Consider the following 57,671-nt stretch of genomic DNA (forward strand, 5'->3'; position numbering starts at 1 on the left):
GCTGGGCCAGGCGAGATTCTGATTCGCGTGCACGCCGCCGGGGTCAACCGCCCAGATGCCTTGCAACGCGCGGGCAAATACCCGATGAAGCCCGGCATGAGCCCGATCCCAGGCCTGGAAGTGGCCGGTGAAGTGGTGGCGCTGGGTGATGGCGTCACCGAGTACAGCCTGGGCGACAAGGTCTGTGCCCTGACCAATGGTGGCGGCTATGCGCAGTATTGCGCGGTGCCGGCCAGCCAGGCGCTGCCGATCCCCGCAGGCATGGACTGGATTCAGGCCGCTGCCGTACCGGAAACCTTCTTTACGGTGTGGGCCAATCTGTTCGGCCTCGGTGGTGCCCAGAAAGGCCAGCGTGTCTTGATCCACGGCGGCACCAGCGGTATCGGCACCACCGCGTTGATGCTCTGCCAGGAGTTCGGCATCCAGGCATTCGCCACGGCCGGCAGCGCCGACAAATGCGCAGCGATTGCCAAGCTCGGCGCCGAGCCGATCAACTACCGCGAACAGGACTTTGCCGAGGTCATCGCCAAACAGACCGATGGCAAAGGCGTCAACGTGATCCTCGACATCATGGGTGCCTCGTACCTGAACAATAACCTCAAGGCCCTGGGCATGGACGGCCACCTGGTAATCCTCGGTTTCCTCGGTGGCGCCAAGGCCAACGACGTCGACCTGCTGACCATCCTCGGCAAACGCGCGGTGATCACCGGCTCACTGCTGCGCGCCCGCACCCGCGAAGAAAAGGCAGAGATTGCCGCGCAACTGCGCGAACACGTGTGGCCGGTACTCAGTGCCGGGCGTTGCCTGCCGATGATCGACCAGGTCTACGCCTATACCGACGCCGCCCAGGCCCATGCGCGGATGGAAGGTGGGGATCATATCGGCAAGATTGTGTTGCGGGTGGAGTGAGGCATTTTTGATGTGCAGAGGGGTTGCAGATCCCTGTGGGAGCGGGCTTGCTCGCGAAAGCGGTGGGTCAGTCAACATAAGTGTTTGCTGAGCCAACGCCTTCGCGAGCAAGCCCGCTCCCACACTATTGTTGGGCATACATCGGATAATCCACATACCCGGCCTGCGTGCCGCCATACAAGCCTTCGGCCTTCAACGCATTCAACGGCCAGCCATTGAACAGCCGCTGGGGCAAGTCCGGGTTGGCAATAAAGGGCCTTCCAAAGGCAATCAAGTCCGCCAACCCGGCCTCTACCAAGCGTGCACCGCGCTCGGCGGTGTAGCGGCCGGCGTAGATGATCCTGCCGCTGAAGGTGGCGCGCACGGCCTGGCGGAAAGTCTCGGGCAGGTCGGGCGCGTTGTCCCAATCGGCTTCGGCAATGGACACATAGGCGATGCCCGACGCCTCCAGCACTTTGATCGCTTCGATATAGGTCGTGTGCGGGTCTTCTTCCACCAGGCCGATGTAGACCCGGTCCTGGTCGGTGCCACTGAACAGCGGCGAAAAGCGCACGCCCAGGCGCTCCGGCCCCACCACCTTGCACACGGCTTCGACGATCTCGCGCAGCAAGCGCAGGCGATTGTCCAGCGAGCCGCCGTATTCATCCTCACGAGTGTTGGAGTGCGCCGAGATGAACTGGTTGACCAGGTAGCCGTTGGCCGCGTGGATTTCCACACCGTCGAACCCGGCGTCCAGGGCATTGCGTGCAGCCTGGGCGTAGTGCCCCACCAGCTCTTCGATTTCCAGCGTGGTCAAGGCACGGGGTACGGGGGGCTGTACCAGTTCACCCACACCCGGCCCGGTTTCAATGAAAGCCTTGGCTTGCACCGCCGCCAGCGCAGACGGCCCCACCGGGGCGCCACCGTCAGGTTGCAGCGCGTTATGGGACACCCGCCCCACATGCCATAGCTGGGCGAAGATCACACCGCCCTCGGCATGCACCGCTGCGGTGACTTTGCGCCAACCCTGGATTTGCGCCGGTGTATGAATGCCCGGCGTCCACGCGTAGCCCTGGCCACGGGGTTCGATCTGCGTACCCTCGCTGACCATGAACCCGGCACTGGCCCGCTGACGGTAATACTCGGCCATCAGGTCGGTGGCGATATTACCCGGCTGGGCGCTGCGCTGGCGGGTCAGCGGCGGCAGTACGACACGGTTGTTCAAGCGATGATGCCCCAGCTTGATCGGGGTGTTCAGGATGCAGTCAGGCACGGCGATATTCCACATTCAGGACGAACGAAAACCGTGGCGACTCCTAGGAGTCGCCACTGCGTAGATCGGTTGATTAACTTAAGCGCAGAGTGTCAGCAGGGCCTTGGCCACTTCGCTGGAGCTGCCTGGGTTTTGCCCAGTCACCAGCAAGCCGTCGACGATGACGAAGGATTGCCAGTCGGCGCCCTTCTCATACTGGCCGCCCAGTTTTTTGAATTCATCTTCAATCAGGAATGGCACGACTTCGGTCAACTGCACGGCGGCCTCTTCCGAGTTGGAGAACCCGGTGACGCGGCGGCCCTTGATCAACGGCTCACCGTTAAACGCCTTGACGTGACGCAAGGCACCCGGTGCATGGCACACAAAGCCAATGGGCTTGCCGGCCCGCTCGAAGGCTTCGATCAGCGTGATGGACACCGGCGACTCCGCCAGGTCCCACAGCGGGCCGTGGCCGCCTGGGTAGAACACCGTGTCAAAGTCGGCGGCGTTGACCGAGTCCAGCTTCACGGTGGTCGCCAAGGCTTGCTGCGCAGCCGGGTCTTTGGCGAAGCGCTCAGTCTGCTCGGTTTGCGCATCCGGTTCATCGCTTTTAGGGTCCAGCGGCGGCTGGCCGCCCGCCGGGGAAGCCAACACCACCTCGGCACCAGCGTCCTTGAACGCGTAATAAGGTGCGGCGAATTCTTCGAGCCAGAAGCCGGTCTTGCGCCCGGTATCGCCAAGCTGGTCGTGAGAGGTCAGTACCATTAATACTTTCATTTTCCAGTGCCTCGATCGGTGTGAATAACAGTTGGCCCCATGTTAGGCAGCCAGGCATTGGCTCACAATGTCATATCCGCAAGGATTGCGGACATGCATCAAAGTCGGTTGCCGTTTGCCGAACACACGCCGACAATCGCCTCTCCCACGCCCCTTGGAGAGATGCAATGCACAGCGTTGCGCTGATGGTTTACCCGAATTTCCAGTCGTTGAGCCTCAGCCTGGGCTCGGTGTTCGAGTGCGCCAACCTGCTGTGCGGCGAGCCGGCCTATGAGTTTCACCTGGTGTCGGAAAGCGGCGGCGCGGTGATGACCTCACAGGGCTTTTCGGTGAACACCAGCGCGCTGCGGCCGGAGGGCTATGACACGCTGATTGTCAGTGGCTACCTGGAGTTTCGCCTGCCGGAAGCCAACCTGCTGGAGATGGTCAAGGCGGCGTCCGCGCAGTCGCGTCGAGTGGCGTCGTTATGCATGGGCATCTTTGTGCTGGCCGAAGCTGGCCTGCTGGCTGGCAAGCGCACCACCACCCACTGGATCCATGCGCCGGCATTTCGCAAGCGCTACCCGGATATCCGCCTGGAAGAAGACAAGTTGTTTATTGTCGACGGCAAGGTATGGACCGGTGCGGGTATGAGCGCCGGGGTCGACCTGGCGCTGGCGATGGTGGAGGACGACCTGGGCAGCGACCTGGCCCGTCGCATTGCGCGCAAGCTGGTGATTGCCCAACGTCGTGGCAGCGAGCAGTCGCAACTGTCGGCCTTGTTGGAGCTGGACCCCAAGTCCGATCGCGTGCAACTGGCCTTGGCTTACGCTCGCGAGAATCTCACCCAGGATTTATCCGTGGAGGCCCTGGCCGATGTCGCCCGGCTCAGCCCGCGCCAGTTCAGCCGGGTGTTTCGCGAAGAAACCGGGCAGACCCCGGCCAAGGCCATCGAGGCCCTGCGGGTGGAAGCTGCGCGGGCGATGATGGAAACCAGCCGGCACCCGGTGGAGGTGGTGGCGCGCGAAACCGGGTTTGGTGATCGCGAACGTATGCGCCAGGCGTTCCTCAGGGCCTTCGGGCAGCCGCCCCAGGCGATGCAGCAGGTGTTGTTCAACCCGGGCTAGGCCCGTGACGGCCTGACAGCCGCCTCCATCTATCTGACACCCCTCGGTGCAAATGTGGGAGCTGGCTTGCTCGCGAAGGCGGCCTGACAGTCAACACCGTTGGATTGGGTACATATCCATTGCTGCGGTAACGGCCACTTAGGGTTCCGCTCTGACAGCGGGTCACTTTTGGAAAAGAGCCCCAAAAGTAACCAAAAGGGCTCTTGCCCCACCACTCGGCACCTCGCTTAGGCTCGGTGTGCCCGAACGCAGGCTTGAATTCGTGGGCCGCCGCCACGCGCCATCCATGGCGCGGGGCGGCTAACCCGGCGTCCTGCCGGGTTACCCACGAATTCAAGCCTGCGTTCGGCCAGCGTGGTTTGACGGGGCGCTTAAGATCAAGATCAAAAGCAGATCAAGAGCAAGAGCGGCTCGCTTCGCATCGTGGTTACGGTTGATCGCTACAGCGTTGTTTAGATGGAGAAAGCCTCCCCTGTCAATGCAACGAAGCCCGGGTAATCAGGTAGTTCACCAACTGCGGCTCATCGTCCAGTTCAATGCTCTGCACCGGGCGCGGCAGGTTATCCAGCACCGTGCGCCAGAACGCCTGGGACACTTCGTCCTGATCATAGAAGCGCACCAGCCAATTGCACTCGCCGCTGCACAGCACCTGGCTGGCGATGGCGCGGCCGATGCCCTTGCGGCGGTAGCGCTTGAGGATGAACAGGTCGGCCAGTTCCAGGGCGTCGATGCCCGGCAGTTCGCTGCCTTCGATCAGCAGGAAACCGGCGATGTAGCCGTCTACCAGCAGCAGGTTGGCGCTCCATTGCGGGTCGCTCCAGTAGCGGGCCAGGTGTTCGTCGTGGATGTAGAAACGCCCATCGGCCTCGACATCTTCCTGTTCCCAGTCCGAAGACTCATAGGCGTAGTACTGGTAAAGATTGCGGATCAGTTCGGCTTCTTCGGGGCCGGTCTGGATCAATTCGACGGTGGTTTCAGGCATGGGGCTCTCGGTGGAAAAACGCAGGGCGCCATTGTTCACAAAAGTGCTGCCCACGCCAATGGCCTGGCGAATCCTTTCTATTGGCTGAACCGATTGCAAATAGCAGTTGCCCTGGCCGAAATCCTGAAACATTTAGAATAAACTTCGCCGGTTTCTCCCTAATGCTCAAGGACACGTATTTTGACCAACGTCTGTACCGCCGGCCTGGATGTGGGCTTTGCCTCCCTGGATTACCTGCAAATCTTCATCCTTGGGGTGATCCAGGGCATTACTGAATTGCTGCCGGTGTCGTCCACCGCCCATATGCGCGTAGTGCCCGCCCTGCTCGGCTGGCAAGACCCCGGCTCGGCGTTTTCGGCAGCCATGCAATTGGCGGCGCTGGCGGCGGTGGTCAGTTATTTCTGGCGCGATGTGCGCCAGGTGACCACGGGCAGCATCAGTGCGGTGCGCCGGGGCGACTACAACGACCGCTGGTTCAAGCTCGCCGTGGCGATTGTGCTGGCAACCGTACCGATTGGCATCGCCGGCCTGGCGTTGTCGTCGACCTTGAATGCGTGCAACTCACCCTTGCGCGGGCTGATGGTGATCGGCATTTCCTGCGTGGTGATGGCAGTGCTGCTGGCAGTGGCCGAACTGCGTGCCCGGCATACACGCGACGTGAGCCAAATGCGCCTGCGCGATGCCTTGATTGTGGGAGTTGCGCAGATTGGCGCGTTGATACCTGGCGTATCGCGTTCGGGCTCCACGTTGACCGCAGCGCTGTTCCTGAACTTCAAACGCGAAGAGGCAGCGCGGTTTTCCTTCCTGCTGGGCTTGCCGGCCATCGCCCTGGCCGGTTTGAAAGAGTTGTGGGTGCTGCTGCGCGCCGACCTGCCCGCCCACGCCTGGCCGCACTTGATCTTTGGCCTGGTGGTGGCCAGCGTCTCGGCGTTCTTCGCGATCTGGGGCCTGATGAAGTTTCTGGAACGGTTCTCCACCTGGCCGTTCGTGATCTACCGTGCGCTGCTGGGGGTGTTTTTGATCGTGGCCGTCAGCACCGGCCTGCTTACCTGACCCTTGTAGGAGCGAGCTTGCTCGCGAAAAACGCCAACGATAACGCCGGCATTCTGTATGTTCGCGGTGGCCTTGGTTTTTTCGCGAGCAAGCTCGCTCCTACAGGTTATTGGCGGTCGGCCAGCGCTTCGAGCAAGTCGGCCGAGGGCACGAAGAACAGGCCGCCGGTCACGGCCGTGCTGAAGTCGAGCAAGCGGTCGTAATTGCCGGCCGGGCGGCCGACGAACATGTTTTCCAGCATCTGTTCCAGAGGCTGAGGCGAGCGTGCGTAGCCGATGAAATAAGTGCCGAATTCGCCCGCGCCTGGGCGGCCGAAGGGCATGTTGTCGCGCAGGATCTTCACTTCTTCACCGTCCTGGTCAGTGATCACTGTCAGGGCGCTGTGGGAGTTGCTCGGCTTGGCGTCTTCGTCCAGTTCGATGTCCGATAATTTGGTGCGCCCGATCACCTTCTCTTGAGCCTCCACCGTCAAGCCATTCCACGCGGTCATGTTGTGCAGGTATTTCTGCACCAGTACATAGCTGCCGCCTTCGAACTCAGGGTCTTCATCGCCCACCAGGGTAAACGCCTCGGCCTTGCGCCCCACCGGGTTCTCGGTGCCGTCGACGAAACCGATGATGCTGCGCATATCGAAGTACCGAAAGCCCTGGACCTCATCCACCACTTTCACGCTATCACCCAGGGCCGTCACCAGCTGGGTCGCCAGCTCGAAACACAGGTCCATCTGTTCGGCACGGATGTGCAGCAGGATGTCACCAGGGGTCGACACTGCCTTGCGCCCCTCCACACCGAACTCGCGAAACGGATGCAAGGCCGCCGGGCGCGGCGCGCCGAACAGGCGGTCCCAGGCGTCCGAGCCAAACCCGCAAACGCAGGTCAGGTTGCCCGAGGGCACGCGCTTGCCTACCGAGCGCACCAGGCCTGCGATGTCGGCGCACCAGGCCCGCACGTTTTCAACCGCATCGGGCGCCAGGGTGGCAACCATGAAGATCGCGCTGCTGGTGATCGGATGGCACACCGATTGCGGTTCGAGCGGGGGGCGGACGGGGCAGGTTTTCATGAAGGCGATCCACTGGCTAAGGTCGGTTTGAACCCCGGCAGGTTAGCAGATCATCCCTGACAACTGGCCCACACCTGGCGAATCAGCGCTTTGAGCTTCAAAGCCTCGGCCCAGCGATCGGTGAGCTCGCGGCCATCCGCGCCGGTGATCGCATAGGGTGGCGGGCCCAGTTCGCAGGTGAAGGACAGGCTCTGGGGTGTCTCGGCGCGGGCCAGCCAGTCTTCGATCCCGTAGCGCCACCAACCGGTAAAGCGCTCGACCCACGGCTGATGCTGGGCAAAATCCAGGCCCACCTGTACCTGTTCGCTGCTGGCGATGCGGCCATGAAAGCCCCAGCTGTGACGCAGGATGGTGCGTATCTGTTCGTCGTCTTCCACACTGCCGGGCTCGGGCAACTCGCGGCCAACCACGTAGTGGGACAGGTCAGCGAGCAGTTTCAGATCGGGCATCTGTGCCAGCAGGTCGAGGGTGAACAGCAAGTCGTTAGTGAGCCGATAGCGGTGGGTTTCCAGCAAAATCTGGAAGTCCACTTGTTCGGCCAGCCGTTGCCAGCCTTCGATCAAACTGGCCGCCTCGGCCTGGGTACGTGGGCGCACGTCGGCTTGCAAGGTGAGGTGATGACAGCCGTAGCGGCTGATCACCTCCAATGCCCTGGCCAGATCATCCACCGATTGCGGGAACAGCTGCCCTTCAATCTGCAAGCCCCTGGCCGTGGCCGCCGCGTGCAGGCGCTGCACCGATGCCGGCGCCCAGTAATGGTCGGTGATGCCGTCAAAACCGGCGGCGGCGATGCGGTCCAATTGCGCTTCCAGGCTGCCGGGCTCGGTTTGCATGGCCCACATCGATTGAAATACTAACAACTGGCGCATGGTCAGCCTCGCAATAACGGCTTCAGGGATACCTCAGGGTCGGCCAGGCTGGCCGGGTTGAGCGGGATGCGGGCAGTAATCAAGTGCTCGCACAGCTTGATGTCCTTGGCTGCGCGGTTACCCAAGGCCCAACTGCAGGCGCCCTGCAAACGGTGATGGTCGTCCAGGTAGAACAGCAGCTGGCCGCCGTCTGGCAATTCCCGGCGAACCATCAGCGCAGTCATCACCCCGACGGTGTGCAAGCCCCACGCGTATTGATCGGACCAGAAACCCGGGATCGTCTCGAACGCCAACGCCCGCCCCAGCAGGTTCAACGCCGCGAGACGGCCCTGGGCTTCGGCGTTGCGCCAGGTTTCCTGGCGCTGATAAAGGCCCGCCAGGCGAAACTCGCACACATCCCCCGCCGCATAGATATCCGCCGCACTGGTGCGCAACTGCGCGTCGACGCGAATGCCCTGCCCGACTTCCAAGCCCGCCGCCGCGGCCAACTCGATGTTAGGCTGCATGCCAATGCCGACCACCACCAGGTCGCAGGGCAGCCGTTGCCCGTCGACCAGTTGCACGGCGTCGGCGTGGATGCACTCCAGGGCGACGTTCAAACGCACATCCACACCCTGCTCACGGTGCAAGGCCAGCAACGCGTCACTGATCACCGGCGGCACAACCCGCCCTGCCAGCCGTGGCCCGGCTTCCAGGAGCGTCACCTCGCAGCCCAGGCCCCGCGCTGTCGCCGCCACCTCCAAGCCGATAAAACCACCGCCGACCACCACCAGCCGAGCGCCAGGGCGCAACCTATCGCGCAGGGCCAAGGCTTCATCGTGGGTGCGCAGGTAAAAGACATTCGCCTGCTCTTGGGGCAAACGCCGCGCCCGGCCTCCGGTGGCCAGCAGCAGGCCGGCATAGCTCAACCATTGGCCGTCGGCCAATTGCAACCGGTGGTGCTGTGGCTCCAGGCGGCTGACCGGGTTGGCGGCGATATGCTCGACCCCGAGTGCCGCCAACTGCTGGCTGTCGCACAGGCTGCATTGCGCCAGGTCGGTCGAGCCTTGCAGCAAGCCCTTGGACAACGGTGGCCGTTCGTAGGGCAGATGCGCTTCATCGCCGATCAGGATCAGGCGCCCGCTGTAGCCTTCTTCACGCAGGGTCAGTGCCCCACGGCCACCTGCATGGCCGGCGCCGACGATGATCAGGGGGGCGTTCATCCTTGCGCCGTGACGGCGAGCAGCACCCGCCCCGCATCCACCCGCACCGGGTAGGTCTTGAGGTTGACGCACACCGGCGCGCCCAGGGCCTTGCCGGAGCGGTAATCAAAGCGGCCGTTGTGCTTGGGGCACTCGATCACATGGTCCATCACCAGGCCGTCGGCCAGGTGGATTTTCTCGTGAGTGCACAGGCCGGCGGTGGCGAAAAATTCGTTATCGGCAGAACGGAACACCGCGTAGGTCTGCGCGCCGTGGTCGAAGCGCAGCACGTCTTCTGCTTCTATTTCGCCCACGGCGCAGACGTCGATCCATTGATCGTTCATGCATTTATCTCCAATGACTGGCTCTTACTCTGTGGCGAGCGAGCTTGCTCGCCACGGGTGGGACGCTGGACGAAATAATTGGGGTCGCTGCGCTGGCGCCAGATCGTCGGAATGATTTCCTGGTAGGCCTGCCACAGGTTGACGTATGGCGGTGGGCAGTCGCTGCGGATCTCTTCGTGCAGTTGGCTGAGCGCGTGGTACGGCACCATCGGGTACATGTGGTGTTCGAGGTGGTAGTTCATGTTCATGTAGATAAAGCGCAACACGCGGTTCATGTAGATGGTGCGGCAGTTACTGCGGTGGTCGAGCACATCTTCGGCCAGGCCCACGTGCTGGCTGAGGCCAAACAGGTAGCCGAGCCACGCGCCATAGAGGCTGGGCAGGCCCACCAGCATCAGCGGCAACCAACTGTGCAGGTACAGCGCGGTGCCGATGATCACCGCATAAAGGCCGACCCAGATACGCGCATCTCGGTACACCTTGGGCCACTCGGATTCGGGGATGAAGTCCTGCTCCTGGGCGCTCATCCGCCCGAGCGCATGGCGGGCCACGCCGCTGAAGGTCTTCGAGGCCAGGGGCAGGTTGAACAGGCTGAGGGCCATCATCCATAAGCTGGGCGGGCGCGGTTCGACGATCTCCGGGTCACGGCCGACGACGATGGTGTCGGTGTGATGACGGGCATGGCTCCAGCGCCACACGTGGGGTTCGAAGAGGCACATGAAGCTCGCCACCTGATACAGCGCATCGTTCATCCAGCGGGTCTTGAACGCCGTGCCGTGGCCGGTTTCGTGCCAGCGCGGGTTGGAGGCCGTGCCGTAGAGCACACCGTAGACGATGAAGAATGGCACGCAGGCCCAAGTCCCCCAGAACCAGTACCCACCGACACCGGTGGCCAACAACGCCGAGAACCACAGGGCGGTGTCGAGCAACGCCGGAGCGTCTCGGCGTTGCATCAGGGCTTTCATGCGATTGCGCGGGATGGGCGACTGGTACCAACGGGCCGAGACCAGGCCCTTGTCGGCGGCGCGGGCCGCTTCGGGGCCGGTGAGGCTGTAGTCGCGCCGAGCGCGGTGAGCGGTGTGTCCAGGCATTGTTATTGTTCTCCGCAAGCGTGGGTTTCAGGGGCTTTGCGAAACCAACGATAGAGCGCGGCTAAATCACCCTCAAGGCCTTGAATCCATTCCCTATCAAGCTATCATCCAGGCCCAGCGGGGCTTGATAGTTTTCTATCAAGACGCTCAAGGGGCCTGCCATGCACAACAACAAACGCCCAACCATCGCCACCGTTGCCGCCCATGCGGGGCTCAGCGTAGCCACCGTCGACCGCGTGTTGAACGCCCGCGCGCCGGTCAACCCCGGCACCGCCGAACAGGTGTTCCAAGCCGCCGAAGCGGTGGGTTATTTCGCCGCACGGCTGATCGGCCAACGCATTCGCGAACGCCGGCCCACCTACCGGTTCGGCGTGCTGTTGCTGGGGACCGCCCAAGCGTTCTATGCGCAGTTGGCACACAGCATCAGCGAGGCAGCGCAGCATCACGCCACCGCCAACCTGAGCTGCCAGTTCGACTACATCAACGACCGCACGCCCGGCGCCATCGTCGCGCAAATCGAACAACTGGCCGTGCAGTGCGACGCCCTCGCGGTGGTCAGCTTCGCCCACCCATTGATCAACGCCTGCCTGGCGCAGATCCGCACAGCGGGCGTGCCGGTGGTTGCCCTGCTCTCGGACATCCATGAACACGCCGCCGAACCCTATGTAGGCCAGGACAATCACGTGGTCGGGCGCACCATGGGCTGGCTGCTGGCGCGCACCTGCGGCGCACGCAAAGGCAGCGTGGGCATCCTGTTGGGCGGCCACCGTTTTCTCGGCCATCAGGCACGGGTCGAAGGCTTGCACAGCTACCTGGCCGAACACGCGCCGGGGCTCAAGCCGTTGGAGCCGCTGATCAACCTGGATAACTGCGACATCACCGAAGAAGCTACCCTCGACTTGCTCAGCCGCCATACCGACCTGCGTGGGTTATGCGTGGTGGGCGGCGGCGGCGACGGTGTGATCAACGCCCTGGCCCAACTGCCCAAGCGCCCGGTGCTGTGCTGCATCCTGCAAGAGTCCACCCCGTTGTCGCGTCAGGCATTGAGCAAGGGGCTGATTGATGTGGTGATGGACTCGCAGCCACGGCAGACGGCCGTGGCATTGGTGGAGTTGCTGGTGCGCTTGCAGAGTGATGAGGGGTTTGATGCATTGAGGCACCGCGTGCATATACCGCTGCAGATAGTGACCCCGGAAAACCTCTGCAACTGATCGCGTTGGCTTGCGGTTTCAGCGCTCACGGAAATCGGCGGCGCTCAAGCCAAAGCGATTCATCTTGTTGTACAGCCCGCCCCGCGACACATCCAGTTGCTGTGCGGCCAGGCGAATGTTGCCGCGGGTGCTGGTGAGCGCGGCAACGATGGCGTGCATTTCATGGCTGCTCAAATCCTGCGCGGGCTGGGGCTGGTAGGCGCGCAACGTGGTGCGTTGCTCGGTTTCCAACGGCAAATCAGCCGATTGAATCAGCTCACTCATCGCCAGGTTGGTCGCCCGCTCAATGACGTTTTCCAGCTCCCGCACGTTGCCCGGCCAACCATGGGCTGACAGCAACGCCAACGCATCAGGCGCGAAACCTTGCACCGTTTTACGTAGCGAGCGGGCACAGCGCTGCAGGAAGTGCCGTGCCAGCAATGGGATATCGTCACGGCGCATACGCAGTGGCGGCACGCTCAGGTTCAGCACGTTGAGTCGGTAGTAAAGGTCTTCACGAAACGCGCCCTCGGCCACCGCCTGGCTCAGGTTGCGATGGGTGGCGGCGATGATGCGCACGTCGACTTGCCGAGATTGCTTGGCCCCGACGCGGGTGATCTCACCCTCCTGCAAAACCCGTAGCAGACTGACCTGGGCATCGAAGGACATATCGCCGATTTCATCCAGGAAGATGGTGCCGCCATCCGCCAGTTCGAACTTGCCTGCCGCCCCACCCCGCGCCGAGCCGGTGAACGCACCTTCGACGTGGCCGAACAGTTCGCTCTGCACCAAGTCCCGTGGGATCGCGCCGCAGTTGACCGCCACAAACGGGCCGTTGCAACGCTCGCTGCCGTTATGAATGGCCTGGGCAAACAGCTCCTTGCCGGTGCCGCTTTCGCCGAGGATCAAGGTGGTGGACTCGCTGCGACTGGCAATGCGCCCCAGGTGCAGGGCGTCTTGTATGGCCCGCGAGGTGCCCAGGATGGTCTCGAAGGTATAGCGGGCCTGGGTGCCGATAATGCGCCGGGTAATCTCGCGGATACGGCGGTTTTCGCGCACCGACACAATCACCCCACCCTGCTCCAGCGGGCATACCGAAACCAGGCAGGCGAGTTGGCTGCCGTCGTGCAAGTGGAAGGTGCAATCGCGGTCGCGCACCGGCTCACCCAGCGCGTCGCTCAATTCACTGCGGCCCAGGCGCTGGAAAGGACTGCCGATCAACTCGCGCCCCACCCCGAACAGTTGCCGCGCATAACGGTTGAGTGCCTTGATGCAGCCACGCTCATCGAGCACCACCAAGCCTTCGTTGAGCACTTCGAGCACAGCCTGTTGTTCTTCCAGCAACACCTGCAGCGCCATCTGCCGCGACACCGCTTCGGCCGCCGCTTGAACGGTGCCCAGGGTATGGAAATGAAACCAGCCGGGCTCGGCGGTCAGGGTGAGCATGGCCAGGGTCTGGCCTTGGGCATCTTTGATCGGCGCGGCGGCGCAGTGCATGTGGCGCTGGCGCAGGCCGCTGGCGAAATTTTCTTCAGCCAGCACATACACCAGGCGATCTTCGGCCAGGGCCAGGCCGGTGCAGTTAGTGCCTTGCACCGATTCGAGCAAGCGACTGCCTACCGGGGTGATGTCCAGCCCACAGAAATACAAAGTCGTGCCCTCGGCATCCGTGAGGTTGATATGCCCGCGCGGGTTGTAAGCCAGCAATCCATGCATGACCTGCGCGGCAGCGGCGATCAGGGCGCGATGGTGGGCCAGGGTCGCCGCCAGTGCTTGCGGCGCGACAAAGCAGTAGTCGCTGTTACCGGGCTCGATACCCGCCTCGACACTGCGTCGCCAGGAATCCCAGATGACCTGGCGCACCCCGTCGGGACGCACGACCTGGCCAGCCAGGCACTCTCGCCACGCCTGTTCCAAGGCGGCGATGGGCCCGTCGCTCAGCGCGGCCGGCCCCAGGTTCGTGAGGTATTCGAGGTCTTGCACACTAAACGCCTGGGTCATTGCGGTTATCCATGTTCATATTTTCGACATGTCAGTATAGACATGTCATAAAAATGAACACTTTTTGTTTGATTAAAATAATAAGCCTTTATAAATCATCAAGTTATAAATTGGCACAGGCCTTGCTCCTGCCCCTGTGTCACCCAGGACGGTCCTGGGGGCCCATAACAACAAAAGGGGTCGTTTCATGAGTACACAGAACATCCGCCTGGGCTTGATCGGCGCCGGCCGCATGGGCAGTTTCCATGGCCTTACCGCCGCACGCCACATCCCCGGTGCCTGCCTCGCCGCCATCGCCGATCCGGTTCCAGGCCAGGCCGCTCGCCTGGCAGCAGAACTGGGGGTGGACAAGGCCTACACCGACCCGCAACAGCTGCTGGACGACCCGGACATCGACGGCGTGCTCATCGCCGCCCCTGCCCGTAGCCATGCCGAGCTGGTGATCAAGGCCGCACGTGCCGGCAAGGGCATCTTCTGCGAAAAACCCATGGCGATTACCCTGGATGAAGCCGACCGCGCCATCGCCGCCGCTGCCGATGCACGGGTGCCCTTGCAGGTCGGCTTCAATCGGCGCTTCGCCAGGAGCTTTCGCACAGCGCACCTCGACGTCGTCGCCGGACGTATTGGCACGCCACAGCTGCTACGCTCGCTGACCCGCGACCCGGCGCTGAACAACCCGGCCAACTCACCGCAATGGGTGATCTTCCTCGAAACCCTGATCCACGACTTCGACACCCTGCGCTACCTCAACCCCGGAGCCGAAGTGGTACAGGTGCAGGTGATGGCCGACGCACTGATTGCCCCGCACTTCAAAAGCCAAGGTTTACTCGACACCGCCGTGGTCACCCTGCGCTTTGACAACGGCGCCATTGCCACCGCCGAAGCCAGCTTCCAGGCCGTGTATGGCTACGACGTGCGTGGCGAAGTGTTCGGCAGCAAGGGCATGCTGAGCATGGGCAGCCTTAACGACTGCGACCTGGTGCGCTACCTGGCCGAGGGCATCCAGGCAGACACCCAGCGGATGGACACCGACCTGCTGCGCGACGCCTACATCGCCGAGCTCAACCACTTTGTCGACTGCCTGCGCAGCGGCGCCAAGCCCCTGGCCAGCGGTGAAGATGCGCGTGCAGCCCTGGCAATTGCCCGTGCCTGCATTGAGTCGTACCAAACCGGCAAGGCCGTGGCCGTTCAAGGAGCCCTTTGATGATGCCGTTCAAATTAGCCGTCAGCGCCGAAATGGTGTTCCTCGACCTGCCCTTCATCGAACGGGTCAAACGTATACATGCCCTGGGTTTCAGCGCCGAAATCTGGGGTTGGGCCGATAAGGACATTCAGGCCTTGGCGGCGACCGGTGCGGACTTCACCTCGATGACCGGCTACCTCAGCGGCACCCTCACCGACCCCGACGGCATCCGCCAATTGCTCGACAGCGCCCGTGAGTCCCTGGGCATTGCCGAGCGCCTCAATTGCCCCAGCCTCAACCTGCATGGCACGGGCCTGGGTGAAGGCGGCCTACCCGTGCAGCCCGTCAGCCACACCACCGGGCGTATGTGGCTGAGCGCTTGCAAAAGCCTGGAGAAAATCGCGCGCCTGGGGGAAGACGCCGGCCGCGTGTTCCTGCTGGAAAACCTCAACACCGCCGTCGACCACCCCGGTACACCGTTTGCGCGTGCCGACGACACCCTGGCCCTGATCGAAGCCGTCGGCAGCCCGCATTTGAAGATGAACCTGGACCTGTACCACGCGCAGATTGGCGAAGGTAACCTGATCGAATTGATCCAGCGCGCTGGCAGCGCCATCGGCGAAATCCAGGTCGCTGATGTGCCTGGGCGCAAGGAGCCCGGCACCGGCGAAATTCACTACCCGGCCATTGCCCGGGCCTTGCACGCCATGGGTTACACCGGTGTGGTCGGCCTGGAGGGCTGGGCCAGCGGCGACAGCGAGACGGCCCTGGAGCGTTTCCGCCAGGCATTCACCCTATAACAATAAAAGGAACAGCCTCATGCATCGTTATTCATTACTAGTGGCCGCGCTGTTGTTGATGTTCAGCCAGTGGTCCTTCGCCGCCTATCGCATCGGCGTGAGCATTGCCCGGGTGGACGATAACTTCATGACCTACGTGCGCACCGGCCTGGAAGCGGCAGCCAAACACCAGGACGTGCAGATTCAATTTGAAGACGCCCAGGGCGATGTGGTGCGCCAGCTCAATCAGGTCGAAGGCTTTCTCAACCAGAAGGTCGATGCGGTGATCGTGCTGCCGGTCGACACCGCCGCCACTGCCAACATCACCCGCGCCGCCGTGGCGGCGAAGACGCCGCTGGTGTACGTCAACCGCCACCCGGATGAGCCTACGCTGCCTGAGGGCGTGGTCACGGTGGCCTCCAACGACATCGAAGCGGGGCAATTGCAGATGCGCTACCTCGCACAAAAACTGGGCGGCAAGGGCAATGTGGCGGTCATCATGGGCGACCTTGCACAGAACGCCACCCATGCCCGCACCGAGGGGGTCAAACAGGTGCTCAAGGACTTCCCCGAAATCAAGATCGTCGAGCAGCAAAGTGCCGAATGGCAGCGCAGCAAAGGCATGGACCTGACCAGCAACTGGTTGCTGGCCGGCACCCCGTTCGATGCGATTGTCGCCAACAACGATGAAATGGCGATTGGCGCGGCCATGGCCTTGCAGCAAGCGGGCAAGGCCAAGGGCGAGATTGCGATTGTCGGCATCGACGGCTTGCCCGATGGCCTGGCGGCGATCAAGCGTGGGCTGCTAGCGGGCTCAGTGTTCCAGGACCCCAAGGCCCAGGCCGCCCAGGCCGTGCAAGCGGCGGTGCGGATGATCAAGGGCGAGCAGGTTGAAGCACAGGTGTGGGTGCCATTTGAACTGATCACACCTGAACAGGTGGCGGTGTTTGAGCAGCGCTACAAATAACGCAGCTTTGTAGGAGCGAGCTTGCTCGCGAAGAACGCCCAGACGCCGCGTTCATCCAGGAAACACGCGTTATCGTTGACGTTTTTCGCGAGCAAGCTCGCTCCTACCTAATGCCGCTCGGGCAACTGATCATCGCCCGACACCCGGTTCACCCGCCGCCCACGCTGCACCGCCGGCCGTGCGTCAATCGCATCCGCCCAGCGCTGCACATGCTTGTATTCATGCACCGACAAAAACTCCGCCGCACCATACAAACGGCCTTTGACCAACCCACCGTACCAAGGCCATATCGCGATATCGGCAATGGTGTAGTCATCCCCGGCAATGTATTGGCTGACCGCCAGGCGCTTATCCAGCACATCCAGCTGGCGCTTGGTCTCCATAGCAAAGCGGTTGATCGGGTATTCCATCTTGCTCGGCGCATAGGCATAGAAATGCCCGAAGCCGCCGCCCAGGTAAGGCGCGCTGCCCATCTGCCAGAACAGCCACGACAGGCATTCAGCCCGTGCGGCGGGCTCCGTGGGCAGGAACGCACCGAACTTCTCGGCCAGGTACTGCAAAATCGCGCCTGATTCGAACACGCGAATCGGCGAGGCGCCGCTGTGGTCCATCAGCGCCGGAATCTTCGAGTTCGGGTTCACCGCCACAAAGCCACTGCCGAACTGGTCGCCGTCGCCGATCTTGATCAGCCAGGCGTCGTATTCGGCGCCGGTGTGCCCCAGGGCCAGCAGCTCTTCCAGCAGTATCGTGACTTTCTGCCCATTGGGCGTGGCCAGGGAATACAGTTGCAGCGGGTGCTTGCCCACCGGCAGCGGCTTTTCGTGGGTGGCGCCGGCGATAGGCCGGTTGATACTGGCGAAGGTGCCGCCGCTTTCGGTGTCCCAGGTCCAGACTTTGGCAGGTACGTACTCGGTCATAATCAATGCTCCAGAGGCGCTTGCGATCAACGAAGCGCTCCAGACTAAACCAAAGGTTGATGACTCGTCACGGTGAATGCCACCGCCACCCGCTGCGATCGCATCAACCTTATCGGGCACTGCACAACGCCGTTGCGCAAGCCCAGCCCGTGCCCTTAATCTCTTGAGCCCAACACCCTGTAAGCAATGGAGGCTGCATGAAACTGGTCGGAATGCTGGACTCGCCCTACGTACGCCGCGTCGCTGTTTCCCTGGAGTTATACGGGGTGGACTTTGTGCATGAGCCGTTGTCGGTGTTCAGCACTTACGCTGAATTTGCCCAGATCAACCCGGTGGTCAAGGCCCCTACCCTGGTGCTGGACGACGGGACGGTGCTGATGGATTCGAGCCTGATCCTCGATTACCTGGAAGCGCTGGCGCCGGCTGACAAGAAGCTGCTCCCCCAACAACCGGCGGCACGTGCTCGCGACCTACACATACTCGGGCTGGCGCTCGCGGCCTGTGAGAAAAGCGTGCAGATCGTCTATGAACACAACCTGCGCCCCGCCGAAAAATTGCATGCGCCTTGGCTTGAGCGCGTTACCGGACAATTGCTGGCGGCTTATGCGTTGCTGGACAAGCAACTGGCGGGCGATGAAGCGCTGACCCAGGCCTCCCTCACCGCAGCCGTCGCCTGGTCGTTCAGCCAGTTCACCGTGGCCTCGGTGGTGAAGGCCGAAGCGTTCCCCAACCTCAAGCGCCATGCTGAACGCCTGGAGCAGCACCCGGCGTTCAAGCGTTACCCCATCGAATGAACTCGCGCTAATGTGTAGGAGCGAGCTTGCTCGCGAAAAACTCACAGGCGCCGCGTTCATTCAGAAAGCCCGCGTTATCGTTGACGTTTTTCGCGAGCAAGCTCGCTCCTACAACGGGCCCTGTTGGTGTTGCTATACCCAGCCGCCGTCAACGATAAAGTTCTGCGCCGAGCACATCGCCGAGGCACCCGAGGCCAAAAACAGCGCCATGTTGGCGATGTGTTCCGGCATCACGCTGCCGGGCAGGCACTGGCTGCGGGCGATGAGGTCCTTGGCGGCGTCGTCGACCCACATGGCCAGTTGTTTTTCGGTCATCACCCAACCCGGCACCAAGGTGTTGACGCGGATATGGTTGGGCCCCAGTTCCCGCGCCAGGGCTCGGGTCATGCCGTGGGCGGCGGCCTTGCTGGCGGCGTATACGGGGTAGCCGGCCGAGGCCATCATCCAGCCCACCGAGCCCAGGTTGATGATCGAACCACCACCGGCCTCTTTCATCATGGGCACCACCGCCTTGGCGGCAAAGAAGGCATGCTTGAGGTTGACCGCAATCAGCTGGTCGAACATGTGCGAGTCGATTTCTTCCAGGCTGTGGCGCACATCGTTCGCTGCATTGTTGACCAGTACCGTGATCGGCCCCAGGGAATGCTCGAAGCGCCCGATCGCTGCGCGGTAGCCGATCTCGTCGGTGATATCGCAGCACTCGAACTCGACACGCTGCCCTTTGGAGTTCAGCAGCGCCGCCAGGCGTTCACCCTGGCTCTGTGCACGGTCCACAAACGCCACCTTGGCGCCCTGCGCGGCGAAGGCCCGCACCATGAACTCGCCAATCCCCGAAGCCCCGCCGGAAACCAGCACGGTTTTGTCCTTGAGGTCGGGATAAATCGCTCGCTGGGTAGTCATAACAATCAGTGCTCCGCTTAATTAGTCTTATTTTATTTTGCAAGAACGGCGTTAAAGGCTATAAATCTGCTGTCATATCGACAAAATATCTCAAATTAGTAGAACTATTCCAGCAAAACAACAAAAGGAAGTTCGACCATGAAGCACCCTCGATACCTGCTGTCCGGCCTTGCGCTGTCCATGCTGATCGCCAGCGGCGGCGCACACGCCGCTGGCCTTAGCAGCGAACACAAACCCTTCGGTAAAACCAACGATGGCACCGCCGTCGAACAGTACGTGTTGCGCAACAGCCATGGCATGCAAGCCACGGTGATCACCTACGGCGGCGTGCTGCAGTCGCTAAAAGTGCCAGACAAACACGGCAAGCTCGACGACGTGGTGCTGGGCTTTGATGACGTGCAAGGCTACCAAGGCGGTACCGCGTTTTTCGGCGCGACCATTGGCCGCTTCGGCAACCGCCTGGCCGGCGGCGCCTTCGAACTCGACGGCAAACGCTACCAGGTACCGCTCAACGACGGCCCCAACTCATTGCATGGCGGCGCCCAGGGCTTCGACAAGCAGGTGTGGCAAGCCAAATCGGTCAAGGACAAAGACTCGGTGGGCGTCACCCTCACCTACCTGTCCAAGGACGGAGAAATGGGCTTTCCGGGCAACTTGAAAACCGAGGTCACCTACCGCCTAAACGACAACAACGAACTGCACATCGACTACACCGCCACCACCGACAAACCGACGGTGCTCAATCTCACCAACCACAGCTATTTCAACCTGGCCGGCGCGGGCAACGGCGACATTCTCAAGCAGGTCGCCACCTTGCACGCCAGCCACTACACACCGGTGAATGCCACCTTGATTCCCACCGGTGAATTGGCGCCGGTCAAGGGCACGCCGATGGACTTTCTGAAGCCCACACCTATCGGCCAGCACATCAAAGACGACCATCCGCAGCTCAAATTCGCCGAGCCCAAGCAAGGTGGCTTCGACTTCAACTGGGCGCTGGATACCAAAGGGGACGTCAAGCAACTGGCTGCCGAGGTGCATGATCCTGAATCAGGGCGGCGTTTGCAGCTCTACACCACAGAGCCCGGCGTACAGTTTTATACCAGCAACTTTCTGGACGGTTCGGTGAAGGGCAAAGGCGGCAAAACCTATCAGCATTGGAGTGGGTTTACCTTGGAGACCCAGCATTTTCCGGATGCGCCTAACCAGCCAAGCTTTGCCTCGACTCGTTTGAATCCTGGGCAGACTTACACCCAGAGCACCCTCTTCAAATTCACCGCTGATTAAAACTGTAGGAGCGAGCTTGCTCGCGAAAAACTCACAGGCACCGCGACTGTTCAGGAAACACGCGTTATCGTTGACGTTTTTCGCGAGCAAGCTCGCTCCTACATTGTTCTGATGGCCTGGGTTCAGCGTTGTTTCATGCGGTCGATGACCACGGCCAACAGCAGGATCGAACCACGAATCACATATTGATAAAAGGTATCGATGTTCTTCAGGTTCATCGCATTCTCGATGATCGCCAGAATCAACACCCCGGCAATCACATGGCGGATCATCCCGATGCCGCCGCTCAGCGACACCCCACCCAGCACACAGGCCGAGATCACCGTCAGCTCGAAACCCTGGCCGATCATCGGCTGGCCGGAGGTCATGCGTGAAGCCAGGATTACTCCCGCCAGCGCGCCAATCAGGCCATGCACGGCAAAGATCAGGATCTTGGTGCGGTCAACGTTCACGCCCGCCAGCAGCGCCGCTTCCGGGTTGCCGCCGATGGCCATGGTGTTGCGCCCGTAGGTGGTGTAGTTGAGCAGCCAGCCAAAGAACAGGAAGCAGACAATGGTGATCAGGATCGGCACCGGTACACCAAACAATTGGCCGTTGCCGAACACAAAGAATTGCTCCTGGGACACGCCCACCGCTTTGCCGTCGGCAAAGATATAAGCCAGGCCGCGCACGATCTGCATGGTCGCCAGCGTGGTGATCAAGGCGTTGACCCGCAGCTTGGCGATCACGATGCCATTGATCAGCCCCACCATCAGGCCCATCAGCAGCGCTGCGCCAATGCCCAGCATCACGCTGTCGGTATCGCGCATCACAATCGCCGCAACCACCCCGGCGCAGGCGATCACCGAGCCTACCGACAGGTCGAAGTGCCCCGACGCCAGGCAGAACAACATGGTGCACGCGGCAATACCGACGGTGGAAATCGCCAGGCCCAGGCCGCGCATGTTGAGCGGTGAGAGGAAGTTATCGATCAGCAAGGCACACAGCACAAAGATGCCCACGGCTGCCATCAACATCGCCCAGTTGTCGAGCAATGCGCGCATGTCCAGAGGTTTGCGTGCCGAGGGCAGCGCGTTGTTTTGAATAGTCATGGTCGTCTCTCAGTTCGCCAGGCCGCGTGGCAAGGCCAGCTGCAGCAGGTTGGATTCAGTCGCGTGCTCGCGCTGTTGTTCGCCGCGCAAGGCGCCTTCGCACAGCACCAGGATGCGGTCGGAGATGCCCATCACTTCCATCAGGTCGCTGGACACCACGATCACCGCAATGCCGCTGGCCGCCAGGTTATGGATGATCTGGTAGATCTCTGACTTGGCGCCGATGTCGATACCCCGGGTGGGTTCGTCCAGCAGCAGTACCTTCATGGGCATCGACAGCCAGCGGCCAAGGATGGCTTTCTGTTGGTTGCCGCCGGACAGGTACATGATCTTCTGCGCCGCGTTCGGCGTTTTGACCCGCATCGCCTGGATCTGGCGGTCGGCGTTGCCTTTCTCCCAACCTTCGCGCAACAGCCAGCCGAAGGTGGAATGGGCGCCACGGGCGCTGATGTTGATGTTTTCCGCGACGCTGCCCAGCGGGATGATGCCCTCTTTCTTGCGATCCTCCGGACACAGCAATACCCCGGCGGCGATGGCGTCGCGGGGTGAGCGCAGTTGCAGCGCTTGCCCGCACAGTTCCAGGCTGCCGGCACTGGCGCGCTCTAACCCGCTGAGCAGGCGAAACAGCTCGGTACGCCCCGCGCCCACCAGCCCGAACAGGCCCAGGATCTCGCCCTTGCGCACCTGGAAACTGATCGGCTCACGCAGGCCCGGGCCGAGCAAGCCGTCCACCTTGAGCGCCACTTCGCCCTGCTCACGCGGTCGGTAATCGTAGATGTCCTGGATATCGCGACCGACCATGCAAGTCACCAGTTGATCGTGGGTCAGCGTGCTCATGTCCTCGAACGTGCGCACATAGCGACCGTCCTTGAACACCGTCACCGCGTCGCAAATACGGAACACCTCTTCCATACGGTGCGACACATAGAGCACCACTTTGCCCTCGTCGCGCAGGCGCGCGATGATCGCCATCAAGCGGTCGATTTCCCGCGCCGATAAACTGCTGGTGGGTTCATCAAAGGCAATCACGTTGGCGCCACGAGACAGCGCCTTGGCGATTTCCACCAGCTGACGCTGGCCCAGGGACAGGCGCCCGAGTTTCTCGTCGGGGTCGATTTCATCGGCCAGGCCCTTGAGGCAGGCCAGGGCCTGCTTGCGCAGCAGGCTCCGGTTGACCACGCCAAAGCGCGTGGGCAAATGCCCGAGAAAGAGGTTCTCGGCCACGCTCATTTCCGGCACCAGGTGCAGCTCTTGGTGAATCACCGCCACACCGCTGGCGATGCTGTCGGCGGCGCATTTGAAGGCCATGGTTTGCGCGCCGATCTGCACCGTACCGCTGGACGGAATGTAGGCGCCGCCGAGGATTTTCAGCAGGGTCGATTTGCCCGCGCCGTTTTCGCCCATCAGCGCGTGCACCTGCCCCGGGTGGGCGGTGAAGCAAATGCCATCCAGCGCCTTGACCCCGGGAAAGGTCTTGCCGATGCCGTCAAACCGCAGGGCCGCAGCGGTCATTTCCACAGCCCGATCTTGGTCAGTTCCGCCTGGAAGTTTTCACGGGTGATCAGCGTCACTTCGTCCATGGCCGTGTATTTCGGCGGCTCGGTGCCCTGGGTGACCCACTCGTACATCATCTCGGCGGTTTTGTAGCCTTCAATGTGCGGGCTGGGCAGCATCGAGCCGAAAAAGCCGCTATTGGCTTTCTTCAATTCGCCGATGGCGTCGGTGCCATTGATGCCGATACCGATCACATTGGCTGCGGCGAAACCGGCACTTTCGGTGGCGCGCACGCCGCCGAGCACGGTGTTGTCGTTCATGCCGCCGATGATCAGGTTTTTCGCGCTACCTGGCAGTTTGACCAGCGCCGAGTTGGTGGCGTCCATGCTGCCTGGGACGTCGAGGGTTTTCAGTGGGGCGGTGAGGATGTGATCTTTAGGAATGCCAGCCTCTTCCAGCGACTTGATCGAGCCATCGGTGCGTTTCTTGCCGGTGTCGAGTTCGTTAAAGGTGTTGATCACCGCGTAGGTGTCCTTCCAGTCCCAACCGCGTTTTTTCGCTTCAGCGGCCATGGCGGCGCCCTGCTTCTGGCCCACCTCAAATGCGGCCATGCCCAGGTACGGCACGTCTTCCATAAAGTTGCCCTTGGCATCGACAAAGCGATCATCCACGGCCATCACTTTCAAGCCGTTGGCCTTGGCCTTGGCGACAATGGCCGGGCCCAGGGACACGTCCGGCGGGCAGATCACAAACCCCTTGGCGCCGTTGGCGGCCAGGCTGTCGATGGCCGAGAGGGTTTTCTCGCCATCCGGCACCGCGATCTTAATGAGTTTGAAGCCTTTGTCCTGGGCGGCTTTTTCCGCAAACGCCCACTCCGTCTGGAACCAGGGCTCTTCGGCCTGCTTGACCAAAAAACCGATCTTCACTTCTTCAGCGGCCAGCAACAGGCCGCTCAAGCTCATGGCCGAGACCGCCACAGCGGCGCAGCACAGGGAACGCAAACCACGACGACGATTCATACGGGTGACTCCTTGTTGTTGTTTTAGGTAGAACGTTGTAGGAGCGAGCTTGCTCGCGAAAAACCCGAGGGCGACGCGTTCATTCAGCATGAACGCGTTATCGTTGACGTTTTTCGCGGGCAAGCCCGCTCCTACAGGTTATCCGGCGAAGCGGTGACAGGGTTTTCCGGGAACATCCATTTCAATCGCCAGTACCGCACCATCCAACGGATGCCCCAAGGGACTCGCAGCACTGGTGATATACAACGTGGTGAGCTCAGGCCCACCGAATACGCAACTGGTGGGACGACTGACCGGCAGTTCGATGATGCGATCCACCGCACCTGAGGGCGTTAGCCGCAGCAGGCAACTGCCGTCCCAGCGCGCATTCCAGATAAAGCCCTCGGCGTCCATGGCCGAGCCATCCGGCCCGCCGCGTGTGTGCGGCCCGAACCAGGCCTGGGCGGCACCGAGTTGGCCGTCAGCCTGGATCGAATGCTGATAGAGCGTGCCGTCCATGCTGTCGCCAAAGTGCACCTGACTGCCCTCCTCGTTCCAGAGCAAGGTGTTGGGAATGCCCAGGCCCGCCAGCAACGGCGTGACCCGCGCATCCGCATCGACGCGAAACAAGCCACCGGAACGCCGGGTAATCGGCAGGTCTTCACCCTGCTCGCCAATGTTGTTCTGCATGGTGCCCAACCACAGCCGGCCCTGGGCATCGCAGCGTGCTTCATTGCCACGGTTGCCCGCTTTCGGGTCGGCCACGCACAACAGCGTCAAGACTTCGGTGGCCAGGTCCAGGCGATACACGCCGCTGCTCAAGGTCACCAGCGCATCGCCGCGTTCACAGGGGATGAACGCCGAGACGTGCTCGGGCAACTGCCACACCTGCAACTGCCCGCCCATCAGGCGCAGCGCCTGGCGGGCGGCGATATCCACCCAATACAGCGCCTGGGTAGGTGCATCCCAGAACGGCCCTTCGCCCAACTGGGCACGGTGCGGGGTGACTGCGCTCAACGACATGAAGCCTCCTGATCAGTTACAGCGATTCGCGCGATGGCGTGCCATTTACCAGGCGCTGAATACGCAAGGGGTTGGCATTTTTCAACGCGTCGGGCAGCAGGCTATCAGGGTAGTTCTGGAAGCACACCGGGCGCAGGAAGCGGTCGATGGCCAAGGTGCCGACCGAGGTGCCACGCGCATCCGAAGTTGCCGGGTACGGCCCGCCGTGAACCATGGAATCGCACACCTCCACGCCAGTGGGGTAACCGTTGAGCAGGATGCGCCCGACTTTCTGTTCCAGCAGCGGCGTGAGTTCGGCGAACTGTTGCAGGTCGGCCGGTTCGCCGATAAGCGTGGCGGTCAATTGCCCGTGCAGCCCCTGCAAGGCGGCGCTGAGTTGGGCCTGGTCGGCCACTTCGACGAACACCGTGGTGGGGCCGAACACTTCCTCTTGCAGCACTTCGTCACCGTCAATCAACAGACGTACGTCCGCCTTGAACAGTTGCGGTTGCGCCTGGTTGCCCGATTGCGCGCTGCCCGCCAGATGCTCGATGCCCGGGTGAGACAGGAGTTTTTCCAGGCCCTTGTCGTAGCTGCCCAGGGTGCCGGCATTAAGCATGGTCTGTGGCGGTTGCTCGCCGATCAATTGCGCGACCTGTTGCGTGAACGCGGTGAACCCAGGCGAAGCGATACCGATCACCAGGCCTGGGTTGGTGCAGAACTGGCCGCAGCCTTGCACCACCGAGGCGGTCAGGTCGCGGGCGATGCTTTCGGCGCGGGCGTGCAGCGCCTGGGGCAACACGATCACTGGGTTGATGCTCGACATCTCGGCAAACACCGGGATCGGTTGCGGGCGCGCCGCGGCCATGTCGCACAGGGCGCGGCCGCCTTTAAGTGAGCCGGTAAAGCCCACCGCCTGGATCGCCGGGTGCTTGACCAGCGCCTCACCGACGCCGCCGCCAAAGATCATATTGAACACGCCGGCCGGCATTTCAGTGGCCTCGGCGGCACGAATGATTGCATCGGCCACGCGCTCGGCGGTCGCCATGTGCCCGCTGTGGGCCTTGAACACCACCGGGCAACCGGCGGCCAGCGCGGCGGCGGTGTCGCCGCCAGCCGTGGAAAACGCCAGGGGGAAGTTGCTGGCGCCGAACACCGCCACCGGGCCGAGGCCGATGCGGTATTGGCGCAGGTCTGGGCGCGGCAGCGGCTGGCGCTCTGGCAGGGCCTTGTCAATACGCGCCCCGTAGAAGTCACCACGGCGCAGCACGGTGGCGAACAAACGCATCTGGCCGCTGGTGCGCCCGCGTTCGCCTTTGATGCGTGCGGCCGGCAAGGCGGTTTCGCGGCAGACCAGTTCGACGAAGTCATCGCCCAAGGCGTCCAGCTCATCGGCCACTGCATCCAGAAACTGTGCACGCCGTGCGGCGCTCAGGGCGCGATAGGCCGGGTAAGCCTGGGCTGCGGCCTGGGCAGCGGCATCCACTTCCTGAGCGGTGGCCTGGTAGAAATCCTGGGGCAAGGCTTCGCCGGTGGTGGCGTCGATGCTTTGCAGCTTGATGCTGCCGTTGGCGCTGCGCTGGCCGCCGATGTAGTTGTGGCCGAGGAACGGGGTCATGTTGATCTCCTTAAAGGGGGGTGACTTGGCCGGGTTCAAATACCGCATCGCTGCTGCCGATACCGTTAACCAGCGGCGCGCCGAACTCAGCCTGGCTGATCTCGAACACATCGCCCGGCTGGGTACGTATACCGTCGGCGAATGACAAGGTGGCGGTGCCAAAGAAGTGAATGTGCACATCGCCCGGCTTGAGGAACTGGCTGTATTTGAAGTGGTGATATTCGAGATTTTCCAGGCTGTGGCACATATTGGCCTCGCCACTGAGGAATTCGTTCTGCCAGATGACTGCGCCGTTGCGCAGGATGCGGCTGGTGCCCGCCAAGTGCTGGGGCAGCTCGCCCACGCGCAGCTCCGGGCCATAGCTGCAACTGCGCAGCTTGGAATGAGCCAGGTACAGGTAGTTCTTGCGCTCCATCACATGGTCGGAGAACTCGTTGCCCACCGCAAAGCCCAGGCGATAGGGTTTACGGTCATGCCCGATCACGTAGAGGCCACCGATTTCCGGTTCTTCACCGGCATCTTCGGCAAACGGCGGCACCGGGAAGGCCTGGCCCGGGCGCACGACGATGCTGCCATCGCCTTTGTAGAACCACTCCGGTTGCACACCGGCCTGGCCAGCGCCTGGTTTGCCGCCCTCCACGCCCCATTTGAAGATGCGCATGGTGTCGGTCATCGCACTGTCGTCGCCGGCCTGCTGGTGCATCTTGTCGCGGGCCGAGGCACTGCCCAGGTGAGTAAGGCCGGTGCCGCTGATCAGCATGTGGGCAGGGTCCGGGTGGTCCAGCGGCGGCAAAATTTTATGGTCCGCCAACAAGACGGCGTAGTCATGGCTGGCGCCCAGGCCGAGGGCTTCTACCTGTTGCTGCAACTTGCCGCCGGCTTCGATGGCGGCCAGCGCCAGTTCACGCACGCTGTGGGCGCCGCGCACTTCGCGTACCTGGTTGCCTTCTACCACGCCGACGCGGCGCTCACCGTTGCTCAACTCGAACTGAACTAAACGCATGCGGGTTCTCCTGGATTTAAGTGCGTGTGGCGCCGCGGGCGCTGGCGGCGAATTGGTCGACGGGCAGTAAGTGCTTGCGCTCCAACAAGCGGTAGACCACAAGGGTCAGCAGCAGCCCGAACACCATCACACCGGATAAGAAATACAAGCCTGAAGCCAGGTTGCCGGTGTACTCCTTGAGCGCACCGATCACGAACGGGCCGATATAGCCGCCGAGGTTGCCCACCGAGTTGATCAAGGCAATACCGGCCGCCGCGCTGGCGCCGGCAAAGAAGCGACCGGGCAAGGTCCAGAACACGGCGGTGCAGGAAAACATCGCAAACGCCGCCAGGCACAGCGCGGCCATTTGCAGCACTGGCACGGTAAGCCAGGCGCTGCAGAACAGGCCGATGGCGCCCAGTACATAGAGCACGGCGAGATGGCCGTAACGGTCATTCAAGCGGTCGGAACTGCGCGGGATGATCAACAAGCCGATGATGCCGAAGATATAGGGCACGGCGGAGATGAAGCCGGTGGTGAGGTCGCTGCCGCCAAACTGCTTGATCAGGGTGGGCAGCCACAGGCCGAGGCCGTAGATGCTCAGGGTCACCGGCAGGTAGAACAGCGCCAGCAGCAACACGCGCTTGTCCTTGAGCGCATGCAAGGGGTTGCCGTGGCGCGTCTGGCCGTAGGCTTGCAGGTCTTTGTGCAACTCGCCAGTGAGCCAGGCTTTTTCTTCCTCGCTCATCCAGTTGACCTTTTGGGGGCCGTCCGGCAGGTAACGCAGCACCGGCCAGGTGAGCAGGATCGCCGGGGTGCCGATCACGATAAACAGCCACTGCCAGCCATGCAGGCCGAGGATGCCGTCCATGCCAAGCAAACCGCCGGACACTGGGCCGGTGATCATCATTGCAATCGGTTGGGAGAGGATGAACAGCCCGAGGATCTTGCCGCGATGGCGCACCGGGAACCATTGGGTGATGTAGTACAGCACGCCGGGAAAGAACCCCGCCTCCGCCGCGCCCAGCAAAAAGCGCATCACATAGAAGCTGTGTGGCCCCTGCACGAACGCCATGCCGATGGTGATGGCGCCCCAGGTGATCATGATGCGCGCAAACCAGCGCCGCGCGCCGAAGCGGTCGAGCATCAGGTTGCTGGGAATCTCGAACAGGAAATAGCCAATGAAAAACAACCCGGCACCCAGGCCATAGGCGGCGTCGCCGATGCCCACGTCAGCGCCCATGTGCAACTTGGCGAAGCCCACGGCGGAACGGTCCACGTAGGCGATCAGGTACAGCAGGATCAGGAAGGGAATCAGTTTCAGCGTGATGCGCCGAATAAGCCGCAGTTCCTGGCTCATGGGGTCGATCTCCGATTGTTGTTTTTATAGAAGCTCGGGGGACGCCTCTCGCGAAAATCCGCCAGGGTCATACCTCAGTTGAGAAAGACTATATAGTAGGACTATTTACAAAACAACACTTCCAAAGCATCGATTTTGCGCTTATGTTTAAGCACGCATAGAACATATAGTCATACAATAAGAGAATCGATCATGCCTGACAAAAAGCCCGGCCTACGCTCTGCCCAGTGGTTCGGTACCGCCGACAAGAACGGTTTCATGTACCGCAGTTGGATGAAGAACCAAGGCATTGCCGACCATCAGTTCCATGGCAAGCCGATCATCGGCATCTGCAACACCTGGTCGGAGCTGACGCCGTGCAACGCGCACTTCCGCCAGATCGCCGAGCACGTCAAGCGTGGCGTGATCGAGGCCGGTGGCTTCCCGGTGGAGTTCCCGGTGTTTTCCAACGGCGAATCCAACCTGCGCCCTACCGCCATGCTCACTCGCAACCTGGCGAGCATGGATGTGGAAGAAGCGATTCGCGGTAATCCGATTGATGGCGTGGTACTGCTCACCGGCTGCGACAAGACCACCCCGGCGCTGCTGATGGGCGCGGCCAGTTGTGACGTGCCGGCCATCGTGGTCACCGGCGGGCCGATGCTCAACGGCAAGCACAAGGGCCAGGACATCGGCTCGGGAACGGTGGTGTGGCAGCTCAGCGAACAGGTCAAGGCCGGCACCATCACCTTGGATGACTTCCTCGCGGCCGAGGGTGGCATGTCGCGTTCGGCGGGTACTTGCAACACCATGGGCACCGCTTCCACCATGGCGTGCATGGCCGAGGCGCTGGGCACTTCCCTGCCCCACAACGCGGCGATTCCGGCCGTAGATGCGCGCCGCTATGTACTGGCGCACATGTCGGGCATGCGCGCCGTGGAGATGGTGCGTGAAGACTTGAAGCTGTCGAAGATCCTCACCAAGGAGGCATTTGAAAACGCTATCCGCGTGAACGCGGCCATCGGCGGCTCGACCAACGCGGTCATTCACTTGAAAGCCATCGCCGGGCGCATCGGCGTCGAACTCGACCTGGATGACTGGACTCGCATCGGCCGTGGCATGCCGACCATCGTCGACCTGCAACCTTCCGGGCGCTTTCTGATGGAAGAGTTCTACTACGCCGGCGGCCTGCCCGCCGTGCTGCGCCGCCTGGGTGAAGCCAACCTTATTCCGCACCCCAACGCCTTGACGGTCAACGGCAAGTCCCTGGGCGAGAACACCCAGGATTCGCCGATCTACGGCCAGGACGAAGTGATCCGCACCCTGGACAACCCGATCCGCGCCGACGGCGGCATCTGCGTGCTGCGTGGCAACCTCGCGCCCCTGGGCGCGGTGCTCAAACCTTCGGCCGCGAGCCCCGAACTGATGCAGCACCGTGGCCGCGCCGTGGTGTTCGAGAACTTCGACATGTATAAGGCACGCATCAACGACCCGGAGCTGGACGTGGATGCCAACTCGATCCTGGTCATGAAAAACTGCGGCCCCAAGGGTTACCCCGGCATGGCCGAAGTCGGCAACATGGGTTTGCCCGCCAAGCTGCTGGCCCAGGGCGTGACAGACATGGTGCGCATTTCCGATGCGCGCATGAGCGGCACTGCCTACGGCACCGTGGTGTTGCACGTGGCACCGGAAGCCGCTGCTGGCGGGCCGTTGGCGACTGTGAAGGAAGGTGACTGGATCGAACTCGACTGCGCCAATGGCCGCCTGCACCTGGACATTCCCGACGCCGAACTGGCCGCACGCATGGCCGACCTGCCGCCCGCGCAGAACCTCATTGTCGGCGGTTATCGCCAGCTGTACATCGACCATGTGCTGCAGGCCGACCAAGGCTGTGACTTTGACTTCCTGGTAGGCTGTCGCGGGGCAGAAGTCCCACGGCATTCCCACTAATTGGGATGCTATGATGCGGCGAATCTAAGCCAGAGCCTCCCCGTCGTTATGGATCACCAGCCGCCCAAGCCGCGCAAGAGCCAGCATGCCCAGATCGTTCAGGACTTGGGCATGCACATCGTTTCCGGTCGCTTCAAGCCCGAGGAACGGTTGCCCATGGAAGCCACGCTGTGCGAGGAATACCAGGTCAGCCGCTCGGTATTGCGCGAAGCCACGCGGGTGCTCAGCGCCAAGGGCCTGGTGTATTCCAAGCCACGGGTGGGCGCGGTGGTACGGCCACGCTTGAAATGGCACCTGCTCGACCCGGACGTGCTGTCCTGGTTGATGCAGTCCACGCCCCACAGCGAGTTCTTCAACACCCTGGCCGGGGTGCGCCGCATCCTTGAACCGGAGATCGCCGCCATGGCCGCGACCACCGCCACCGATGAAGACATCGCCACCATCGAACACGCCTACCAGGGCATGGAAACCGCCAAGACCCACGAGGAGCTGCTTCAGGCCGACCTGGACTTCCACCGTGCGATTGCCGACGCCACCCGCAACGACCTGCTGGCCTATATGTGCAACATGCTCTCATTGCCGTTGCGCGAGTCGATCAACATCACCAACCGCCGCCCGGACATCCAGGGCCTGAGTTTGCCTCGGCACAAGGCGATCCTCACGGCGATCCAGAACCGCGATGCCCTGGGTGCGCGGCATGCGTCGCTGGTGCAACTGGATGACACGCGAGTGGCGCTGGACACGGTGATGAATGTGTTGACGCCGCTGTAAACCCGCGTCATTCCTGATTGTTAGTGTTGGCCCTGGGGCAGGTGTTATCGCCCTCTTTTTTCAGCGCCAGGACGGCCTGGCGCTCGGACAGCAAGTGGGTGATGGCGCCGCCGATCGCCGCGGAAATCAACGCCAACGCCTCTTTAGGCAGATTGATCGCCGCCCATGTCAACCCACCAATCAGCAGAATGACAAACAGGATATTGAAACGTGACACGCCGAGTTTTATCGAGCGGACGATATCGGACGTGTCCTGCATTTTTTCGAAGCGTTTTAGGTCTTCGAACTTGCGCACCGATTCCAGGGTTTCCAGGTAATGGGTTTCGGCCCGCTTGAGTTTCTTGATCACATCGGCTTCGAGCATGATCTCTTCTATCTCGATCCTGACCAGGCTGATATTGGCGCCTGGACGGCCGAGAATTTCCGAACTCAACGAACCCTCGGCCAGCTCGGCCAGCAGATAGGTGTAGGAGGTTTCGCTGATGTCCTTGGCATATTTTTGCAAGGCTGAGGTGTAGCACTTGGTGGCGTATCGGGTGAACAGACGCTCGGCGTCGTTAGTCTTTTTGATCAGTTCTTCAACTTCGTCGATCAGTTCCCGTTCCATTTTTAATATCCCTATTAAGCGTGGCTTCGAAAAGCAATGAGCGCCGACTGCTGCACTGGCACGTTAGGGGCAAACATCCCTCGATCAAGGGCCAGTGTCTACTGTCAAACCTGACAGGTGAATAGGAGGCAGGGCACTGTGGCGAGGGAGCTGGCTCGCCTGCGATAACCCTAGGTATCTACACAACTTCTTCGGTTGCAGCAGTCAACCCCCCGGTAACCACGATGCGAAGCGAGCCGCTCTTGATCTGCTTTTGATCTTGATCTCAGGCGCCCCGTCAAACCACGCTGGCCGGAATTCGACAGGGATTTGGGGGGTAAACCGGCAGGGATGCCGGTTTAGCCGCCCCGCGCCATGGATGGCGCGTGGCGGCGGCCCCCCAAATCACTGGCGGATTACGGGCACACCGAGCCTAGGCGAGGTGCCGAGTGGTGGGGCAAGAGCGTTTTGCTTACTTTTGCGCTTTTCAAAAGTGAGCCGCCGTCAGGGCGGAACCCTAGGTGGCCGTTACCGCAGCAATGGATATGTACCCAATCCAACTGTGTTGACTGCCAGCCCGCCTTCGCGAGCAAGCCCGCACACAGTTGGACCGTGGGGTGTCAGGTAGTAGGCGTTGCCAGGCAGGCCGCCATCGCAGGCAAGCCACACATATCGACGCTGTTCATCACAGGGTATAGGCGATGCCCACCTGCACGGTGCGCGGTGCACCGGGGTAGGCGTAGATATTGCCGAACGCGCCTTCTTCATACTCGCGGTTGAACAGGTTTTTCACATCCAGGTTCAGACGCACCTGCTCATTGACCTTGTAGTAGCCGAGCAAGTCGACCACGGTATAAGCGTCCATGGAGAATGCCGTGTTAGCAGTCTGGCCGGCGCGCTGGTCGACGTACTTGCCGCCGGCGCCCAGGCCCAGGCCTTTGAGCGCGCCGTCCTGGAACTCATAGACGTTGAGCAGGCTGAAGCTGTTGCGCGGGATGTTCATCAAGCGAGTGCCAGAGCGCAAAGTGTTATCACGGGTGACTTCGGCATCTACGTAGGCGTAACCGCCGATCACACGCCATTCGGGCGTGAGGTTGCCTGCCACGTTCAGGTCAAATCCACGACTGCGCACCTGGCCAGCCGCGACACTGAAGGTATTGTCCACGGGGTCGGTGGTCAGCACGTTCTTCTTCTCGATCTGATAGATCGCCGCATCAACGCTCAACTGCCGGTCCAGCGCCTCCCACTTGATGCCCATCTCGTAGGACTTGCCCTTCTCCGGCGCAAAACCACCGCCTTCACGGCTAGCGCCGGTGTTGGGTTTGAACGAACGCGCGGCATCGGCATACACCGCGACGGTGTCGGTGAGGTCGTAGATCACACCCACACGCGGGGTGACGGCGTTGTCGGCGGCCTGCCAGCTTTTACCTACATAGTTCTGGTAATCATGCTCGAAACGCTCAAAGCGCGCACCGGCCAGCACTTTCAAACGCTCAGTGAGGGCAACCTGGTCCTGCACGAAAGCGGCGTAGGTCTTGAGGTTCTCTTTATCGTGGGTCGGCGTACGGGTCAGCGCTGGACGGGTTTGACCGTACACCGGGTCAAAAATGTCGATGGGGTAGGTGCCCGCAGTGGCGCTGGAACGCTGGATGATCGATTTGTAGTCGTAATCCTCGTACTCGATACCGGTGAGCAGCGTGTGATCGAAGCCGCCAGTGGAGAAGTGCCCGGTCAGGTTGAGCTGATAGTCCTTGTCGGTCCATTCCAGCTTGCGGTAGTTGAAGTTGCGTTGCAGCGTGCGGCCATCGGCGCCCAGGCTACCCGGCCCGTTGGCTTCGATGGCATTGCCTTTCAAACTGCCGTCCAACCATTGGAAACCACCGCCCAGGGTCCAGTTGTCGCTCAGCGCATGCTCAAAACGCAGTTGCGCCATGTTGTTGTCGTTATGCAGCTTGCCAGCGTCCTTGTCGCCCCAGAACGTATCACGCGAGGGCGTGCCGCGCTGGTTGGGAAAGCGCGTCAGGCCACGGTCCAGCGGGTGGTTGTTGCGCATGAAATCGCCTTCGAAGGTCACCTTGGTGTCATCGGTGGCCTGCCAGCTGATCACCGGCGTCACGCCGTAGCGTTCCGTCTCGACGTGATCGCGGAAGGTGTCGCCGCCCTCGCCCACCACGTTCAGGCGATAGGCCAGGCGGCCTTCCTCGTCCAGCGGGCCGGAGGCATCCAGGGTGCCGCGCTTCATGCCCTGGTCATTGAGCTGGCTGCCCAGGGTGACGGTGCGTTCGGCCAGCGGTTGCTTGGACACCACGTTGAAGGTGCCGCCCGGGTCGCCACGGCCGTAGAGCATGGTCGCGGGGCCGCGCAGCACTTCAAGACGCTCGATGGTGTTGGCGTCCGGCATGTTCGGGTAACCGCGGTTGATCGGGAAACCGTTACGGTAGAACTCACCGGTGGTGAAGCCGCGCACGGTAAAGGTAGTCAGGCCCTGCCCGCCGAAATTGTTGGCACGGCCCACGCCGCCCGCGTAGTCGAGGGCATCCTGCAGGCGCGTTGCACCGAGGTCTTCGACCACATCCTTGGACACCACGCTGATGGACTGCGGGGTTTCATGAATGGCGGTGTCGGTGCGCGTCGCACTGGCTGAGCGTGTGGCGTGGTAGCCCTGCACCGGGCCTTGGGCCGACTCAAGGTCGGCGGTGGCGGTCACATTGGTCGCTTGCAGCTCGATACTGGCATTCTCGGCAGGCGCCTGCTCTGCCCACGCGAAGGGGGAAAACGCCTGGAGCACACAGAGGGAAATCAGGGTACGACGCATGGGTGTAGAACCTAGTGAATGAGCCAGATGGGGCGGCAAACCTGCCAAGAATTCGCCGCGCATCATATATCAGCGCATTCTCGTTTGATATCGGTTCTCATTTGTTATTTTTCACTGCGTAGGTCGCAAAAAAATCGCGGGCGAAAAAAAGCCACTCAATCGAGTGGCTTATGCAACGCGCAGGCGTACCTCAGCGATAGCGTTCCAGCCAATGCGCGTAAGGTGCCGGCAAGGTCCAGGAGGACTTGTCCACGCCCAGTTCCTTGGCGGCAAAGTAGGCCCAATGTGGGTCGGCCAGATGCGCGCGCCCCACCGAAACCAGGTCCAGGTGCCCGGCCTGCAACGCGCCTTGCGCCAGTTGCGGCGTGCCGAAGCCCCAGGCCGAGGTCACCGGAATACCGGCTTCACGGCGTACACGCTCAGCAATCGGGCCCATGAAGGCCGGGCCCCACGGAATATTGGTGTCAGGAATGGTAAAGCCGACACTGACGCTCAGCAGGTCCAGGCCACCGTCCTTGAAACGGCGCGCCAGTTCAATCGACTCGGTGAGGGTCTGCTCATCACGGCCGTCGTATTCGATCACACCGAACCGAGCGGTGAGCGGCAGGTTTTCAGGCCAGACTTCACGCACTGCAGCCAGGGTTTCCAAAAGGAAGCGGCTGCGGTTGTCGAAGCTGCCACCGTAGGCATCGGTACGCTGGTTGGAGTGTTCGGAGAAAAAGCTCTGGCCCAAGTAGCCGTGGGCGAAGTGCAGTTCGATCCATTCAAAGCCGGCATCGCGAGCGCGGCGGGCCGCATCGACGAAGTCCTGCTGTACGCGGGCGATGTCTTCCAGGGTCATGGCACGGGGTACGTTGGGCAGGTTGGCACCGAACGCGATAGCAGACGGGGCGATGGTTTCCCAGCCACGGGCATCAGAAGCCGGGATGTGGTCATCACCTTCCCAGGGGCGATTGGCGCTGGCTTTGCGGCCGGCGTGGGCAATCTGGATGCCCGGCACCGAACCTGCGGCCTTGATTGCCTTGACCATCGGCACGAATGCCTGGGCGTGGGCGTCGCTCCAGATGCCGGCGCAGCCTGGGGTGATGCGCCCTTCAGGGGCGACCGCAGTGGCTTCGACCACCAGCAGGCCGGCACCACCACGGGCCATGCCAGCCAGGTGCACGTGGTGCCAGTCGTTGACCATGCCGTCGTCGGCCATGTATTGGCACATCGGTGGGATAGCAATGCGATTGCGCAAGGTCACATCTTTGAGTTTGAACGGTTCGAACAAGGCCGACATTGGGAACTCCAGGAAGGGGTGAGTGATTCGATAGTTCGATGGTAATCGAACTATGGTATTGAACGCTACCCCCCTGTTATGATCCGCCCCATGCGAGCCTTCAAACACCCAACCCCGCAAGAATTGACGCTTGAGCGTGTGCTGTACGCCTTGAGCGACCCCGTACGCCTGGACATCGTGCGCTACCTGGCCAACGTGCCAGAGGCCACCTGTGGCGAACTGGACGGAGGGCGGCCCAAGTCCAGCATGTCTCATCACTTCAGGGTATTGCGCGATGCGGGCCTTGTGCACACGCGCAATGTGGGCACCACCCATATGAACTCGTTGCGCCGTGACGAGCTGGAAAGCCGCTTCCCTGGGTTGCTGGCCAGTGTGTTGTCACAGCACTAACCCGACGCTGGGCCTGTGGCGAGGGCGCTTGCTCCCGTGACGGCCTGCCACCCCGCGATCCAAACTGTGGGAGCTGGCTTGCCTGCGATGGCGGCCTGGCAGTCAACACGGTTGGATTGTGTGCATATCCATTGCTGCGGTAACGGCCACTTAGGGTTCCGCCCTGACGGCGGCTCACTTTGGAAAAGAGCCCCAAAGTAACCAAAGGGCTCTTGCCCCACCACTCGGCACCTCGCCCAGGCTCGGTGTGCCCGTAATCCGCCAGGGATTTGGGGGGCCGCCGCCACGCGCCATCCATGGCGCGGGGCGGCTAAACCGGCATCCCTGCCGGTTTACCCCCCAAATCCCTGTCGAATTCCGGCCAGCGTGGTTTAACGGGGCGCTTAAGATCAAGATCAAAAGCAGATCAAGAGCGGCTCGCTTCGCATCGTGGTTAGCGTTGGCTGCTACAACTTGGAAAGTTGTATAGATACCTATGCGCTAGACGGCAAGCCTCAGGACAAGATCGCCTTTAACAGCGCGCCGTCCAGGTGCACACAGTCTTTGCCATTGCGCTTGGCGCCGTACAGGTTCTTGTCTGCCATCTTGAGCACGGCCGACAACTCGTCGCCCGGCGAAAAACGCGCCATCCCTGCACTGCAGGTGTAATGGTGGGGCGCGGGCACACTGCTGCGGATCGCCTGCAACAAGTCCAGGGCGTAATCACAGGCCACCTCCACATCGTCGCCCTGCAATAACACGCCGAACTCCTCCCCGCCGATCCGCCCGAAGCTGTGGCTGCCTTTGGCGTTTTTCAGGCACAGGGCCATGGCGCGCAGGATTTTGTCCCCGACGTCGTGGCCATACAGGTCGTTTTTTTCTTTGAAACTGTCGATATCCAACATGATGAAGTAGCCGCCCTGCTCCCCGGCCAGCAACTTTTCGAAGCTCTGCATAAAGGCACGACGGTTGAGGATGGAGGTCAGGTAGTCGGTCTCGGCCAAGGCGCGAAACTCGCTTTCCACCAGCAATACCGAACGCAGGTTCTTCAAGTAGGAGTAACTCAAGATAAACCCGATCGACACCGACGCCGCGCAGAACAGCAGCAAATACACCTCGGTGCCCGCGTAAATATCCGCCTGCATGGGCGGCCACAGGATCAACCAGATCAATAGCGCATCGGCCAGATAATCCTGGACACTGATAAACAAGATCGCACTGCCCACCACCAGGGTCACGGCCAGCGGCAAGCCGTAGATACGCAACTCTTCGTTCAAATGAATCAGATAAGCGAAGCCGACGGACAACAACACCATATAGGTGACCCCCAGCACTCGCCAGAGCAGAAAGTTCGTGGTGGTGGCATGTACCCGGCAAACAATCAGCAGGCCGACCGTGACGGTCAACATATAAAGGTCCAACTTCAAGGCCGGCGGAATCAGGAGCATGCCGACCCAGGCAATAATCCCTACCCATTCGGCTTGGACCACCGCAGGTGACAACAAACTGCGCATTCTGGGCCGCAACTTCAAGTTAGCAGGCATCCTTACGCTCCCATCTCAATAGCATGCAGGCCCATCGCAAATGAAAAGGCCATGAACCGCTTTACCAGGCTGGCAAAGGGTGGCAGAACTTCCAGCTGGGTTTTGGAGTGGGCTTTGAAATAACCCTTTTCAACCCCCTCCTGCACCATACGGATAATGTGGGTCTTGGACACGGAAAGTTGCTTGGCCAAGGCCAGGTAGGAAGACGACCGGAAGGTGGCGCGGTCGTTCTCAGGGGCAAAGGCGTCGTTGTAGATCGCCAGCATCAACAGATGGCCGGCGTCGCGCTTGACCAGCCAATAACATTCGGGCAGCAAGACATCCACCGTCAGTTCGGCCGCGAGGATCATGGCAAAACCCTTGAAGTAGAGCGCCAGGAACTCGCGGTCATCCAGGTCGCGCATCTGCCGGAACACTTCCCTCTCGGGGTAGAGCAGGGCCAACGACTCAGTGAGAGCGGTGAGCATCAACCGCGCTTCGCGGCAGGCTTCATCCGAGGGTGCATACACCCTGAAGCGACTGTCTTCGGGGTGCGGCGCAACCTCCATGAAGCCCAGGGCCTGGAACAGCAAAAAGATCGATTCCAGGCTGTTTTTCGAACAATACTTGCGCGTTACGCACAAGGCTTTAACTTCTGCCAACAACGGCAGCGGTGTGGAAAAGTATTGGCTCAATAATGCAAACGACACCATCAAGCGGCTGTATTTAAGGGCACTCTTGTAGAAAAACGGTCGTCTCGAATAGGGCACGAGCAGCACGTGGTAATGCGCTCTCATGCACGATTCAAAATCCTTATGACGTTCGAGCGCTTGCGCGGTATTACACATAGCCAACTTCAACGAACTGACACGCATGAAAGAGCCCTGATCATCCAACTTGATGCCACTGATCTCAGCTACGAAATCCCTGCAGCCCGGCTCCAAAACAAATCACTTCAATAATCCTGCCATTAATGGCTTTTCGCCTCGAACGCAATGTACAGCGATTGCCGGACAAGACGTCATCAGTACCAAAGTTGTTCCACAGTCAAATGCCCGTGGCACACAGTTGCGCGCAACCTTTGGTTACATTCACTCCGCCTGGCGGTTAGAGGACTAATCGATTCAGCACGCTGCGAACCTTCCCCTCTCAGCGACGTCGTAACAGGGAATTGTTGCCAACCGCCCGCCGCGAGGTTCTCGTTTGAAAGCTGCCCTACTGAAGAAATACCGCTTGATCATCAAGACCATGGGCTATGTGGGCTGGGCGTTGTTCTGGCTGTTGTTGTGGGATGTGGCAGTGACAGTGGACTTCATGCTGTTTCTCACCGCCAAGATCAATTTGCCGCTGATGCCCCTGACCTTGCTCGGTTCGGCGCTGGTGGTGCTGATCAGTTTTCGCAACAGCAGCGCCTACAACCGCTGGTGGGAAGCACGCACGCTGTGGGGCGCGATGGTCAACAACTCGCGCAGTTTTGCCCGGCAAGTGTTGACCCTGCTCGATGACGCCCCTGGTGAGGTGAACCCGGTGAAGTCGACGCTGTTGCGCCGTCACGTGGCTTACGTCAATTGCCTGGCTGCGCACCTCAAGGGCCAGCCGTGCCCCGAGGAAGTGCGAGCCTTTATCCCCGCCGAAGAATTTGCCCGCAACGGCGCCACCAATAACTTCGCTAACGACATCCTCACCGGCTCGGCCTCGTTGCTGGCGCGCGAATACCAGGCCGGGCGCCTGGACAGCATTCGCCTGGCGCGGTTGGAGTCGACCCTGGTAGACCTCTCCAACGCCCAGGGCGGCATGGAGCGGATTGCCAACACGCCACTGCCCTACCCTTACGTGTATTTCCCACGGCTGTTCATTTCGTTGTTCTGCCTGATCGTGCCGGTGGGCCTGGTGGAATCCCTCGGTTGGTTCACGCCGCTGGCCTCCACCGTCGTGGGCTTCATGCTGCTGGCCATCGAACGCATCGGCACCGACCTGCAAAGCCCGTTCAATTCCAGCGAACACCAGATCCAGATGGAAAGCATCTGCGAGACCATCGAGAAGAACCTGCAGTCGATGCGCCGCGATGCCCTGGTCGGTGACCCGATCGCCTGATTGCCCTTGCTCAAGTGCCAGTGCCCTCGGCCGATATACCGAGGGTACGCATGGCCTCGCCTCTCACAAAAACGCCTGCGACACGCAGCACCAAATTTTTCTCCCCTTGCCAAAACTATAAATACCCGCGGGTGAAGTCATGAATATCAAGCAGAAGCTGACATGGGCGTTTGCGGCCATCGCGTGCGTGCCGGTCATCCTGGTCGCCATTATCGTGGTGCTGAATCTGCGCGAGGGTGCGCTGGCCAACTTCCTCGACAGCAGCGGCCGCGAGATCCGCCAGATCGACAATGGCATGCAGCAGTTTTTCGACGGCATCAGCCAGAATGTCGACTTCGTCGCCAAGGACCCGCGCGTGATCGCGGCCAAGAACCTCAAGAGCTACGCCGGCGCCGATGCCGCGCAAATTCCGCTGACGCCGACCAACATAGAACTGCTGGCGATTTTCGATCAGTTCGCCAAAAGCCACCCCAGCACCGCCTACCTGTCCCTGGGCCTGAGCGATGGCGGCTACGCCAGTTGGCCGGACGACACCAAACTGACCCAATACGACCCGCGCACCCGCCCCTGGTACCAGGCCGCCATCGCAGCGCCAGGCAAGACCGTGCGCACAGGCGCTTACTACTGGGCGCCGGACGATGTGGTGCTGATCGGCACCGTGCGCACCGTCGCGGATGCCACGGGCAATGTCCTTGGGGTGGTTGGCCTGGACGTGTCGCTCAAGCAGCTCACCGAGCTGGTGCGCACCATCAAGCTGGGCGACAGCGGCTACCTGATGCTGGTGGAAGCCGACGGCAACGTGCTGGTGGACCCCAGCGATGCCACGCACAACTTCAAGCCCCTGGCAGGCCTGGGCGCGAACTACGCCGAACTGGCCAAGCACGGCGATGGGGTGACCGAGGTGAGCATCGACGGTGTGGCCTATATGGCTAACGTGGTCAGTTCCAAAGACCTGGGCTGGCGCTTTATCGGCCTGATCAAGCGGGACGAAGTGATGGCCGGTGCCACCCGCCTGACGTGGTTGATCGCAGCGATTGCCGCCGTACTGGCCGTGGTGTTCGCCATCGTCGGCGCCAGTTTTGCCCGTGTGATCGTGCGCCCGATTCGCGGCGTGGCCGACGGCCTGCAGGAAATCGCCGAAGGTGAAGGCGACCTCACGCGCCAGCTCAAGGTGCAAGGCAAGGACGAAACCGCGAGCCTCGCCGGCTGGTTCAACCAGTTCCTGAGCATGATCGCGCAACTGGTGCAGCGCATCGGCAACGCCTCCTCAGACCTGCAAACCGCCGCCGCCGACACCAGCGCCGTGGCCAACAATATGAACCAGGCCGCCGGCCGCCAGCGCGAAGCCGTGGAACTGGTGAGCACCGCGTTCAACGAGATGGTTGCCACCGCCAACGAAGTCGCGCGTTCATGCAGCGCCGCCGCCACGAGTGCCGATGAAGGCTATCGCGACGTGCACACCGGCCAGCAGCACATCGGCGAAGCTACCGGCAGCGTGCTCAAGCTCAGCGAAGACCTGCAAAAATCCACACAGACCATGCAGTTGCTCGAGCAAGACAGCCAGAACATCAACACCATCCTCGACACCATCCGTTCGATTGCCGAACAGACCAACCTGCTGGCGCTCAACGCCGCAATCGAAGCCGCCCGCGCTGGCGACCAGGGCCGCGGCTTTGCGGTAGTGGCCGATGAAGTGCGAGCACTGGCGCGTCGCACTGCCGACGCCACCGGCGAAATCGACAGCCTGCTGGGCAACCTCGCCCGCCGCACCCAGGAAGTCACCCAGCAGATGCAAGGCAGCTTGCTGGTGTCCAACACCAGCGTTGCGCGCATCCAGCAGGCCCGTGACAGCTTCGACAAGATCCGGGGTTCGGTGGACTCGATTCGCGACCAGAACACCCAGATCGCCACCGCCGCCGAAGAGCAGCACCAGGTGGCCGAAGAGATCAACCGGCATATCGCGCAGATCCACGCCGACGCGCAGTTGGTGAAGGCTTTGCGCATTCGGCGCAGACCGGGTCCGGGCGGTTGACTGATATTTCCGGCCAGCTCAATGGGCTGGTGGGGCGTTTCAAGTTCTGATGCTGTGGCGAGGGAGCTTGCTCCCTCGTCACCGGGTAGCCGTTGCCTGGACCACTAATGCCGCTTCAGAAACGGCCCGCCCCATCATCGCAGTACCTGCAACAGTCTATTGCAGGACTCAAATGTACTAACCGGTTACTTATCTTGCTAAAATCGCGTCTTTGCCCTCTCTCACTCGAGTCCATTCGACATGAAACGAGCATCGCGCGCCGCTGGCGTCTCTAGATTCTTACTCCTGGGCCTGGGCGTCGTCATCGCCCTGCTCGGCCTTGCGCTGGCCGTCGGCGGCGCCAAACTGGTCAGCCTGGGAGGTTCCTGGTACTTCCTGCTGGGCGGCGTGGTCATGGCCATCTCCGGGCTGCTGATTGCCCGCTGCAAGCCTGCCGGCGCCTGGTTGTTCGCCGCGTTTCTGCTGGCTACCGCCGTGTGGGCAGTGGCCGACGTGGGCCTGGAATACTGGCCGCTGTTCTCGCGACTGTTCATGTTTGCGGTGATCGGCGTGGTGGTCGCACTGGTGTATCCGTTGCTGGCCGGCAAACCGGCGCGGGGTGCCTATGGCGTCGCCGCCGTGTTGGCGCTGGGCGTGGCGGTGGCAGCGGGCAATATGTTTGTCGCGCACCCAAGCGTTGCGCCCACCGGAGCAGGCCCGGGCGTCACCCCGGTGGCTGCGGCCGATGCGCAGAAAGATTGGGCCCACTACGGTAATACCGAAGGTGGCAGCCGTTTCGCCGCGCTGGACCAGATCAACCGTGACAACATCGACAAGCTCAAAGTCGCCTGGACCTACCACACCGGCGACGTGGCCATCAGCGACGGCAACGGTGCCGAAGACCAGCTGACGCCCCTGCAGATCGGCAACAAAGTGTTCATCTGCACCCCACACAACAACCTGATCGCGTTGGATGCCGACACCGGCAAAGAACTGTGGAAGAACGAAGTCAACGCCAAATCGGCAGTGTGGCAGCGTTGCCGGGGCATGGCGTATTTCGACGCCAGCGCGCCGATTGCCCAGCCGACCCAGCCCAACAGCTCGCCGATCCTGGCCGCCAGCGTACCTGCCGGTGCGCAGTGCCAGCGTCGCCTTTTGACCAACACCATTGATGCGCGCCTGATCGCCGTAGACGCCGACACCGGCAAGTTCTGCGAAGACTTCGGCACCCATGGCCAGGTGGACCTCAAGGCCGGCCTGGGCAATGTGCCGGACAGCTACTACCAACTCTCTTCGGCGCCGCTGATGGCCGGCACCACCGTGGTGGTCGGCGGCCGCGTGGCAGACAACGTGCAGACCGATATGCCCGGTGGCGTGATCCGTGGTTTTGACGTGATCACCGGCCAAATGCGCTGGGCCTTCGACCCAGGCAACCCTGAAGACAAGCAGGCCCCGACGGGCGATGCCACCTACGTGCGCAGCACCCCGAACAGCTGGGCGCCGATGTCTTACGACCCGCTGATGAACACGGTCTTCCTGCCGATGGGCAGCTCGTCCACCGATATCTACGGCGTGGAACGCACCCAGCTCAACCACAAATACGGCGCTTCGGTGCTGGCACTCGACGCCTCCACCGGTGCCGAGAAGTGGGTCTACCAGACGGTCCACAACGACCTCTGGGACTTCGACCTGCCAATGCAGCCAAGCCTGATCGACTTCACCCCGCCAGGCAGCGACAAGGCTGTACCGGCCGTGGTCATCGGCACCAAGGCCGGGCAGATTTACGTGCTCGACCGCGCCACCGGCAAGCCGCTGACGGACGTGCAGGAAGTGCCGGTCAAAGCCGCGAACATTCCCAACGAGCCGTATTCCCTGACCCAGCCGAAATCCGTGGGCATGCCGCAGATCGGCGCGCAAACCCTGACCGAATCGGACATGTGGGGCGCCACGCCGTATGACCAGTTGCTGTGCCGCATCGACTTCAAGGGCATGCGCTACGACGGCCTGTACACCGCGCCGGGCACCGATAAATCCCTGAGCTTCCCGGGTTCCCTGGGCGGCATGAACTGGGGCAGCATTTCCACCGACCCGGTGCACGGTTTTATCTTCGTCAATGACATGCGCCTGGGCCTGTGGATCCAGATGGTGCCGTCGCAGAACAAAGCCCAGGCCTCTTCCGGTGGTGAAGCGCTGAACACCGGCATGGGCGCCGTGCCGCTCAAGGGCACGCCGTATGCGGTGAACAAAAACCGCTTCCTGTCGGTGGCCGGCATTCCGTGCCAGGCGCCGCCGTTCGGCACCTTGACCGCCATCGACATGAAGACGCAAAAGGTCGCCTGGCAAGTACCGGTGGGTACCGTTGAAGACACCGGCCCCCTGGGTATCCGCATGCACCTGCCCATCAAGGTAGGCCTGCCGACCCTCGGCGGTACGCTGTCCACCCAAGGCGGCCTGATCTTTATCGCTGGCACCCAGGACTTCTACCTGCGCGCCTTCAACAGCGGCAATGGCGATGAAATCTGGAAAGCCCGCCTGCCCGTCGGCAGCCAGGGTGGGCCGATGACCTACGTGTCGCCCAAAACCGGCAAGCAATACATCGTCATCACCGCCGGCGGCGCACGCCAATCCACCGACCGCGGCGACTACGTGATCGCCTACGCCTTGCCGTAACCACCCTCTGTGCGCGCGGTGCCCAGGCGCCGCGCTTTGTGTTTGGAAAATTCCCCCATGACCCCTACTCCTCATACCGCCTGGCGCCTGGCGCTGGGCCTGGCCTTTGCGGCCGCCCTGCCTGTTCAAGCCGACGACACCACCCTGACCGGCGACTGGGGCGGCCTGCGCCGCGAACTCGACGCGCAAGGTGTGCGCTTTACCGGTGACTACAGCGGCGAGACCGCCTACAACGCCCACGGCGGCCAGCACCGTTCGGCGCGCTATTCGCAAAATATCAAGCTCGGCGTGCAGTTCGACCTGGGCAAGCTCTACGGTTTCACCAACGGCGACCGCATCCAGCTGACCCTCAACGACCGACGCGGCAACAGCGCCTCCGAGGACCTGGTGGGCAACCGCCTGCCGATCCAGGAAAACTACGGCGGCCTCTACACGCGCCTCACCGAGCTGAGTTACGAGCGCACGCTGTTCACGCCGGCGCTGAACCTCAAGCTCGGCTATATGGCCATGGGCAATGACCTCGGCGGCCTGGACAGCGGCATCCTGTGCAACTTCATGAACGCCGGGTTCTGCGGGCATCCGCTGAACATGTCCGGTGGCAGCGGCTGGGCCAACTACCCGAACGCGCACCTGGGTGCCCGGGTGAAATACGACTTTTCGCCCAACTGGCAACTGCGCGTGGCGGCGTTCAATGTCGACCCGTCCAGCAACGGCAACGCCAGCCGCGCCTGGCACCTGAGCCCCAAGCACACCACCGGCACCGTGGTGCCCATCGAGCTGATCTACAAGCATGCGGGCGCACTGCCGGGTGAATACAAGCTCGGGTATTACTACGACAGTTCCGATGTAAAACGCATTGGCAGCAACAAGAGCGTCAGCGGGCGTGGCGGTCACTACCTCTTGATCGACCAGGCGGTGTGGGCTTCCCCATCATCCCAAGGCCGCAGCCTGCACGCCTTCGGCCAGTACTCCGCCGCCAGCCAAGCGGCCTCGCCGTTCACCAAGTGGTATGGCGCGGGCGTGGTGCTGTACAAGCCGTTCGAAGGTCGCCCGCGCGATACCGTCGCCCTGGGCTATGGCCGTGCGGTGCCAAACCCGCGCAGCCGTGATGTACAGGAGCTCGCAGCGTTCAACGCCGGCACGGCCTACCCCGACCTGGACACGGCTGAACAGTTGATCGAACTCAGTTATGGCTACCAGGCCACGCCTTGGCTGACCTTGCGCCCGGATGTGCAATACATCATCGAGCCGGGGGCGTTTTCCGGTGAGAGCATCGACAATGCGCTGGTGCTGGGTTTGCAGGTCAAAGCGGTATTCTGACCGCCTGCCTCAACCAGCCCCCAAGGATTTGCCACGGCCACCGTTCTTCAGCATCGACGGGTTGATCCCGAACTGTTTGCGGAACGCCGTGGCAAAGTGGCTGGCGTTGGCATACCCCAGGTCCGAGGCGATGCGCATCACTGATTCATCGCCGCTCATCAAGCGGCTGCGCGCCTGGATCATGCGGGTCTGCTGGAACATGCCGTAGACGCTATTGGAGAACAGCTGGCGGAACCCGCGCGTGAGCTTGGGCTGGCTCAAGCCGGATTCACGGGCCAACTCCGACAGGCTCGGCGCCTTGCCCAGGTCTTCGAGCAAACGATCGCGAGCACGCACCAGCCGCTGACGGTCGGTGTGGCTGACCCGGCAGGTGCACTCAGCGTCCTGGCGCGCTTCCAGAAACAAGCTCACCAGCGTGACACTTTGTCCGTACAACCACAGGCTGCTGCGTGGCTGAGCCGGCGCCAGCTGGGTGCCTTGGTCCATGGCCAGGCCGAGCATATGCGCGGTGGCGCTCATTTCGCCGCTGCGATGGCCGTCGAGGAAGCAATGCTCGCAAGCCAAGGCTTTGTTCAGCAGCGGGTCGAGTTTCAACTCCCACTGGGCAAGTAACTCCGGGCGGATCATCACGGTGATGTTGTCGATTTCGCCGTGCTGGTGATAAAGGCCATGGCGGCAGCGACCAAAGCTGATATTGCCCGCGCCTTCATCAATCGCATGACGACGTTGCCGGCGCCCATCGTGAAAGCTGCACGCAGCCTTGCCCTTGAGCAGGTTGGTAAAACTGAAGTGGATGCACTCGCTGTCGTCCTGCAGCGGCAGTTCAACCGGCTGCTCGAACGTGCTTTGCCAGCGCACGATATCCAGGCCCTCCTGCAGCGTCATGCGGGTGACGCGGCAATGCGCCCCTGGGCCGAGATCGCTCCCAAACCCGCCCGTAATGATTCGCGAGACTGGCATCGGCTCCCCTGCGCCTCCTTGAACAGCTGACATCGTAAATCTCCTGGCTGACCGGATACGGCTCGAATCAGATCACATCAGGGTAGAAGCCTGCAATTGATAATTATTAGCATTTGGAGTGCGGCACGCTGTATCAAACCGCCGCTGCCCCTGCGCAACGCGCCCGATCAATCTGTTCAGTCAAGGTCTCATCATGTCTGCACGAGGCAACACGACGGCTTCCCGTCAATCTTGCTACAAATGTAATAGTATAACAATAGCAATTGCTTTGACACTGTCCCCTTCTGCCTTTGCCGCCGATGAGCTATTGCAACTGCCAGCCTCGACAGTCACCGCGCGCATGGCCCAGGAAGACCCCAAGGACGTGCCGATCAGCGTCAGCGTGATCAGCGGCGAACAGCTGCGCACCCAACGCCTCGACACCCTTGAAAGCGCCCTGCGCAACACTGCCGGCGTCAGCGTGAACTCTTCCGGCGGGCCGAATGATTTCAACGTACTGATCCGCGGCGTCGGTTCGCTGTATCAAATGTCCATGGACGACAGCTCGGTGGCGTTCAATATCGACGGCGTGCCGGTGTCGTCGCGCAGCCTGGGCTTGGGCACACTGGATGTCGATCGCATCGAAGTGCTCAAGGGCCCCCAAGGCACACTGTCCGGCGCCATCGGCCAGGCCGGCGCGGTGAATATCACCACCCGCCAACCCACCCGCGAACTGGAAGGTTATGTGCGTGGCGAAGTCGGCCAGAAAGGCCAGTTCCTCACCGAAGGCGCCATCGGCGGCCCGCTCAGTGACCGCTTCAGCGGCCGCCTGGCAGTGCGGCGTGCCGGCTACGACAGCTGGATCGACAACGACCAGACCCACCACCCCATCACCAAGCCACGCAATGAAGCCTATCGCGGCAGTCTGCTGTGGGACCTCAACGATGACACCCACGTAGTGTTCAGCGCTGAACGCCAGCAAACCGAACGCGCCACCAACTCCCTGGTGTTGCGCCCCTACGGCAGCCACCCGAGCCTGGACCTGACACCCGGCCTGTTCGACGACAACGACAAGACCACCGAGCGCTACACCCTCAAAGTCGATCACGACTTCGCCAACAGCCGCCTGACGTCCACCACGGCTACTGGCACCGCCGATTTCACCGGTTTGATCGCCTACGACAGCAAACTGATGGGCGCCCTCTATGGCACGCCCAGCGAGTTCTGGGTGGTGGACAAATCCTTCGAGCGCAACTGGAGCCAGGACGTGCACCTGGGCTCATTGCCGGACGCTAAAGTGTTCTGGGTCGCCGGCGTCGCCGCCAGCCGCAACGAACGCAGCTACGATACCCCGCGCAACACGTATGGCACGTCCGGCGCCAAGTTCCGCGACTTCACCACCACCACTTACGCAGGCTACGGCGAAGTAACCTTCCCCCTCAGCGAACGCCTGAAGCTCACCACCGGCTACCGCCACTCCTGGGACCGCAAGACCTACAACGGCCAATACTTCGCCGGCGCCAGCGCCGTGGATGACTCGCGCAGACTGACCGACCACTACGGCACCGGCCGCGCCGCCCTGAGCTATGCGATCACCCCACAGACCAACGTCTACGTGCAACTGGCCCGGGGCTATAAATCCGGCGGGTTCAATGACTATGCCTCCCAGGTCAGCGACAGCGCCCCCTACAAGGCCGCCGTCAGCAAAGCCGCTGAACTGGGCTTCAAAAGCACGACAGCAGAGGGTCGTGGCAGCCTCAATGGCGCGCTGTTCTACACCCGCGTGCACGATGACCATTTGCTCGGCTATGACGCGGCGACCTTCGCCACCAACGCCTTCAACGCCGACACCCGCACCCGCGGCGCCGAACTGGAAGGCAGCTGGCGCTTCGACCAGGGCCTGACCCTGGCCGCCAGCGCCACCTACCTCGACGCCAAAATCACCCGTGACGTGCAAGGCATCCAGGCCGGTGACGTCGCGGCCGGCAACCGCACCCCGGATGTACCACGCTGGAGCGCCAACCTCAACGCCAGTTGGAAGCACCCACTGGGCAGCTTCGCCAGCCTGGGTGAAACCACCCTCAACACCAGCCTCAACTACCACCTGGTGGGTGAGCGCGCGGCCGACCCGCAGAATCATTTCAACCTGGATAACTACGAGAAGCTCGACCTGCGGGCAGGGCTGGAGAGCAAGTTCGGGGAAGTGTATGCGTTCGCCGACAACCTGCTGAACCAGACGTACGATACCTATGGTTTCTACAGTGAGCCGGTAGCCTATGGCGGGCCATCGCGGCGGCGTACGTTAGGCGTGGGCTATACCTACCAATTCTGATCCTGTAGGAGCGAGCTTGCTCGCAAAAAACGTCAACGATAACGCGGGCACCCTGGATGAACGCGGTGCCTGTGAGTTTTTCGCGAGCAAGCTCGCTCCTACAAGAAGGCAATGTACGCCTCAGAACTCGTAGCTGTACCCCACCCCCGCCGAACGCCCCCTGCCCGGCATCCCGGTCAGCACCGCATCAGTGGAATAAGCGCCATACAAGTCATACCGCGCATCCAGCAAGTTATCGCCCCACAGATAAACTTCCGAACCACCGCTCTGCAACCCCAAGTGCACATCCAGCTTGGCGTAGCCCTTGAGGTCATAGTGATTCTGCGCATCAGCCGGGCGGTTTTTCTGCACGCGGTAGTTGAGCAAGGTGTTCAGGCGCGGCGCCGGCAAGCCCAGCAGTTCACCCAAGGGCTTTTGCCAGGCGATGCTGAAGTTGCCGCTCCACAGCGGCACATCCGGCACGCGGCTGCCTTTGGCCACATCACCGCCGGACACCCCCGGCGCATCGGAGGTGACGACCGCGTTGGTGTAGCTGATGGCGCTGCCCAGGGTCAGTTCATCGCTGACATGCCAGGTACTCGACAACTCGGCACCTTTGCTGCGGGTATCGGCATTCACCGCGCTGACCGCCAGGGACGTGAAGTCATAACCGAGCAAGTGGTCATCCTGCACGCGAGTGATGAACAACGCCCCTTCCAGGCTCAACGCACCGCCTTGGCTTTCATGCTTGAAACCGACTTCCGAGGAGTTCACCTTGGCTGCCTTGTAGGGTTGGCTGTCCTTGATCGATGTCGCGTAGTCGTTGAACCCGGCCGACTTGTAGCCCCGCGACAACACCGCGTACAGGTTGGTCTGCGGGGTCCATGCGTAGCTCAGGGCCACGCGCCCGGTGTTGTAGTCGTCCTGCAAGCGGCGGCTGTCGTTGATCAGGTTGGCGCCACTGCTGTAATCGGCGCCGTAGGTCTTGCGGTCCCAGGTGTGGCGCAGGCCGGTGGTGAGCTTCCAGTCCTCGGCAATCGGGAAGGTCACTTCGCCGTATGCGGCATAGCTGTTGGTGGTGAAATCGCGCAGTTGCCGGGCGCCATTGGTGAAGTTGTTGGAGTCAAAACTGCGCTCGGAACGGGACAGATTCACCCCGGTCACCCAGAACACATCGGCGTCGGCCAGTGAGCCCAGGCGCAGGTCCTGGCTCCAGACTCGCTCATGGGCCGAGTCTTCGATCAGGTACTCAAAAGGCTGGCCGTACAGCGCACGGGTGATATTGCGATCATAGCCCTTGATCGCGTTGAAGTCGGTGCTGGTATAGGCGCTGATCGAGGTGATCCGGGCCTGGGCCAGGTCATGGTCGAGTTCGAAGGAATAACGCTCGTTGGTCTTCTTGTTGCCATTGAACGTGCCAGGGGTGTAGTCGAGGCTGGGGCGGTTGCCGAACGGTCGCAGGATCTCCAGGCCGGCATAGTGATCGGCGCGCTGGCGCTCGGCGGTCAGCAGGCCGGTGGTGCCCGCGTCGTTGTCCCACAACAGGCTGCCGCGCAGGGCCAGGTCGCGGGGTTTGGTCAGGGGGTCGCCGTCTTGTTGGTCATCGACCCAGTTATCAAAGCCGCTGCGCCGCACGGCAAGGCGCCCGGCCAACGACTCCGTCAACGGCCCGCCCACCGCACCCTCGGTCATGAACTGGCCTTGGTTGCCCACTTCGCCACGCACGTAGCCCTCCAGCTCGCGGGTGGGTTTGCGTGTGGTGACATTGATCGCGCCCGCTTCGCTGTTACGCCCGAACAAGGTGCCTTGGGGCCCCTTGAGCACTTCCACTTGCTGCACGTCGAGGGTGGCCATCGCTGCGTTGCGCACCGACATCGGCACGCCGTCCACGTTCAGCACCACCGAGCCATCGTCCATGCTCATCTGGTTCAGTGAGCCAACCCCACGGATACGCACGTTGGCATCGTTGGCGCCGCCCCAGGAGTTCACGTCCACCCCAGGCGTGGTGCGCAAGGCGTCTTCCAGAGTGCGTAAACGCCGAGTCTCGAGGGTTTGCCCATCGAGTACCGAAAGGCCGAACGGAATGTCCTTGGCACTTTCCTGGTTCAACCGAGCGCTCACCGTCACCGGCGCCAGCTCGATGGTCTCGGCCCTGGCGGCCGGTTGCGCCTCAGCGGCATAAGCCGCACACATCTGGCTGGACAAGGCCAGTGCCATGGTTTGGGTCAGCACGTTGGCCCGCCAACCGATGGGACGGCGTAGCGGCTGGATAGACAGTTCAGGTGACATGGCAAAGCTCCAAAAGGCAGGGATGGTTCACAGTCATTGCGCAGGCCCCCAGCGCTTGAGCGCGGCGGCAATCGCAGGGTCGGAGGGCGCGCCCAGCAGGCGCTGGATCGCAGCGGGCCATCCCTGGCCGTGACGCACGTCGGCGGTCATCGCCGTGAGGTGTTCGGGGGATTGCGCCGCCACCCAGTCAAGGCTGACCAGCGCGGCATAGTGGGCGGCCCAGCCCTGTTCGCGAGCATCGGCCAGGGTGCCGACAGGCTCACCGTCATTGCCCAGGGCGCGCGTCAGGTCGTCGGCCATCAACTTGACCAGCGCGGCGCGGGCGTCAGCACCGTCGACGTCCTCCACGCACAGCAGGCCCACCGCCCCCGCCACACCCTGGCTCAGCCCCAGGTAACCGGGGACCTGACGCAGGTCGCTGGCCTCGATCAGCGATTGGCGGGCAAGCAGCTCGGCAATGTGGGCGCGACGCGTCCAGCGCCCGACGCCGACCGGCGCCACATCCCAATTCGGTGACTGGCTGAGCAATAGATGGCCGTGGCTCAAACGGCTGGCGCCCATGCCCGCAGGCCACAGGCTCAGGTGTTCGACACGGGGCCGGCTGCCCAGGCGCCGTGCTACGCAGGCACTCATCAAGTCTAGGTCTTGCTGTACTTCAACGGTGGTGTGCGCACGGCTGGGGTCTGCCTGCGTCGGTGTGACATAGGCGAAGTCCAGTGAGCCAAGGCTGCGACCGTTAAAGGCGCGGCCATCGACCTCGACCTGCCATTGCCAATCGCCGGCCGGGGCGACAGCCTCCACGGCCACCGCCGCGCCCGTCGGCAGTCGGGGCACCCGCACCGGCAGCCCGGCTTCGCTACGCTGGGCCGGCGCACGCAGTAGGCGTTCGCTGTCCAGGCCCAGGCTCGGCACCACGCGGTGCGCTTGCAGCCACACACCCTCAGGCCCGAGCCAGAACGCCTCACCTTCGGCGGGCCAGCCGTCGGCGCGCACCGTCCAGTTCAACGCCACCTGGCAACCGCTCGCCGCACAGCCGTCCAGAGGTACGCGCAGATGCTCGCTGGCCTGTTCGAACCTCACCGGCCGGCCCATCACGCTGGCGGCCATCACCTGCAGGCCCGGCGGTAACTCGGCGTCCAGCTGGGCAGCGACCACCCCCTGCAACGTCCATTGACCCGCTACCTGTCGCGCCGCCGAATCAACCTGCAGGTGCAACTGCCCGCCGGCCATCTGCCAGGCGCTCGCGCCAGGCAGCCAGCGCCGTTCCCAGTCAGCGCGTTCGGCACGTTGCGCAGCAACAGACTGGTAACCGCCCAGCTCCACCAGATGCCGCTGCAACAGCACGCCGCTGCCGAGCATGCCCACAGCGCCGAGGGCCAGCAACCCACCCGGCAAACCGAGCAATCCGTCGCGCACCTCACTCAAGCGCCGCCGCTCCGGCCCACGGGGCAACACCAGTGCCGCCACCGCCAGTAGCACCAGGCAACCGGCCAGTTTCCAGCCGCCCAAGGTGGCGAGAAACGCCAGCCAAGGCGCCCAGCCGGTCAGCAGCGACACACTCACATGCGCCGGGATCGCCATGGCATAGGGCGGGTAACTGACCAGCCCCAATTCATGGTTGAGCACCAGGAAAAACGTCAGCAGCATCGAGGTGGCATACGCCAGCCCCGAGCGACGAATCAGCGCATGCACCAGCACCGTGAGCATCGCCAACTCCATCAGCGGCGGCGCGAACACCAGCGCTTGATAGACCAGCACAAAGCCCGGCGCCAGGCTGTCGGGCGCGGCAATCGCACTGATCAGCACGCTCGCCAGGCCCGGCACCAACGCCAGAGTCAGCGTCGCCAGCAGCACGCAGGCCACCCGCCCCAACAAGCGCAACCACGCCGGGGCTGCTGTGGCCTGCAACATGGCGCCAAAACCTTCGACGTCGTCACGCCGGCACACCAGCCCAACCAACGCTGTGACGATAAACGCGATCACCAGAAACAGCGCGCTCGACAGCAATGGCAGAGTCAGATCCGCCCTGGGCACCATCGGCCCACGCGCATGCCACACCCCGTGGACAAACCCACTGAGCACACCCATCACCAGCAGCAAGCCCAGGGCCACCCAACCGATACGCCGGGCAAACACTTGGCGTACCTGCCAACGCGCCTCGCGCCACAAGGCCCGTGGCCACTGGCTGCTAACCAGCGGGCCAGGCAACGTCACGGCGTTCACCAACCGCATCGGCGGTTCTGCCAACACCGCCCCGCTACGCTTGCCCATCAAACCCTGACGTGTGGTGCGGGCCAGCACCACGGCCAGCAACAGCAGGGGCACTGCGCACCACAGCAGGCGGTTAAGCCAGAAACCCGGGGTCAGCGCCAACAGCGATTGGGATTTCTGCGCGGCACTCCAGGTTTCCACCTGGGCCTGGGCAAAGGTAAACAGCGATGGGTCCAGGCTGGCCGCCAACAGCGGGTTGATCTGCCCGCCCTTGAGCACCACCACGGCAAACATCCACAACAGCATCAACACCGTCGCCAACCCGAACGGCGCGGCCAGGCCACGGCTGCGCAACGCCAGCAGGTAATACAGCGCACCGATCCCGGTACTCACCGGCAATAACAAGGCGACCCAGGCAAATCCCAGCGCCGACCACACCGGTGCACCGATACTTGCAGCCGGCACCCAGCCGAGCCAACCCAGCACCGGGCTGACCAAAAACCCGACGATCAACGAACTGCCGAGCAAGCCGCCCACCAGCGCTGCGCCAATGAACCGCCCCCACAACAATGCCGGCAGCGACAGCGGCAAGGCCAGCAGCACCTCTTCCAACTGTGCCTTGCGGTCGCGCAGCGCCGGTTGTGCGAAGACCCAGGCCCAGGCGAAGAACAGGAAGAACATGCACCCGCACGACATCAGGTAGATCAGGCTCGGGGCATTGCGCGCGATGTCGCTGGCGCCCATTTTCTGCACGTAGTCGGCATTGGTCAGGGACATCAGCAAATAACCGGTGAGGCCCAAGAACACCAGCAACGGAATGCCGCTGCGCAGCCCAGCGCGCACTTCCACCCAGGCTTCACGCATCAACAGAGCGAAGGTATTCATGCCTCGCCCGCCTCGCCGGCCTGGGTCAGCGCCAGGTAATAGATATCTTCCAGGCGCGGCGTGTGGGGCGTAAAGCGCGGATCAGCCGGGCGCTCGCCGTGCACGATTACCCGGCTGCCAACGGGGCTGGCGGCCACATGCAAGGCAGGCGGCAGCGGTTCACCCCGGGCGAAAGAAGCCTCCCACAAGCGGCCCTGTTCGGCGCGCAGCAAATCTGCCGGGCGGCCTTCGATGACAATCCGCCCCCCGGCCAGCACCGCCAGGCGGCTGCACAGGTTCTCGACGTCTTCGACGATATGGGTCGACAACAGCACGATGGACTCGGCCGCCACATCCGCCAGCACTCGGTGAAAGCGGTTGCGCTCGGCCGGGTCGAGGCCGGCGGTGGGCTCATCGACAATCAGCAGGCGCGGCGAGCCGATCAGGGCCATGGCGATGCCGAAGCGGCGCAACATGCCCCCCGAGTAAGTGGCGAGGGCGCGGTGCGCAGCTTCCTGCAGGTTGACCTTGGCCAGCAGACCCTCGACTTCCTCACGGCGCTGGCGGTTGTCGGTGCGCCCCTTGAGCCAGGCGAACCGCTCAAGCAAATCCCGCGCGCTCACCCCCGGGTACGCCCCCAACTGCTGCGGCAGGTAACCCAAGCGGCGGCGCAACTGCCCGGGCTCGGCGAGCACATCCAGCCCGTCCAGTTCGATGCTGCCGGCGTCCGGTTGCTGCAAGGTTGCCAGGGTGCGCATCAGGCTGCTTTTGCCCGCGCCATTGGGGCCGAGCAAACCGTACATGCCAGGGCCCACATTCAGGTCCACGCCACACAACGCTTGGACGCCATTGTTGTAGCGCTTGCGCAGGCCGCGCACTTGTAAACCTGAATCGACTGACATCCACACCTCCATCAAGGGACTAGCCCTGCAAAAGGGCGGCGAGCGACGGTAGTCAAGGGCGGTGGCGCGACGCTACCCGATTCAAGTCATTTTCCAACCGTATCCCGCGCGGTGATCAAAGCCATGGCCCGCCCCCGCGCCGCTGTCACCCGCGCCAGGCAAACGGATACGGGGCAAAAACGATTCGATGCGGGTAGTCCACACAATGAGAATGACTAGCATCTTCTTCCACGCAGTTACCTGCCTTCAGCGCCTGGGCCAACGCCGGCCCGGGCCCTAGCGATGAGAAGACGTTGAGCCATGGCCACTCCCAGCACCTCAACCGCAACACTGTTGCGCCGTTCCCTGTCCGAAGCCCTGGGCCAGCCTGCCGAGCAGATCCCCCTGGAGGCCAACCTGATTGAATGGGGGCTCGATTCGGTGACCCTGATCCGCCTCGCCGGCCAATGGCGCCGCCAGGGCCTGGCCGCACGGTTCGCCGAGCTGGTGGCCGACCCGCGCCTGTGCGCCTGGCTGACGCTGCTCGACACCGCGCCGGTGACGCCAGCGCCCGTCAATAGCCATACGGACGACGGCCTGCCCTTTGAACTGGCGCCCATGCAGCACGCGTACTGGATCGGCCGCGCCCCAGGGCAACAACTGGGCGGTGTGGCCGCGCATTTCTATAACGAATTCGACGGCCACGACGTAGACCCGCTCCGCCTGGAAGCCGCGGTACAGGCCTTGCTGGCACGCCACCCCATGTTGCGTGCGCAGTTTCTGGAGGAGGGTCGCCAACAGATCCTGCCCCGTAGCCCCTGGCCAGGGCTGAAGGTGCATGACCTGCGCCAGGCCGATGCCACACAACTGCAACAGCAACTGCACGCCTTGCGCGCTGCGCTGTCCCATCGCCAGTTGGCGGTGGAACACGGCCAGATGCTGGATATTCAGCTCTCGCTATTGCCCCACGGCACCCGCCTGCACCTGAACCTGGACATGCTCGCCGCCGACGCCTTGAGCCTGCGCACCCTGCTGGGCGACCTGGTGCAGTTGTATCGCCAACAGCCCCTGCCCGCGCTGGCCTACAGCTTCCCGCGCTACCTGGCCGACCTGCGCCAGGAACAGGCCAGCCCCGAGCACCGAGCACGTCACCAACACGCCCGCGACTATTGGTTGCAGCGCCTGGACACCCTGCCCGGCGCCCCGCGCCTGCCCATCCAACCCCAAGGCGATGAGCGCCATGTGCGCCGCCGTCACCATTGGCTGGCGCCGTCCCAGCGCCAGGCATTTGAACGCCACGCCCGCGAGCACGCCCTCACCCCGGCCATGGCCCTGGCGGCGGTATTTTGCGAAGCCCTCGGCGCCTGGTGCGAGACGCCCGAGCTGTTGCTCAACCTGCCGTTGTTCAACCGCACGCCGTTGCATGAGGACGTCGAGCGCCTGGTCGGTGACTTTACCTCCTCGGTCCTGCTGGCCTGGGATGGCCGTGTGGCCGGCACCTTCGCCGCCCGTGCCACGGCGCTGCAACGACGCTTCCACAGCGATGCGGCCCACAGTGCATTTACCGGGCTGGAGGTGTTGCGCGAGCTGTCGCGGTTGCGTGGCGAGCAAGTCCTGGCACCCGTGGTGTACACCAGTGC

At 62.4% G+C, this 57,671-nt stretch carries 44 protein-coding genes and 2 pseudogenes (2 of these 46 running past the window's edge); 19 read left to right on the plus strand and 27 right to left on the minus strand.

The window, feature by feature from the left end:
• On the plus strand, positions 1-909 hold the 3' portion of the coding sequence (locus HU731_RS27570) for an NAD(P)H-quinone oxidoreductase (RefSeq protein WP_186608244.1). Its footprint begins 90 nt before the window's first position; 909 of the gene's 999 nt are visible here — the last part of the coding sequence; the start codon falls outside the window, past its left edge; the stop codon is at positions 907-909.
• A 124-nt stretch (positions 910-1,033) separates the two neighbouring features.
• On the opposite strand, the gene HU731_RS27575 is transcribed toward HU731_RS27570, so the two are convergent.
• Both HU731_RS27575 and HU731_RS27580 read right to left on the minus strand, forming a co-directional pair.
• Positions 1,034-2,161: an alkene reductase gene (locus HU731_RS27575; protein WP_186608243.1), complete on the minus strand. Its 1,128-nt coding sequence runs from the start codon at positions 2,159-2,161 to the stop codon at positions 1,034-1,036.
• A gap of 78 nt (positions 2,162-2,239) precedes the next feature.
• Positions 2,240-2,917, minus strand: a complete 678-nt coding sequence (locus tag HU731_RS27580) for a type 1 glutamine amidotransferase domain-containing protein (RefSeq protein ID WP_186608242.1) — start codon at positions 2,915-2,917, stop codon at positions 2,240-2,242.
• A gap of 167 nt (positions 2,918-3,084) precedes the next feature.
• On the opposite strand from HU731_RS27580, the gene HU731_RS27585 reads away from it, so the two are divergent.
• On the plus strand, positions 3,085-4,023 hold the full coding sequence (locus HU731_RS27585; protein ID WP_186608241.1) for a GlxA family transcriptional regulator: 939 nt from the start codon (positions 3,085-3,087) through the stop codon (positions 4,021-4,023).
• Between the two features lie 475 nt (positions 4,024-4,498).
• Here the strand turns inward: HU731_RS27585 and HU731_RS27590 are convergent, their stop codons facing one another.
• Positions 4,499-5,137: a GNAT family N-acetyltransferase gene (locus tag HU731_RS27590; RefSeq protein WP_186608240.1), complete on the minus strand. Its 639-nt coding sequence runs from the start codon at positions 5,135-5,137 to the stop codon at positions 4,499-4,501.
• A 48-nt stretch (positions 5,138-5,185) separates the two neighbouring features.
• Here HU731_RS27590 and HU731_RS27595 point away from each other — a divergent pair, with 48 nt between their 5' ends.
• A complete protein-coding gene (locus tag HU731_RS27595; protein ID WP_186608239.1) occupies positions 5,186-6,058 on the plus strand; it encodes an undecaprenyl-diphosphate phosphatase in 873 nt (290 codons plus the stop codon).
• Positions 6,059-6,164: 106 nt separating this feature from the next.
• On the opposite strand, the gene HU731_RS27600 is transcribed toward HU731_RS27595, so the two are convergent.
• Genes HU731_RS27600 through HU731_RS27620 form a run of 5 tightly spaced genes read right to left on the minus strand, consistent with a single transcriptional unit; the run spans position 6,165 to position 10,603 of the window.
• On the minus strand, positions 6,165-7,118 hold the full coding sequence (locus HU731_RS27600) for a Dyp-type peroxidase (protein ID WP_186608238.1): 954 nt from the start codon (positions 7,116-7,118) through the stop codon (positions 6,165-6,167).
• A 50-nt stretch (positions 7,119-7,168) separates the two neighbouring features.
• The gene (locus HU731_RS27605; protein ID WP_186608237.1) at positions 7,169-7,987 is read right to left on the minus strand and encodes a sugar phosphate isomerase/epimerase family protein; all 819 of its coding nucleotides are present in this window, start codon (positions 7,985-7,987) and stop codon (positions 7,169-7,171) included.
• A 2-nt stretch (positions 7,988-7,989) separates the two neighbouring features.
• Positions 7,990-9,189 carry an NAD(P)/FAD-dependent oxidoreductase gene (locus HU731_RS27610; RefSeq protein ID WP_186608236.1) on the minus strand — a complete coding sequence of 400 codons (1,200 nt, stop codon included), beginning with the start codon at positions 9,187-9,189 and terminating at the stop codon, positions 7,990-7,992.
• Positions 9,186-9,512, minus strand: coding sequence for a MocE family 2Fe-2S type ferredoxin (locus HU731_RS27615; protein ID WP_186608235.1), 327 nt, complete (start codon positions 9,510-9,512; stop codon positions 9,186-9,188). The genes HU731_RS27610 and HU731_RS27615 overlap by 4 nt, the downstream gene beginning before the upstream one ends.
• On the minus strand, positions 9,509-10,603 hold the full coding sequence (locus HU731_RS27620) for a fatty acid desaturase family protein (protein WP_186608234.1): 1,095 nt from the start codon (positions 10,601-10,603) through the stop codon (positions 9,509-9,511). The genes HU731_RS27615 and HU731_RS27620 overlap by 4 nt, the downstream gene beginning before the upstream one ends.
• A gap of 161 nt (positions 10,604-10,764) precedes the next feature.
• Between HU731_RS27620 and HU731_RS27625 the strand changes: the two genes are divergently transcribed.
• Complete coding sequence (locus HU731_RS27625) at positions 10,765-11,814, plus strand: LacI family DNA-binding transcriptional regulator (RefSeq protein ID WP_186608233.1); 1,050 nt, start codon at positions 10,765-10,767, stop codon at positions 11,812-11,814.
• A gap of 18 nt (positions 11,815-11,832) precedes the next feature.
• Here HU731_RS27625 and HU731_RS27630 read toward each other — a convergent pair whose 3' ends face one another.
• Entirely contained in the window at positions 11,833-13,794 is a 1,962-nt protein-coding gene (locus HU731_RS27630) for a sigma-54 interaction domain-containing protein (RefSeq protein ID WP_186608232.1), read from the minus strand.
• A 187-nt stretch (positions 13,795-13,981) separates the two neighbouring features.
• Between HU731_RS27630 and HU731_RS27635 the strand changes: the two genes are divergently transcribed.
• Genes HU731_RS27635 through HU731_RS27645 form a run of 3 tightly spaced genes read left to right on the plus strand, consistent with a single transcriptional unit; the run spans position 13,982 to position 16,723 of the window.
• Positions 13,982-14,998, plus strand: a complete 1,017-nt coding sequence (locus HU731_RS27635; RefSeq protein WP_186608231.1) for a Gfo/Idh/MocA family oxidoreductase — start codon at positions 13,982-13,984, stop codon at positions 14,996-14,998.
• Positions 14,998-15,777, plus strand: a complete 780-nt coding sequence (locus HU731_RS27640; protein ID WP_032892286.1) for a TIM barrel protein — start codon at positions 14,998-15,000, stop codon at positions 15,775-15,777. The genes HU731_RS27635 and HU731_RS27640 overlap by 1 nt, the downstream gene beginning before the upstream one ends.
• Positions 15,778-15,796: 19 nt before the next feature.
• A complete protein-coding gene (locus HU731_RS27645; RefSeq protein ID WP_186608230.1) occupies positions 15,797-16,723 on the plus strand; it encodes a sugar ABC transporter substrate-binding protein in 927 nt (308 codons plus the stop codon).
• 107 nt (positions 16,724-16,830) lie between these two features.
• On the opposite strand, the gene yghU is transcribed toward HU731_RS27645, so the two are convergent.
• Positions 16,831-17,640 (minus strand): glutathione-dependent disulfide-bond oxidoreductase, encoded by an 810-nt coding sequence (gene yghU / locus HU731_RS27650; protein WP_186608229.1) that lies wholly within the window; start codon positions 17,638-17,640, stop codon positions 16,831-16,833.
• A 197-nt stretch (positions 17,641-17,837) separates the two neighbouring features.
• Here yghU and HU731_RS27655 point away from each other — a divergent pair, with 197 nt between their 5' ends.
• A complete protein-coding gene (locus tag HU731_RS27655) occupies positions 17,838-18,434 on the plus strand; it encodes a glutathione S-transferase family protein (RefSeq protein WP_186608228.1) in 597 nt (198 codons plus the stop codon).
• Between the two features lie 132 nt (positions 18,435-18,566).
• On the opposite strand, the gene HU731_RS27660 is transcribed toward HU731_RS27655, so the two are convergent.
• Positions 18,567-19,334, minus strand: coding sequence for an SDR family NAD(P)-dependent oxidoreductase (locus tag HU731_RS27660; protein ID WP_186608227.1), 768 nt, complete (start codon positions 19,332-19,334; stop codon positions 18,567-18,569).
• Between the two features lie 138 nt (positions 19,335-19,472).
• On the opposite strand from HU731_RS27660, the gene HU731_RS27665 reads away from it, so the two are divergent.
• Complete coding sequence (locus tag HU731_RS27665; RefSeq protein WP_186608226.1) at positions 19,473-20,621, plus strand: aldose epimerase family protein; 1,149 nt, start codon at positions 19,473-19,475, stop codon at positions 20,619-20,621.
• Positions 20,622-20,743: 122 nt separating this feature from the next.
• On the opposite strand, the gene araH is transcribed toward HU731_RS27665, so the two are convergent.
• The 7 genes from araH to HU731_RS27700 form a co-directional block, all read right to left on the minus strand.
• On the minus strand, positions 20,744-21,712 hold the full coding sequence (gene araH, locus HU731_RS27670) for an L-arabinose ABC transporter permease AraH (RefSeq protein ID WP_186608225.1): 969 nt from the start codon (positions 21,710-21,712) through the stop codon (positions 20,744-20,746).
• Between the two features lie 9 nt (positions 21,713-21,721).
• Complete coding sequence (gene araG / locus HU731_RS27675) at positions 21,722-23,224, minus strand: L-arabinose ABC transporter ATP-binding protein AraG (protein WP_217894826.1); 1,503 nt, start codon at positions 23,222-23,224, stop codon at positions 21,722-21,724.
• Complete coding sequence (locus tag HU731_RS27680; RefSeq protein WP_056784200.1) at positions 23,221-24,225, minus strand: substrate-binding domain-containing protein; 1,005 nt, start codon at positions 24,223-24,225, stop codon at positions 23,221-23,223. Before HU731_RS27680 ends, araG begins: the two co-directional genes overlap by 4 nt.
• 138 nt (positions 24,226-24,363) lie before the next feature.
• Positions 24,364-25,227 carry an SMP-30/gluconolactonase/LRE family protein gene (locus tag HU731_RS27685; RefSeq protein ID WP_186609568.1) on the minus strand — a complete coding sequence of 288 codons (864 nt, stop codon included), beginning with the start codon at positions 25,225-25,227 and terminating at the stop codon, positions 24,364-24,366.
• A 16-nt stretch (positions 25,228-25,243) separates the two neighbouring features.
• On the minus strand, positions 25,244-26,824 hold the full coding sequence (locus HU731_RS27690; protein WP_186609570.1) for an aldehyde dehydrogenase (NADP(+)): 1,581 nt from the start codon (positions 26,822-26,824) through the stop codon (positions 25,244-25,246).
• A 10-nt stretch (positions 26,825-26,834) separates the two neighbouring features.
• Positions 26,835-27,827: an AraD1 family protein gene (gene araD1, locus HU731_RS27695; RefSeq protein ID WP_186609572.1), complete on the minus strand. Its 993-nt coding sequence runs from the start codon at positions 27,825-27,827 to the stop codon at positions 26,835-26,837.
• 16 nt (positions 27,828-27,843) lie between these two features.
• A complete protein-coding gene (locus tag HU731_RS27700; RefSeq protein ID WP_186609574.1) occupies positions 27,844-29,166 on the minus strand; it encodes an MFS transporter in 1,323 nt (440 codons plus the stop codon).
• Between the two features lie 192 nt (positions 29,167-29,358).
• Between HU731_RS27700 and HU731_RS27705 the strand changes: the two genes are divergently transcribed.
• Positions 29,359-31,095, plus strand: a complete 1,737-nt coding sequence (locus HU731_RS27705) for an IlvD/Edd family dehydratase (RefSeq protein ID WP_019817288.1) — start codon at positions 29,359-29,361, stop codon at positions 31,093-31,095.
• A gap of 48 nt (positions 31,096-31,143) precedes the next feature.
• Positions 31,144-31,866 (plus strand): FadR/GntR family transcriptional regulator, encoded by a 723-nt coding sequence (locus tag HU731_RS27710; protein ID WP_003190551.1) that lies wholly within the window; start codon positions 31,144-31,146, stop codon positions 31,864-31,866.
• A 7-nt stretch (positions 31,867-31,873) separates the two neighbouring features.
• Here HU731_RS27710 and HU731_RS27715 read toward each other — a convergent pair whose 3' ends face one another.
• From HU731_RS27715 to HU731_RS27725, 3 genes are all read right to left on the minus strand, one after another.
• Positions 31,874-32,473 (minus strand): hypothetical protein, encoded by a 600-nt coding sequence (locus HU731_RS27715; protein ID WP_186609576.1) that lies wholly within the window; start codon positions 32,471-32,473, stop codon positions 31,874-31,876.
• A 664-nt stretch (positions 32,474-33,137) separates the two neighbouring features.
• Complete coding sequence (locus HU731_RS27720; RefSeq protein WP_186609578.1) at positions 33,138-35,267, minus strand: TonB-dependent siderophore receptor; 2,130 nt, start codon at positions 35,265-35,267, stop codon at positions 33,138-33,140.
• Between the two features lie 190 nt (positions 35,268-35,457).
• Positions 35,458-36,549 (minus strand): NADH:flavin oxidoreductase/NADH oxidase, encoded by a 1,092-nt coding sequence (locus HU731_RS27725; protein WP_138763184.1) that lies wholly within the window; start codon positions 36,547-36,549, stop codon positions 35,458-35,460.
• A 90-nt stretch (positions 36,550-36,639) separates the two neighbouring features.
• Between HU731_RS27725 and HU731_RS27730 the strand changes: the two genes are divergently transcribed.
• Entirely contained in the window at positions 36,640-36,939 is a 300-nt protein-coding gene (locus HU731_RS27730; RefSeq protein WP_003190545.1) for an ArsR/SmtB family transcription factor, read from the plus strand.
• Between the two features lie 494 nt (positions 36,940-37,433).
• On the opposite strand, the gene HU731_RS27735 is transcribed toward HU731_RS27730, so the two are convergent.
• The gene (locus HU731_RS27735; RefSeq protein ID WP_186609116.1) at positions 37,434-38,462 is read right to left on the minus strand and encodes a GGDEF domain-containing protein; all 1,029 of its coding nucleotides are present in this window, start codon (positions 38,460-38,462) and stop codon (positions 37,434-37,436) included.
• Between the two features lie 2 nt (positions 38,463-38,464).
• Complete coding sequence (locus HU731_RS27740; protein ID WP_186609117.1) at positions 38,465-39,316, minus strand: hypothetical protein; 852 nt, start codon at positions 39,314-39,316, stop codon at positions 38,465-38,467.
• 328 nt (positions 39,317-39,644) lie between these two features.
• Here HU731_RS27740 and HU731_RS27745 point away from each other — a divergent pair, with 328 nt between their 5' ends.
• From HU731_RS27745 to HU731_RS27760, 5 genes and pseudogenes are all read left to right on the plus strand, one after another.
• Positions 39,645-40,535: a bestrophin family protein gene (locus HU731_RS27745; protein WP_003190542.1), complete on the plus strand. Its 891-nt coding sequence runs from the start codon at positions 39,645-39,647 to the stop codon at positions 40,533-40,535.
• Positions 40,536-40,830: 295 nt separating this feature from the next.
• A pseudogene (locus HU731_RS29070) lies at positions 40,831-41,706 on the plus strand (cache domain-containing protein); the annotation flags it as partial.
• A gap of 375 nt (positions 41,707-42,081) precedes the next feature.
• Positions 42,082-42,567, plus strand: a pseudogene (locus HU731_RS29075) (methyl-accepting chemotaxis protein); the annotation flags it as partial.
• A 240-nt stretch (positions 42,568-42,807) separates the two neighbouring features.
• Positions 42,808-45,216: a glucose/quinate/shikimate family membrane-bound PQQ-dependent dehydrogenase gene (locus HU731_RS27755; protein ID WP_186609119.1), complete on the plus strand. Its 2,409-nt coding sequence runs from the start codon at positions 42,808-42,810 to the stop codon at positions 45,214-45,216.
• Between the two features lie 57 nt (positions 45,217-45,273).
• Positions 45,274-46,536 (plus strand): carbohydrate porin, encoded by a 1,263-nt coding sequence (locus HU731_RS27760; RefSeq protein WP_186609121.1) that lies wholly within the window; start codon positions 45,274-45,276, stop codon positions 46,534-46,536.
• A 9-nt stretch (positions 46,537-46,545) separates the two neighbouring features.
• On the opposite strand, the gene HU731_RS27765 is transcribed toward HU731_RS27760, so the two are convergent.
• A complete protein-coding gene (locus tag HU731_RS27765; RefSeq protein WP_186609122.1) occupies positions 46,546-47,496 on the minus strand; it encodes a helix-turn-helix domain-containing protein in 951 nt (316 codons plus the stop codon).
• A gap of 268 nt (positions 47,497-47,764) precedes the next feature.
• Here HU731_RS27765 and HU731_RS27770 point away from each other — a divergent pair, with 268 nt between their 5' ends.
• A complete protein-coding gene (locus tag HU731_RS27770) occupies positions 47,765-49,807 on the plus strand; it encodes a TonB-dependent receptor (protein WP_189661292.1) in 2,043 nt (680 codons plus the stop codon).
• A 120-nt stretch (positions 49,808-49,927) separates the two neighbouring features.
• On the opposite strand, the gene HU731_RS27775 is transcribed toward HU731_RS27770, so the two are convergent.
• The 3 genes from HU731_RS27775 to HU731_RS27785 are packed head-to-tail and all read right to left on the minus strand — an operon-like array spanning position 49,928 to position 56,052.
• Positions 49,928-52,075: a TonB-dependent receptor gene (locus HU731_RS27775; RefSeq protein WP_186609123.1), complete on the minus strand. Its 2,148-nt coding sequence runs from the start codon at positions 52,073-52,075 to the stop codon at positions 49,928-49,930.
• Between the two features lie 33 nt (positions 52,076-52,108).
• A complete protein-coding gene (locus HU731_RS27780) occupies positions 52,109-55,171 on the minus strand; it encodes a hypothetical protein (RefSeq protein WP_186609124.1) in 3,063 nt (1,020 codons plus the stop codon).
• Complete coding sequence (locus HU731_RS27785) at positions 55,168-56,052, minus strand: ABC transporter ATP-binding protein (RefSeq protein ID WP_186609125.1); 885 nt, start codon at positions 56,050-56,052, stop codon at positions 55,168-55,170. The genes HU731_RS27780 and HU731_RS27785 overlap by 4 nt, the downstream gene beginning before the upstream one ends.
• Before the next feature lie 300 nt (positions 56,053-56,352).
• On the opposite strand from HU731_RS27785, the gene HU731_RS27790 reads away from it, so the two are divergent.
• On the plus strand, positions 56,353-57,671 hold the 5' end (the start) of the coding sequence (locus HU731_RS27790) for a non-ribosomal peptide synthetase (RefSeq protein WP_186609126.1). 5,092 nt of this gene lie beyond the right edge of the window; 1,319 of the gene's 6,411 nt are visible here — the first part of the coding sequence; its start codon is at positions 56,353-56,355; its stop codon lies off the right edge, out of view.

It is taken from the genome of Pseudomonas salmasensis, from assembly GCF_014268375.2.
In the GTDB taxonomy this organism is placed as follows: domain Bacteria; phylum Pseudomonadota; class Gammaproteobacteria; order Pseudomonadales; family Pseudomonadaceae; genus Aquipseudomonas; species Aquipseudomonas salmasensis.

Excerpts from the sequence above, each read along its gene's own strand:
- HU731_RS27580 (WP_186608242.1), bottom strand. The coding sequence starts at position 2,917 with ATGAAAGTATTAATGGTACTGACCTCTCACGACCAGCTTGGCGATACC.
- HU731_RS27585 (WP_186608241.1), top strand. The coding sequence starts at position 3,085 with ATGCACAGCGTTGCGCTGATGGTTTACCCGAATTTCCAGTCGTTGAGC.
- HU731_RS27590 (WP_186608240.1), bottom strand. The coding sequence starts at position 5,137 with ATGTTTCAGGATTTCGGCCAGGGCAACTGCTATTTGCAATCGGTTCAG.
- HU731_RS27600 (WP_186608238.1), bottom strand. The coding sequence starts at position 7,118 with ATGAAAACCTGCCCCGTCCGCCCCCCGCTCGAACCGCAATCGGTGTGC.
- HU731_RS27605 (WP_186608237.1), bottom strand. The coding sequence starts at position 7,987 with ATGCGCCAGTTGTTAGTATTTCAATCGATGTGGGCCATGCAAACCGAG.
- HU731_RS27610 (WP_186608236.1), bottom strand. The coding sequence starts at position 9,189 with ATGAACGCCCCCCTGATCATCGTCGGCGCCGGCCATGCAGGTGGCCGT.
- HU731_RS27615 (WP_186608235.1), bottom strand. The coding sequence starts at position 9,512 with ATGAACGATCAATGGATCGACGTCTGCGCCGTGGGCGAAATAGAAGCA.
- HU731_RS27620 (WP_186608234.1), bottom strand. The coding sequence starts at position 10,603 with ATGCCTGGACACACCGCTCACCGCGCTCGGCGCGACTACAGCCTCACC.
- HU731_RS27625 (WP_186608233.1), top strand. The coding sequence starts at position 10,765 with ATGCACAACAACAAACGCCCAACCATCGCCACCGTTGCCGCCCATGCG.
- HU731_RS27630 (WP_186608232.1), bottom strand. The coding sequence starts at position 13,794 with ATGACCCAGGCGTTTAGTGTGCAAGACCTCGAATACCTCACGAACCTG.
- HU731_RS27635 (WP_186608231.1), top strand. The coding sequence starts at position 13,982 with ATGAGTACACAGAACATCCGCCTGGGCTTGATCGGCGCCGGCCGCATG.
- HU731_RS27640 (WP_032892286.1), top strand. The coding sequence starts at position 14,998 with ATGATGCCGTTCAAATTAGCCGTCAGCGCCGAAATGGTGTTCCTCGAC.
- HU731_RS27645 (WP_186608230.1), top strand. The coding sequence starts at position 15,797 with ATGCATCGTTATTCATTACTAGTGGCCGCGCTGTTGTTGATGTTCAGC.
- yghU (WP_186608229.1), bottom strand. The coding sequence starts at position 17,640 with ATGACCGAGTACGTACCTGCCAAAGTCTGGACCTGGGACACCGAAAGC.
- HU731_RS27655 (WP_186608228.1), top strand. The coding sequence starts at position 17,838 with ATGAAACTGGTCGGAATGCTGGACTCGCCCTACGTACGCCGCGTCGCT.
- HU731_RS27660 (WP_186608227.1), bottom strand. The coding sequence starts at position 19,334 with ATGACTACCCAGCGAGCGATTTATCCCGACCTCAAGGACAAAACCGTG.
- HU731_RS27665 (WP_186608226.1), top strand. The coding sequence starts at position 19,473 with ATGAAGCACCCTCGATACCTGCTGTCCGGCCTTGCGCTGTCCATGCTG.
- araH (WP_186608225.1), bottom strand. The coding sequence starts at position 21,712 with ATGACTATTCAAAACAACGCGCTGCCCTCGGCACGCAAACCTCTGGAC.
- araG (WP_217894826.1), bottom strand. The coding sequence starts at position 23,224 with ATGACCGCTGCGGCCCTGCGGTTTGACGGCATCGGCAAGACCTTTCCC.
- HU731_RS27680 (WP_056784200.1), bottom strand. The coding sequence starts at position 24,225 with ATGAATCGTCGTCGTGGTTTGCGTTCCCTGTGCTGCGCCGCTGTGGCG.
- HU731_RS27685 (WP_186609568.1), bottom strand. The coding sequence starts at position 25,227 with ATGTCGTTGAGCGCAGTCACCCCGCACCGTGCCCAGTTGGGCGAAGGG.
- HU731_RS27690 (WP_186609570.1), bottom strand. The coding sequence starts at position 26,824 with ATGACCCCGTTCCTCGGCCACAACTACATCGGCGGCCAGCGCAGCGCC.
- araD1 (WP_186609572.1), bottom strand. The coding sequence starts at position 27,827 with ATGCGTTTAGTTCAGTTCGAGTTGAGCAACGGTGAGCGCCGCGTCGGC.
- HU731_RS27700 (WP_186609574.1), bottom strand. The coding sequence starts at position 29,166 with ATGAGCCAGGAACTGCGGCTTATTCGGCGCATCACGCTGAAACTGATT.
- HU731_RS27705 (WP_019817288.1), top strand. The coding sequence starts at position 29,359 with ATGCCTGACAAAAAGCCCGGCCTACGCTCTGCCCAGTGGTTCGGTACC.
- HU731_RS27710 (WP_003190551.1), top strand. The coding sequence starts at position 31,144 with ATGGATCACCAGCCGCCCAAGCCGCGCAAGAGCCAGCATGCCCAGATC.
- HU731_RS27715 (WP_186609576.1), bottom strand. The coding sequence starts at position 32,473 with ATGGAACGGGAACTGATCGACGAAGTTGAAGAACTGATCAAAAAGACT.
- HU731_RS27720 (WP_186609578.1), bottom strand. The coding sequence starts at position 35,267 with ATGCGTCGTACCCTGATTTCCCTCTGTGTGCTCCAGGCGTTTTCCCCC.
- HU731_RS27725 (WP_138763184.1), bottom strand. The coding sequence starts at position 36,549 with ATGTCGGCCTTGTTCGAACCGTTCAAACTCAAAGATGTGACCTTGCGC.
- HU731_RS27730 (WP_003190545.1), top strand. The coding sequence starts at position 36,640 with ATGCGAGCCTTCAAACACCCAACCCCGCAAGAATTGACGCTTGAGCGT.
- HU731_RS27735 (WP_186609116.1), bottom strand. The coding sequence starts at position 38,462 with ATGCCTGCTAACTTGAAGTTGCGGCCCAGAATGCGCAGTTTGTTGTCA.
- HU731_RS27740 (WP_186609117.1), bottom strand. The coding sequence starts at position 39,316 with ATGCGTGTCAGTTCGTTGAAGTTGGCTATGTGTAATACCGCGCAAGCG.
- HU731_RS27755 (WP_186609119.1), top strand. The coding sequence starts at position 42,808 with ATGAAACGAGCATCGCGCGCCGCTGGCGTCTCTAGATTCTTACTCCTG.
- HU731_RS27760 (WP_186609121.1), top strand. The coding sequence starts at position 45,274 with ATGACCCCTACTCCTCATACCGCCTGGCGCCTGGCGCTGGGCCTGGCC.
- HU731_RS27765 (WP_186609122.1), bottom strand. The coding sequence starts at position 47,496 with ATGCCAGTCTCGCGAATCATTACGGGCGGGTTTGGGAGCGATCTCGGC.
- HU731_RS27775 (WP_186609123.1), bottom strand. The coding sequence starts at position 52,075 with ATGTCACCTGAACTGTCTATCCAGCCGCTACGCCGTCCCATCGGTTGG.
- HU731_RS27780 (WP_186609124.1), bottom strand. The coding sequence starts at position 55,171 with ATGAATACCTTCGCTCTGTTGATGCGTGAAGCCTGGGTGGAAGTGCGC.
- HU731_RS27785 (WP_186609125.1), bottom strand. The coding sequence starts at position 56,052 with ATGTCAGTCGATTCAGGTTTACAAGTGCGCGGCCTGCGCAAGCGCTAC.